This window comes from Hymenobacter cheonanensis (assembly GCF_030581075.1).
In the GTDB taxonomy this organism is placed as follows: domain Bacteria; phylum Bacteroidota; class Bacteroidia; order Cytophagales; family Hymenobacteraceae; genus Hymenobacter.
This window is the reverse complement of sequence record NZ_JAUQSW010000009.1, coordinates 55,347-111,427: the sequence shown is the minus strand read 5'-3', so window position 1 is coordinate 111,427 and position 56,081 is coordinate 55,347. Positions and strand designations below refer to the sequence as shown.

Annotated in this window: 52 protein-coding genes, 1 other RNA gene and 1 riboswitch (2 of these 54 cut by a window edge); of the genes, 21 read left to right on the top strand and 32 right to left on the bottom strand. The window is 61.6% G+C overall.

Features of this window, described 5'->3' with window-relative positions; genetic code table 11:
- The 4 genes from Q5H89_RS16805 to Q5H89_RS16790 form a co-directional block, all read right to left on the bottom strand.
- Positions 1–328: the 5' portion of a hypothetical protein gene (locus Q5H89_RS16805; protein WP_305020499.1), read on the bottom strand. 110 nt of this gene lie to the left of the window's left edge; only the first 328 of its 438 coding nucleotides appear in the window; it begins with the start codon at positions 326–328; its stop codon lies beyond the left edge, outside the window.
- A gap of 75 nt (positions 329–403) precedes the next feature.
- On the bottom strand, positions 404–859 hold the full coding sequence (locus Q5H89_RS16800; RefSeq protein ID WP_305020498.1) for a hypothetical protein: 456 nt from the start codon (positions 857–859) through the stop codon (positions 404–406).
- Positions 860–929: 70 nt separating this feature from the next.
- Positions 930–1,172 carry a hypothetical protein gene (locus Q5H89_RS16795; RefSeq protein ID WP_305020497.1) on the bottom strand — a complete coding sequence of 81 codons (243 nt, stop codon included), beginning with the start codon at positions 1,170–1,172 and terminating at the stop codon, positions 930–932.
- 72 nt (positions 1,173–1,244) lie between these two features.
- The gene (locus Q5H89_RS16790) at positions 1,245–2,177 is read right to left on the bottom strand and encodes a DUF58 domain-containing protein (RefSeq protein WP_305020496.1); all 933 of its coding nucleotides are present in this window, start codon (positions 2,175–2,177) and stop codon (positions 1,245–1,247) included.
- A 267-nt stretch (positions 2,178–2,444) separates the two neighbouring features.
- Between Q5H89_RS16790 and Q5H89_RS16785 the strand changes: the two genes are divergently transcribed.
- The 3 genes from Q5H89_RS16785 (at position 2,445) to Q5H89_RS16775 (ending at position 4,753) form a co-directional block, all read left to right on the top strand.
- A complete protein-coding gene (locus Q5H89_RS16785) occupies positions 2,445–2,846 on the top strand; it encodes a DUF3276 family protein (RefSeq protein ID WP_305020495.1) in 402 nt (133 codons plus the stop codon).
- 182 nt (positions 2,847–3,028) lie between these two features.
- Positions 3,029–4,129: a redox-regulated ATPase YchF gene (ychF, locus tag Q5H89_RS16780; protein WP_305020494.1), complete on the top strand. Its 1,101-nt coding sequence runs from the start codon at positions 3,029–3,031 to the stop codon at positions 4,127–4,129.
- 75 nt (positions 4,130–4,204) lie between these two features.
- Positions 4,205–4,753 carry a hypothetical protein gene (locus tag Q5H89_RS16775; protein WP_305020493.1) on the top strand — a complete coding sequence of 183 codons (549 nt, stop codon included), beginning with the start codon at positions 4,205–4,207 and terminating at the stop codon, positions 4,751–4,753.
- 58 nt (positions 4,754–4,811) lie between these two features.
- Here the strand turns inward: Q5H89_RS16775 and Q5H89_RS16770 are convergent, their stop codons facing one another.
- Positions 4,812–5,927, bottom strand: coding sequence for a mandelate racemase/muconate lactonizing enzyme family protein (locus tag Q5H89_RS16770; RefSeq protein WP_305020492.1), 1,116 nt, complete (start codon positions 5,925–5,927; stop codon positions 4,812–4,814).
- Positions 5,928–6,087: 160 nt separating this feature from the next.
- Between Q5H89_RS16770 and dnaN the strand changes: the two genes are divergently transcribed.
- The 3 genes from dnaN to Q5H89_RS16755 all read left to right on the top strand — a co-directional run bounded on the left by dnaN (position 6,088) and on the right by Q5H89_RS16755 (position 10,380).
- Complete coding sequence (gene dnaN, locus Q5H89_RS16765; RefSeq protein WP_305020491.1) at positions 6,088–7,212, top strand: DNA polymerase III subunit beta; 1,125 nt, start codon at positions 6,088–6,090, stop codon at positions 7,210–7,212.
- A gap of 144 nt (positions 7,213–7,356) precedes the next feature.
- Positions 7,357–7,695, top strand: coding sequence for a gliding motility protein GldC (gene gldC, locus Q5H89_RS16760; protein WP_173118330.1), 339 nt, complete (start codon positions 7,357–7,359; stop codon positions 7,693–7,695).
- A 213-nt stretch (positions 7,696–7,908) separates the two neighbouring features.
- The gene (locus tag Q5H89_RS16755; RefSeq protein ID WP_305020490.1) at positions 7,909–10,380 is read left to right on the top strand and encodes a M1 family metallopeptidase; all 2,472 of its coding nucleotides are present in this window, start codon (positions 7,909–7,911) and stop codon (positions 10,378–10,380) included.
- 131 nt (positions 10,381–10,511) lie between these two features.
- Here Q5H89_RS16755 and Q5H89_RS16750 read toward each other — a convergent pair whose 3' ends face one another.
- The 5 genes from Q5H89_RS16750 to Q5H89_RS16730 all read right to left on the bottom strand — a co-directional run bounded on the left by Q5H89_RS16750 (position 10,512) and on the right by Q5H89_RS16730 (position 16,232).
- Entirely contained in the window at positions 10,512–11,051 is a 540-nt protein-coding gene (locus Q5H89_RS16750) for a hypothetical protein (protein ID WP_305020489.1), read from the bottom strand.
- A 173-nt stretch (positions 11,052–11,224) separates the two neighbouring features.
- A complete protein-coding gene (gene dcd / locus Q5H89_RS16745) occupies positions 11,225–11,764 on the bottom strand; it encodes a dCTP deaminase (RefSeq protein WP_305020488.1) in 540 nt (179 codons plus the stop codon).
- A gap of 82 nt (positions 11,765–11,846) precedes the next feature.
- Positions 11,847–12,758, bottom strand: coding sequence for a hypothetical protein (locus tag Q5H89_RS16740; RefSeq protein ID WP_305020487.1), 912 nt, complete (start codon positions 12,756–12,758; stop codon positions 11,847–11,849).
- 203 nt (positions 12,759–12,961) lie between these two features.
- Complete coding sequence (gene hemL, locus Q5H89_RS16735; protein ID WP_305020486.1) at positions 12,962–14,257, bottom strand: glutamate-1-semialdehyde 2,1-aminomutase; 1,296 nt, start codon at positions 14,255–14,257, stop codon at positions 12,962–12,964.
- 238 nt (positions 14,258–14,495) lie between these two features.
- A complete protein-coding gene (locus tag Q5H89_RS16730) occupies positions 14,496–16,232 on the bottom strand; it encodes an ABC transporter substrate-binding protein (RefSeq protein ID WP_305020485.1) in 1,737 nt (578 codons plus the stop codon).
- Between the two features lie 235 nt (positions 16,233–16,467).
- On the opposite strand from Q5H89_RS16730, the gene Q5H89_RS16725 reads away from it, so the two are divergent.
- Positions 16,468–17,139: a DUF1361 domain-containing protein gene (locus Q5H89_RS16725; protein WP_305020484.1), complete on the top strand. Its 672-nt coding sequence runs from the start codon at positions 16,468–16,470 to the stop codon at positions 17,137–17,139.
- Positions 17,140–17,200: 61 nt separating this feature from the next.
- Here Q5H89_RS16725 and Q5H89_RS16720 read toward each other — a convergent pair whose 3' ends face one another.
- On the bottom strand, positions 17,201–17,539 hold the full coding sequence (locus tag Q5H89_RS16720) for a hypothetical protein (RefSeq protein WP_305020483.1): 339 nt from the start codon (positions 17,537–17,539) through the stop codon (positions 17,201–17,203).
- Between the two features lie 102 nt (positions 17,540–17,641).
- A complete protein-coding gene (locus tag Q5H89_RS16715; protein WP_305020482.1) occupies positions 17,642–19,180 on the bottom strand; it encodes a glycosyltransferase family 39 protein in 1,539 nt (512 codons plus the stop codon).
- A 202-nt stretch (positions 19,181–19,382) separates the two neighbouring features.
- On the opposite strand from Q5H89_RS16715, the gene dgt reads away from it, so the two are divergent.
- Positions 19,383–20,762 carry a dGTP triphosphohydrolase gene (dgt, locus tag Q5H89_RS16710; RefSeq protein WP_305020481.1) on the top strand — a complete coding sequence of 460 codons (1,380 nt, stop codon included), beginning with the start codon at positions 19,383–19,385 and terminating at the stop codon, positions 20,760–20,762.
- Between the two features lie 124 nt (positions 20,763–20,886).
- On the opposite strand, the gene Q5H89_RS16705 is transcribed toward dgt, so the two are convergent.
- Together Q5H89_RS16705 and guaA are read right to left on the bottom strand one after the other, a co-directional pair.
- Positions 20,887–21,609, bottom strand: coding sequence for a type 1 glutamine amidotransferase (locus Q5H89_RS16705; RefSeq protein WP_305020480.1), 723 nt, complete (start codon positions 21,607–21,609; stop codon positions 20,887–20,889).
- A gap of 200 nt (positions 21,610–21,809) precedes the next feature.
- Positions 21,810–23,357: a glutamine-hydrolyzing GMP synthase gene (gene guaA, locus Q5H89_RS16700; RefSeq protein WP_305020479.1), complete on the bottom strand. Its 1,548-nt coding sequence runs from the start codon at positions 23,355–23,357 to the stop codon at positions 21,810–21,812.
- A gap of 267 nt (positions 23,358–23,624) precedes the next feature.
- Between guaA and ffs the strand changes: the two genes are divergently transcribed.
- From ffs to Q5H89_RS16655, 9 genes are all read left to right on the top strand, one after another.
- Positions 23,625–23,721, top strand: an RNA gene (ffs, locus tag Q5H89_RS16695) — signal recognition particle sRNA small type.
- Positions 23,722–23,894: 173 nt separating this feature from the next.
- On the top strand, positions 23,895–24,551 hold the full coding sequence (gene fsa, locus Q5H89_RS16690) for a fructose-6-phosphate aldolase (RefSeq protein WP_305020478.1): 657 nt from the start codon (positions 23,895–23,897) through the stop codon (positions 24,549–24,551).
- A gap of 161 nt (positions 24,552–24,712) precedes the next feature.
- Positions 24,713–24,916, top strand: coding sequence for a fructose-6-phosphate aldolase (locus tag Q5H89_RS16685; RefSeq protein WP_223650176.1), 204 nt, complete (start codon positions 24,713–24,715; stop codon positions 24,914–24,916).
- Positions 24,917–24,921: 5 nt separating this feature from the next.
- The gene (locus Q5H89_RS16680; protein ID WP_305020477.1) at positions 24,922–25,599 is read left to right on the top strand and encodes a cell division ATP-binding protein FtsE; all 678 of its coding nucleotides are present in this window, start codon (positions 24,922–24,924) and stop codon (positions 25,597–25,599) included.
- 7 nt (positions 25,600–25,606) lie between these two features.
- Positions 25,607–26,515, top strand: a complete 909-nt coding sequence (locus Q5H89_RS16675; RefSeq protein ID WP_305020476.1) for a glycosyltransferase — start codon at positions 25,607–25,609, stop codon at positions 26,513–26,515.
- A gap of 76 nt (positions 26,516–26,591) precedes the next feature.
- A complete protein-coding gene (locus Q5H89_RS16670; RefSeq protein WP_305020475.1) occupies positions 26,592–27,707 on the top strand; it encodes a DegT/DnrJ/EryC1/StrS family aminotransferase in 1,116 nt (371 codons plus the stop codon).
- Positions 27,708–27,722: 15 nt separating this feature from the next.
- On the top strand, positions 27,723–28,046 hold the full coding sequence (locus Q5H89_RS16665; protein ID WP_305020474.1) for a hypothetical protein: 324 nt from the start codon (positions 27,723–27,725) through the stop codon (positions 28,044–28,046).
- A 21-nt stretch (positions 28,047–28,067) separates the two neighbouring features.
- A complete protein-coding gene (locus Q5H89_RS16660; protein WP_305020473.1) occupies positions 28,068–29,105 on the top strand; it encodes a Gfo/Idh/MocA family protein in 1,038 nt (345 codons plus the stop codon).
- 14 nt (positions 29,106–29,119) lie between these two features.
- Positions 29,120–29,779: an HD domain-containing protein gene (locus tag Q5H89_RS16655; RefSeq protein WP_305020472.1), complete on the top strand. Its 660-nt coding sequence runs from the start codon at positions 29,120–29,122 to the stop codon at positions 29,777–29,779.
- Here Q5H89_RS16655 and Q5H89_RS16650 read toward each other — a convergent pair.
- On the bottom strand, positions 29,744–30,607 hold the full coding sequence (locus Q5H89_RS16650; protein WP_305020471.1) for a hypothetical protein: 864 nt from the start codon (positions 30,605–30,607) through the stop codon (positions 29,744–29,746). The genes Q5H89_RS16655 and Q5H89_RS16650 overlap by 36 nt on opposite strands.
- A 164-nt stretch (positions 30,608–30,771) precedes the next feature.
- Positions 30,772–30,883: riboswitch (SAM riboswitch) on the top strand.
- A 237-nt stretch (positions 30,884–31,120) separates the two neighbouring features.
- On the opposite strand from Q5H89_RS16650, the gene Q5H89_RS16645 reads away from it, so the two are divergent.
- Positions 31,121–32,569, top strand: a complete 1,449-nt coding sequence (locus tag Q5H89_RS16645; RefSeq protein ID WP_305020470.1) for an amino acid permease — start codon at positions 31,121–31,123, stop codon at positions 32,567–32,569.
- 90 nt (positions 32,570–32,659) lie between these two features.
- On the opposite strand, the gene Q5H89_RS16640 is transcribed toward Q5H89_RS16645, so the two are convergent.
- The 9 genes from Q5H89_RS16640 to Q5H89_RS16600 form a co-directional block, all read right to left on the bottom strand.
- On the bottom strand, positions 32,660–33,076 hold the full coding sequence (locus tag Q5H89_RS16640; protein ID WP_305020469.1) for a response regulator: 417 nt from the start codon (positions 33,074–33,076) through the stop codon (positions 32,660–32,662).
- 21 nt (positions 33,077–33,097) lie between these two features.
- Positions 33,098–36,016, bottom strand: a complete 2,919-nt coding sequence (locus Q5H89_RS16635; RefSeq protein ID WP_305020468.1) for a PAS domain-containing sensor histidine kinase — start codon at positions 36,014–36,016, stop codon at positions 33,098–33,100.
- A 196-nt stretch (positions 36,017–36,212) separates the two neighbouring features.
- Positions 36,213–37,697, bottom strand: a complete 1,485-nt coding sequence (locus tag Q5H89_RS16630) for a lipopolysaccharide biosynthesis protein (RefSeq protein WP_305020467.1) — start codon at positions 37,695–37,697, stop codon at positions 36,213–36,215.
- A gap of 26 nt (positions 37,698–37,723) precedes the next feature.
- Positions 37,724–39,124, bottom strand: a complete 1,401-nt coding sequence (locus Q5H89_RS16625; RefSeq protein WP_305020466.1) for a DUF7033 domain-containing protein — start codon at positions 39,122–39,124, stop codon at positions 37,724–37,726.
- 13 nt (positions 39,125–39,137) lie between these two features.
- A complete protein-coding gene (locus Q5H89_RS16620) occupies positions 39,138–40,445 on the bottom strand; it encodes a hypothetical protein (RefSeq protein WP_305020465.1) in 1,308 nt (435 codons plus the stop codon).
- Between the two features lie 80 nt (positions 40,446–40,525).
- Entirely contained in the window at positions 40,526–41,239 is a 714-nt protein-coding gene (locus Q5H89_RS16615; RefSeq protein ID WP_305020464.1) for a PIG-L deacetylase family protein, read from the bottom strand.
- Positions 41,226–42,164, bottom strand: a complete 939-nt coding sequence (locus tag Q5H89_RS16610; RefSeq protein ID WP_305020463.1) for an acyltransferase — start codon at positions 42,162–42,164, stop codon at positions 41,226–41,228. The genes Q5H89_RS16615 and Q5H89_RS16610 overlap by 14 nt, the downstream gene beginning before the upstream one ends.
- Positions 42,165–42,209: 45 nt before the next feature.
- Positions 42,210–43,259 (bottom strand): pseudaminic acid synthase, encoded by a 1,050-nt coding sequence (gene pseI / locus Q5H89_RS16605; protein ID WP_305020462.1) that lies wholly within the window; start codon positions 43,257–43,259, stop codon positions 42,210–42,212.
- A gap of 9 nt (positions 43,260–43,268) precedes the next feature.
- Positions 43,269–44,594, bottom strand: coding sequence for a bifunctional UDP-2,4-diacetamido-2,4,6-trideoxy-beta-L-altropyranose hydrolase/GNAT family N-acetyltransferase (locus Q5H89_RS16600; RefSeq protein WP_305020461.1), 1,326 nt, complete (start codon positions 44,592–44,594; stop codon positions 43,269–43,271).
- Between the two features lie 508 nt (positions 44,595–45,102).
- Here Q5H89_RS16600 and Q5H89_RS16595 point away from each other — a divergent pair.
- The gene (locus Q5H89_RS16595; protein WP_305020460.1) at positions 45,103–46,383 is read left to right on the top strand and encodes a T9SS type B sorting domain-containing protein; all 1,281 of its coding nucleotides are present in this window, start codon (positions 45,103–45,105) and stop codon (positions 46,381–46,383) included.
- Here Q5H89_RS16595 and Q5H89_RS16590 read toward each other — a convergent pair.
- The 6 genes from Q5H89_RS16590 to Q5H89_RS16565 form a co-directional block, all read right to left on the bottom strand.
- Complete coding sequence (locus tag Q5H89_RS16590; RefSeq protein WP_305020459.1) at positions 46,380–47,114, bottom strand: cytidylyltransferase domain-containing protein; 735 nt, start codon at positions 47,112–47,114, stop codon at positions 46,380–46,382. The two genes, Q5H89_RS16595 and Q5H89_RS16590, sit on opposite strands and share 4 nt — an antisense overlap.
- Positions 47,115–47,194: 80 nt before the next feature.
- Complete coding sequence (locus tag Q5H89_RS16585; RefSeq protein ID WP_305020458.1) at positions 47,195–48,001, bottom strand: SDR family oxidoreductase; 807 nt, start codon at positions 47,999–48,001, stop codon at positions 47,195–47,197.
- Positions 47,983–48,882 (bottom strand): aldo/keto reductase, encoded by a 900-nt coding sequence (locus Q5H89_RS16580; RefSeq protein WP_305020457.1) that lies wholly within the window; start codon positions 48,880–48,882, stop codon positions 47,983–47,985. The genes Q5H89_RS16585 and Q5H89_RS16580 overlap by 19 nt, the downstream gene beginning before the upstream one ends.
- 2 nt (positions 48,883–48,884) lie before the next feature.
- The gene (pseC, locus tag Q5H89_RS16575) at positions 48,885–50,066 is read right to left on the bottom strand and encodes a UDP-4-amino-4,6-dideoxy-N-acetyl-beta-L-altrosamine transaminase (RefSeq protein ID WP_305020456.1); all 1,182 of its coding nucleotides are present in this window, start codon (positions 50,064–50,066) and stop codon (positions 48,885–48,887) included.
- Between the two features lie 49 nt (positions 50,067–50,115).
- On the bottom strand, positions 50,116–51,138 hold the full coding sequence (pseB, locus tag Q5H89_RS16570) for a UDP-N-acetylglucosamine 4,6-dehydratase (inverting) (RefSeq protein WP_305020455.1): 1,023 nt from the start codon (positions 51,136–51,138) through the stop codon (positions 50,116–50,118).
- A gap of 54 nt (positions 51,139–51,192) precedes the next feature.
- Complete coding sequence (locus Q5H89_RS16565; protein WP_305020454.1) at positions 51,193–52,524, bottom strand: glycosyltransferase family 4 protein; 1,332 nt, start codon at positions 52,522–52,524, stop codon at positions 51,193–51,195.
- A gap of 72 nt (positions 52,525–52,596) precedes the next feature.
- On the opposite strand from Q5H89_RS16565, the gene Q5H89_RS16560 reads away from it, so the two are divergent.
- Together Q5H89_RS16560 and ffh are read left to right on the top strand one after the other, a co-directional pair.
- Positions 52,597–53,103, top strand: coding sequence for a hypothetical protein (locus tag Q5H89_RS16560; protein WP_305020453.1), 507 nt, complete (start codon positions 52,597–52,599; stop codon positions 53,101–53,103).
- A 21-nt stretch (positions 53,104–53,124) separates the two neighbouring features.
- Entirely contained in the window at positions 53,125–54,492 is a 1,368-nt protein-coding gene (ffh, locus tag Q5H89_RS16555; protein ID WP_305020452.1) for a signal recognition particle protein, read from the top strand.
- A 65-nt stretch (positions 54,493–54,557) separates the two neighbouring features.
- On the opposite strand, the gene Q5H89_RS16550 is transcribed toward ffh, so the two are convergent.
- The gene (locus Q5H89_RS16550; RefSeq protein WP_305020451.1) at positions 54,558–54,884 is read right to left on the bottom strand and encodes a hypothetical protein; all 327 of its coding nucleotides are present in this window, start codon (positions 54,882–54,884) and stop codon (positions 54,558–54,560) included.
- A gap of 52 nt (positions 54,885–54,936) precedes the next feature.
- On the bottom strand, positions 54,937–56,081 hold the 3' portion of the coding sequence (gene accC, locus Q5H89_RS16545) for an acetyl-CoA carboxylase biotin carboxylase subunit (protein ID WP_305020450.1). Its footprint extends 199 nt past the window's final position; 1,145 of the gene's 1,344 nt are visible here — the last part of the coding sequence; its start codon lies off the right edge, out of view — the gene reads right to left on this strand; its stop codon occupies positions 54,937–54,939.

The window sequence follows — 56,081 nt, the reverse complement described above, 5'->3', positions numbered from 1 at the left end:
CCACAGTCACGGAAGTTTCGTGTGAGAAATAAAGCACAAACTGAAAGTTCTTATCAGTATACAGCCGCTCTAGTCCATCGTAGAAGAAGGTGCAGTCAGCGATGGGCCGTATACCCATTTGCCCATCTTCAACCAGTTCATACACTTCGGTTAAATTATAAATACGGCTTATCGCAGTAGTAATTTCCGGCTCAAAAAAATCGAAATACTCAGCGTAATAAATCTCCGTATCGGCGATGATTTCACCTCCGGTTATAGGAATCCATCCGAAGGGAATTCGCCATTGCCAGCGGGCATTTAATTCAAGAATTATTAGGTCTTCGTCCACAAGTTAACATTATTTAACACTTAGAATGCCCGCCTTTCAGCTTTGAGAGGCGGGCATTCTAAGTGTTTTTAGCAATTAAAACCGAAACAGCGGCCGGCCGGGGTTCCAGATGCCCCACGGAATCATGAGCAGCACCAGCACCAGGGCAATGGCGAAGTAGGTGAAGGCTTTCTTGTGCTTGAGCGTGTCGGTGGGCGCGCGCTTGAGGGCGATGCGGCCCACCTGGGCCAGGATGGTAGCCAGCAGCATGACAGCCAGGTGTTCTACGCCGAAAAAGCGGGCCGTGGGGTCTTTCATGCCGTATTGCTTCAGGCCGTTCAGGCCCCAGGGGCTCAGGCCAAAATACAAGCCTAACCCGATGATAACCTGCAGCCACATAAAGCCCGAAAACGCGGCCGAAATAGCGTTGTCGCCCTTGGTGAAGGGCCGGCGGCCGGTCCAGCCCGCGTAGGCGCGCACCACGGCCAGCAGGCCCGCGCCCAGCACAAACCACCGCAGCCACGAGTGCAGGAGAAGGAGAACTTGATACATACCAAAAAAGAATGCGCCGGGCAGCCCGGCCAGTGAAAAACTGCCGCGAAGCTACGGGCAAGGCTGCGCTTTACTCAAATTCGCCGGGGGCGGGCACCGGGGCCGGCGCGCCGCCCCGGGCCGCCGCCGCCCGCTGCTTGTGGCGCACGGCCACCGCAATAGCCAGAAAAACCGACACAAACGGCAGCGCCAGCCCAATGAGCAGCCAGGGTAAAAACCGCTGCCCGTGCGAGTAGGCAATGTAGGCCGTGATGAGCGCCAGCGGCACATTGAGCGCGTAGAGCAGCAGGTAGGGAAGCAGATGGAATAGCATAAGGAAGGAGCGGGGCTAGCCCTCGCCAGGTCGTTGAAATTTGGGTGAGGTCCGCGCCCGGTAAGCGTGGGCCTAGCGCGCCTTGCCGCGCTTCACCAGGTAGGCGTGCAGCACCTTATCAAACGGCTCGCGCACATCTACGGGCACAAAGTCAATTTTGAGCTGGCCGCAGCGCAGGGCCAGGTCGGCCTCAAACTGCCGCATGGCCACCCGGTACTGCTCGCGCACCTGCGCCGGTTGTAGGCGGATTTCCTGGCCCGTTTCTACGTCTTCGAAGATGTAGGGGCGGTCCTGAAAATCGAAATTGCTTTCCGTGGCCCGGTCCAGCACGTGAAACAGCAGCACCTCGTGGTGCTGGTGGCGTAGGTGCTGCAAGGCGGCCAGGGCGGCCTCCTGCTCCTGGGCGCCACGCCCCAGCATATCGCTGAATACGATGACGAGCGAGCGCTTGGGAATTTGCTGCGCGATGGTGTGCAGCACGCCGGCCACATCGGTGTGGGCCGTGGCGCGGCGGGTAGCCGCCGTGGGTGCGGGGCGCTCCAGCAGCTGCTGCAGGGCTAGCAGCAGGGTGTGGCGGTGGCTGCTGGTCGAGCGCACGGGCGTTTGCAGCTCCACCGTTTCGCCGAAGGTGACGAGGCCCACGGCATCGCGCTGGCGCTGCAAGAGCGTGGTGAGCGCGGCGGCGGCCAGCACCGCAAACTTGAGCTTGTCGTGGCCCGGCGCGGGGTAGTACATGCTCGGGCTCACATCGAGCAGCAGGTGGGCGCGCAGGTTGGTTTCCTCTTCGTAGCGCTTCACAAAGAGCTTGTCGGTGCGGGCAAATACCTTCCAGTCGACGTGCCGGGTGCTGTCGCCGGGGTTGTAGAGGCGGTGCTCGCTGAACTCGACCGAAAAACCGTGGTAGGGCGACTGATGCAGGCCGGTAATAAAACCATCGACCAGCTGCCGGGCCAGCAGCTCGAGGTTTTCAAAAGAGCGAATAGCGGCGAGGTCGAGCGTAGGCATAAGCAAAGGAGGAAAAAATAGTACGCTGCTAGGAATCAGGTTGCTACATTGGTCTAAGGCAGCGTTTATAAAATAGCCGAGGTTAAGCCGAATGCCAAGCGGCCCTGAAATAATCTTACGCCCTGATAGACAAGCAAACCACCCGTTGGGTTTCGTGCGTATAGCGGTCCGTTTCAGGTAAGCTATTCCAGCTTTATCTTTGTCTAAGCCGATACAAGTTTAGCGCGCTATCAAACAAAACCCCACCTATTTTTTCCTCCCCAGCCTGTGGACGACCGTTATTCAAGAGACCAGGAAGAAATTTACTCGCACCGCATGAAGGCGGGCAAGCGTACGTATTTCTTCGACGTAAAAGCCACCCGTGGCCAGGATTATTACCTCACCATCACGGAAAGCAAGCGCCGCCCCGGTGCCGACCCCGACGGCCCGGCCAGCTACGAAAAGCACAAGATTTTTCTCTACAAGGAGGACTTCAATAAATTTATCGACGCCCTGCACGACGCCGTCGATTTTGTGCGCGACGAGCTGCTGACCGAGGAAGAAGTGGCCGAGCTTGACCGCCCGCGCCCGGCCTACGACGGCGAGCAGCCCCGCCCCGGCAGCGATGGGCAGCCGCTGGACGGCCCGGCTAGCCGCCCGCCGTCTGACCTGGGCGATAGCACCTACTAGGCACACGCGCTGAATTTACGAGGGGGAGAAATAGTAGTCGCCGCGCCGCTGTTCTGAGCCAGAGCAGCGGCGCTTTGCGTTGGGGGCTAGCCGGCTACGGCCCGCGCCGCCGCCCGCCGTACCTTTGCGCCAGAATTGTGGGCAACTCATAATTCATAACTCACAACTCAACACTCAACAAAATGGGCCTCCGCTGCGGTATTGTCGGCCTGCCGAACGTCGGCAAATCCACGCTTTTCAACGCGTTATCTAACGCCAAGGCCGAATCGGCCAACTACCCCTTCTGCACCATCGAGCCCAACGTGGGCGTGATTACCGTGCCCGACGAGCGCCTCCAGATTCTGGAAGCCCTCGTGAACCCCAAGCGCGTGCTGCCCACCATCATCGAGTTTGTCGACATCGCCGGCCTCGTGAAAGGGGCTAGCAAGGGCGAGGGCCTGGGCAATAAATTTCTGGCCAACATCCGCGAGGTCGACGCCATCATTCACGTGGTGCGCTGCTTCGACGACCCCAATATAGTGCACGTGGCCGGCGGCGTCGACCCCGTGTTTGACAAAGACGTTATCGACACCGAGCTGCAGCTCAAAGACCTCGAAAGCGTTGACAAAAAGCTGGTGAAGAGCGAGCGCAGCGCCAAAGCTGGCGACGCCGTGGCCAAGAAAGAAGTGGCTAGCCTCCAGAAATTCAAGCAGGCCCTCGAAGGCGGTGAGAACGCCCGCGCCGTGCCGGCTAGCGAAGACGACCTGGCCGCCGTGGCTGATTTGCAGCTGCTCACCATCAAGCCCGTCATCTACGTGGCCAACGTGGACGAGGCCAGCATCGCCACCAACGGCAACAAGCACGTGGAGGCTCTGCGCCAGCACGTAGCCGCCGAAGGCGCGCAGGTAGTGCTGGTGTCGGCCGCCATCGAGGCGCAGATTGCCGACATGGAAGACCCCGAAGAAAAGGAGATGTTCCTGGGCGAGTACGGCCTCACCGAGTCGGGCCTGAACAAGCTTATCCGCGCCAGCTACGAGCTACTCAACCTCATTACCTACTTCACGGCCGGCGTGCAGGAAGTGCGCGCCTGGACCGTGCACCGTGGCGATAAAGCGCCCGCCGCCGCCGGCGTCATCCACTCCGATTTTGAGAAGGGCTTCATCCGCGCCGAGGTTATCAAGCTAGCCGATTACCAGGAATATAAAACCGAGGTAAAAATCAAAGAAGCCGGCAAAATGGCCGTCGAAGGCAAGGACTACGTGGTGCAGGACGGCGACATCATGCACTTCCGGTTTAACGTGTAGCGCCTAGCGACCCTAGCGGTATCTTGGAAGCCCCAGCCGGTAAAGGCTGGGGCTTTTGTATTATTAATTATTTAAATGGAAGCTGAAAAATACCCCACCTGGCTAGCCCATAAAGTGCTTACTGATTTTGATTGGGCAGCAGCTACCAAAACTTCAATGCAGGAATTATTGAAAAATATTACACTGCATGATTCAGGCTGCTATAAAACTTTTCTTGATAGAGTAAATAGCTGGGTATTGGTAATTCAACTCGATGCTATCTGGAATAAAGACTTCTGCTATAATCTGGAGGACTGGCCGTTTTTGATTCTTAAGTTTCAGAAAGTATTTTGTTCATTTCAGGAGTTCACTGAATACGAACTAGGCTCTTCAATAATAGGCGAAGCAGAAGCACTTACAATAGATAGCAAGAGTTTCGCTGACTGGATGGACTATACAAAAATCGCCGGGTTCTTGCCGCTAGACATTTTGCAAAACCTGCAAGCTGAAGGTGGCCTGACGCGCACGGAAATATCCACCATCTATGGCGGCTCTTTATCGTTAGTACACGCCTCGGCAATTGAGGTTTTGCTGTATTCAGAGCAAGGCAGTCAGCTAGCAGTCAACTTATCCGCTCAGCAGTAAACTGCGGCCGTGGCTAGCCTTACGTTCCAACGCGAAGGCTAGCTATGGCTGCGCTGATTTAAAAAACAACCTGCTCGGCACGGCGCAGCCAGGCCGCGTCGATGCTAGCGCCCAGGCCCGGCCCGGTTGGCAGCTCAACCACGCCGCCGGGGCGGTACCGGATGCCGCCCACCACCGGGTCTTCGGCGAATAGCAGTGGCGTATCGACATCGACGTGCCGGATGGCGTCGTTGGTGAGGGCCAGGTGGGCGGCGGCCGTCATGCCCAGGCGCGATTCGAGGAAGCCACCCACTTGCAGGGTGAGGCCGGCGGCCGCCCCTAGCCGCGCAATCTTGCCGGCCCGGTGAAAGCCCGACGACTTGCCGAGCTTGATATTAAGCTGCTGGCAGGCGCCCAGCGCAATGAGGCGGGCCGCGTCGTGCTCGTCGCCGCAGCTTTCGTCGGCCATGATGGGGATGGGCGAGGCCGCCCGCACCCGGCTAAGCTCCATAAAGTGGTGGCGCAGAATGGGCTCCTCGCAGTGCTCAATGTTAAACTCGGCCAGGGCCTGCAACACCGGAATAGCATAATCGGCCGTTTGCCAGCCCTGGTTGGCATCGATGCGTAGCGGGTGCGCCGGGCCGATGCATTCGCGGATGGCCCGAATGCGCGCCACGTCCAGTTCCAGCGTTTCGCCCAGCTTTACCTTAATGGCCGGAAAGCCCTGCTGCTGGTAGCGCACGGCATCGGCCTGCATCTTGGCCACCGGGCCGAGGCTCACGGTCATGTCGGTGTGCAGTACTTTGTCGTTGCGGCCGCCCAGGAAGGCGTACAGCGGCAGGCCCGCGTGCTGGGCCGCCAGGTCGTGCAAGGCAATATCGAAGGCGCTTTTAATGCTGCTGTTGCCGTAGATGATACGGTCCAGCTCGGCCAGGCAGCCGGCTAGGTCCAGCGCATCGCGGCCCTTTAGGGCCGGGGCAAAGTACTGCGCCACGATAAAGCAGGTGTCCACGCTTTCGCCGTTGATGGTGAGAAAGGGGCTGCACTCGCCGTAGCCGGTGGCGCCGCCGGCCGTGCGCAGCACCACTACCACGTTTTGCACGTGGGGTAGGGGGCCTAGCGAAATAACAAAGGGCTCGTGCAGCGGCACCAGCAGCTTATAAATACCGATAAAGTCGATAATGGTGTCGCGCATAAAAAAGTGCGTGGTTGCGGTGGCCGGGCTAGCCCGGCTGCCGCGAAGTACGGGCTTTTTCGCACGCCCGGCAAGCCACCCGGCGCCCGCCAGGCGTGCAAAAACCCCGGCCCTGTGCGCTATCTTTGCGCCCCTCTAAACCCTAGCCCAGCCTCACTGTATGAAGTTCATTGTTTCGTCCTCGGCCCTGCTCAAGCAGCTCCAGAGCATCAACGGCGTGGTCACGAACAACCCCGTGGTGCCCATCCTCGAGAACTTCCTGTTTGAGATTGAGCCCGGCAAGCTCACCATCACCGCCTCCGACCTGGAGACGAGCATGATGACCGAGCTGCCCATCGAAGCCCGCGAGTCGGGGCGCATCGCTGCCCCCGCCCGCATCCTGCTCGACACGCTCAAGAACCTGCCCGACCAGCCCGTGACCTTCACGCTGGACGAGGAAACCTACACCATCGAAATCAGCTCGGCCAACGGCCGCTACAAGCTAGCCGGCGAAAACGCCGCCGACTTCCCCCGCGTGCCGGTGGTGAAGGGCTCGGCGCCGGTCGAAATCCCGTCGTCGTCGCTGGCCCGCGCCATCAATAAGACCATCTTCGCGGTAAGTACCGACGAGCTGCGCCCCGCCATGACGGGTATATTGGTGCAGCTAGGCGAGGCCCAGGTAACCTTCGTGGCCACCGACGGCCACCGCCTGCTGCGCTACCGCCGCCAGGACGTAGGCGCCGGCCAAACTGCCAACCTCATTATTCCGCGCAAGGCCTTCAACCTGCTGAAAAGCTCCTTGCCCAGCGAGGCTACGCCGGTGCGCGTGGAGTTCAACCAGAGCAACGCGTTCTTCTCGTTCAACCAGATGCGCCTGGTGTGCCGCCTCATCGACGAGCGCTACCCCGACTACGAGAACGTGATTCCGGTGAGCAACCCTAATAAGCTCATTATCAATCGCCAGGAATTGCTGAATTCGGTGCGGCGCATCAGCATCTACTCCAACAAAACCACCCACCAGGTGCGCCTGCGTCTCACCGGCGCCGAACTGGTGATTTCGGCCGAGGACCTGGATTTCAGCAACGAAGCCAAGGAAACGCTCGCCTGCCAGTACGACGGCGAGGACATGGAAATCGGCTTCAACGCCCGCTTCCTGCAGGAAATGCTGTCAAATATCGACTCCGAAGAAATCACGCTGGAGCTGAGCACGCCCAACCGCGCCGGCCTGCTCATGCCCACCCAGGCCGACGAAAACGAGAGTATCCTGATGCTGGTAATGCCGGTGATGCTCAACAATTACGTGTAAGTACTAGCCCATTAAAACACGTTTGTCATTGCGAGCAACGCGAAGCAATCGCACCAGGACGAGCCGCTAGGGTTACGTTTTGGTGCGATTGCTTCGCGTTGCTCGCAATGACAAACTATTTTTAGAATCCCGACTAGCAGTATTATGAAAAAGTCAGAAATCCGTTTCAGCATTGCCCTCGACGACCAGAAAGTACCCGAGGCCATTAGCTGGCAAGCCACCGATGCGGGCCCCGACATTCAGTTTGCCAAGGCCATCAACGTGGCCATCTGGGACCGCAATGCCGACGCCACGATGAAAATCGACCTCTGGACCAAGGACATGCCCACCGATGCCATGAAGTACTTCGTGGTCGATAATATCGGCTCGATGGCCGAAACCATCCAGACCGCTACCGGCGATAAGAAAATGGCCGAGATGATGCGCAAGCTCTGCAAGGACCTCAGCGACTACATCGACGAGCAGGGCGCTACCAACCAGTAGCCACAGCTAGGGATACCTGTACCGGAAAGGCTTCCCAGGACGGGAAGCCTTTTTTAATGGCTGCTTGCTTGCTAAAGTATTGACTACGAACGGGTAATAATTGAGCTAGTGGCGCTATCTGCTGCAACTAGCGTGTCGGGCCGCCGGGTTTTGCTGCCCGTTAGGGAGGCGTGAGCCAGCTTTGCACCGGCTACTCTTATTCTTTCTCTGCCCGTGCGATTTTTTCTGCCTCTTTTGCCGGCCGCGCTAGCCCTCGGGCCGGCCCTTACGGCCCAGGCCCAGCAACCGGCGGCTGGCCCGTATCGCGCCACCGCCCGCCGCGTCAACGACCTGGTGCACACCAAGCTGGCCGTGCGCTTCGACTATGCCAAGCGCTACCTCTACGGCCAGGAGTGGCTGACGCTACAGCCCCACGGCACGCCCACCGACTCGGTGCGGCTCGATGCCAAGGGCATGGATATCAAGGCGGTGAGCCTGGTGCAGGGCGCGACGCTGGTGCCGCTCAAGTACGATTACAATCAGCAGCAGCTGCGCATTCAGCTCGGGCGGCTGGTGCCGGCGCAGGAGCGCTACACACTGTATTTTGAGTACACGGCCAAGCCCGATGAGCTGCAGGCCAAGGGCAGCGCGGCCATTTCGGGGGCTAAGGGCTTGTATTTCATCAACCCCGACAGCGCGGTGAAGGGCAAGCCGGTGCAAATCTGGACGCAGGGCGAGAGCGAGTCCAACTCGGCCTGGTTTATCACGCTGGATAAGCCCAATCAGAAATCGACCAGCGAAATCAGCCTCACGGTGCCCAGCAAGTACCTGACCCTGAGCAACGGCCGGCTAGCCCAGCAGGTGCCCGCCGGGCCGGGCCTGCGCACCGATACGTGGCTGATGAGCGAGCCCCACGCGCCGTACCTGTTTATGCTGGCCGTGGGCGACTTTCGCAAAACGACCGACACCTGGCGCGGCAAGGAAGTGAGCTACTACTTTGAGCCTCAGTACGCTGGCCAGGCGCGAGCCATCTTCGGCAAAACGCCACGCATGCTGGAGTTTTTCAGCCAGCGGCTAGGGGTTGATTTTCCGTGGAACAAGTACAGCCAGATTGTGTGCCGCGACTACGTGAGCGGGGCGATGGAAAACACCACGGCCTCGCTCTTTGGCGAGCAGGCCCAGGGCACGGCCCGCGAGCTGCTCGACTGGGAGTACGCGGGCGTGGAGCGCGAAACGGCGCACGAGCTGTTTCACCACTGGTTTGGCGACTACGTGACCTGCGAAAGCTGGAGCAACCTGACGGTGAACGAGTCGTTTGCCAATTTCAGCGAGGTGCTGTGGGCCGAGCACGAGTACGGCCCCGACGCGGGCGCCGCCCACGCCGAGCGCAACCGGCGCACCTACCTCCGCGACCCGGGCAACTACCCCAAGCCGCTGGTGCGCTTCGCGTATGCCGATAAGGAGGATATGTTTGACAACGTGACCTACCAAAAGGGCGGCAGCATCCTGTACATGCTGCGCGCCTACCTGGGCGAGGAGGTGTTTTTGCAGGGCCTGAAGCGCTACCTGACTCAAAACGCCTTTGGCACCGGCGAGGCTCAGCAGCTGCGGCTAGCCCTGGAAGAAGCCTCGGGCCAGGACCTGAACTGGTTTTTCGACCAGTGGTATTACCGGGCCGGCCACCCGATTGTAACTATTGACTACCAATGGGATGCTACCCGGCAGCGGCAGGCCGTGGTGGTGCGCCAAACCCAGGCCGGCGCGCCGTTTACGCTGCCGCTGGCCGTGGATGTTTACCGCAACGGCCGCGCCCAGCGCTACGCCGCCACCCTGCGCCACGCCGTGGATACGCTGTATTTCCCGGCCGCCACCCGCCCCGATTTGGTGAACGTAGACGCTGATAAGGTGCTGCTCTGGCAGAAGCAGGACCATAAATCGTTAGCCCAGCTCGCGTATCAATACGCGCACGCCCCGGGCTACCTCGACCGCCGCGAGGCCCTCACCGTGGCCCCGGCCCAGCTAGCCGACCCGCAGGCCCAGCACCTGCTAGTGGCCGGCCTCACCGATAAGTCGCCTGAGCTACGCCAGCTGGCCTGCGAGCTACTCGACCTCAAAAACCCCGCGCTGCGCCAGGCCGCCGCCCCCGCGCTAGCCCGCCTGGCCGCCGCCGACCCCGTGGTGCCGGTGCAGGCGGCGGCCCTCACCGCCCTAGGCACGCTGGCCGACAAGCGCTACACCGCCGTTTTCACCCAGGCGATGGCTAGCCGGTCGTATAAGGTGCAGGGCGCGGCGCTGGTGGGGCTGCTGCCGTTGCAGCCCGCCCAGGCGCTGGCCCGCGCCACGGCGTTTGAAGGCGATGCCAAAGGCGCACTGGCCGTGGCGCAGGTGACGGTGTATGGCCAGGCCGGCAGTGCCGCTCAGTGGCCGCTGGTGCTGGCTAAGTTTGACGCCGCCGGTGCCCAGGGCCGCTTTGATATGCTGGCTGGCCTGAGCGCCCTGCTAGGGCGCCTCGACGACCCGGCGGCGCTCACGGCCGGCATCACGCGCATTCGCGATATGGGCGTGCAATTCAAGTCTTACGGGGTTGCTAAGCCGCTTATTGGCCTGCTGCGCCAGCTGCAACAGCAACACGCTGCCCGGCCCAGCGCCGCCCAGACCACGACGCTGGTAGACGCGGCCGTGCAGGCCATTGAGGCGGCACCCTAGCTTCTCAGGTGGATTGAAGTAGAAAGGCAAAATTAAATTTTACCTATTCTTCTTAGTTCAACTCACCCAATACGTAAAAACGCCCTGCTAGAGTATAGCAGGGCGTTTTTGTGTGAGTTACGCTAGGCTTTTCACTGGCGCAGGGTGCGCCCAAAAGGCTCGCCAGCGCGGCGGGTATCCTTGGTTTTGGTGGGGGCGATGGTAGCGTTGTTGGCGCGCACCGGGGCCGGGTTTTGCACCGAATTCACGAGGATGGAGGCCGAGGCATTGCGCGAGTAGTCGCGGTCGGCCTGGGCGTAGCGCTTGCGGGCGTCGAAGTAGTCCGTGTACTGGTCGGTAGTGAGCACGCCTTGCAGCTCGGTATCGCGCTCGCGGGCAATGGCTTTCGACTGCTTGTCGAGCTGCTCGGGGCTGTTGGCGTACTGGCGCTCGGCGGCGGCAAGCTTGGTTATTTTATCGGTGTTGATGGCGCGCAGGCGGGCCGACTGGTAGCCGTTGAGGCGCAGGTCGCGCGTCATCTGGTCGCTCAGGTGCTCGGCGCGGTCGGTAAGCGGGTTGAGGCGGGGGCTAGGCTGGGTTTTATCCTGCGGCATGGGCGTTGCCGGCGTCGTTTGCTGGGCGTGGGCCGCCAGCGTGGTTGCCAGCAGTAAAAGGGCAAAAGCAGATTTCATGGGCGAGCGAAGCATGAGTATAAAAACCGGTAGCCAATTACCGCGCCAAGGCCAGCGCGCCAATCAACTACCGGTTTTAACGCAAAACTCAGGGGCGGGTTAGGATTGTAGGGATAAGCTTTAGCTTGCCATCGGTAGCCCGATACGGCAAGCTAAAGCTTACCCTACACTTGCTAAAACTGGTTTTTCCACATCATGCTTTCTACCGGGCGGTCGCTGCGCTCGTTGTACTTGGCCGACTGCTTGCGGTTGTAAAACGTTTGCACATCGCCTTGAATACCAAAGTAGATGAGCTGCCCGATGGGCATACCCGGGTACACCCGCACGGGCATCGACACGCTGATTTCCAGCGTCCAATAGTTGCAAAAACCTACGTCGCCCTTGCCCGCCGTGGCGTGAATATCGATGCCTAGCCGGCCCACGCTGCTCTTGCCCTCCAGGAAAGGAACGTGGGCGTGGGTTTCGGTGTACTCGGCCGTTACGCCCAGGTACAGAATGCCGGGCTGAAGCACGTAACCGTCCTCGGCCGACATTTCGAAAGTGGTAATGGTATTGTGGCGGCGGGCATCGAGCACCGCGTCGTCGTAGGTAGCCAGGTAGGGGCCCAGGTGCACGTCGTAGGAGTTGGTACCCAGGCAGCCAGGGTCAAAGGGCTGCACCACGATGGTACCGCGCTCCATTTCGGCGCGAATTTGCTGGTCAGTCAGAATCACGGATTTTTCGGATTTAAGCGGATTTCACGGATTTTGTGGACGACTCTTTAACAATAGAATCGGCGTGAAATTGGAAGGATTGTTAATTGTGCTCGTCGTCGGTATCGTCGTAGCTATCGGCTGGTAGCTCGCCGGTAGACTGCGGCTTGAAGCGGCTGAAAAAGCCCGGGCCGCGGGCGGCGGGCGGCGCCGGCTGGTCGGGCTCCGCATCGGTCCCGGCCGGGTCATCATAGTAGGTTTGTTCGCTTTCCAGGTCGCGCACGCGGCGGCGCAGGCGGTTCAGCTCGGGCAGCAGGCTAGCCACCGTGTAGAGCAGCAGGCCAAACGAGCCCAGGCTCAGCAGCAGCGTGAAGTAGCCCACCCAGCCGGGGCCGCTGGTAGCGGGTGCGGTTTCGCTGAGAGCAGCGCTGGTGGGGCGCATTTCGGGCTCGGCGGCGGGGCTGGCGGCCGGCTCGGCCTCGCCGGGGGCAGGGCCGTTGGTGGTGAGGGGCGCGGCTACGGCCAGGGGCTCCTCGGGCTGCGGGGCGGGCTTGGAGGCCGCGCCGCTGGCGTTGAACTGGGCCGTAGCTTGCTTAATGAGGCGCTGCTCGGTACGGATGAGCGCCGAGCGCTCGTCGCGCGGCAGGCCCCGAATGAAGAACTCAAAATTGCGGTCGCGCACCACGCCATTGAGCTGCTTCTCAAACTCGGCCTGCGAGAGCGGGCCGTTGCCGAAGCGCGCTTTGTAGCGCTCGGCCACGCCGTTGTAGTTGAGAAAGAGCTTTTGCAGCTCGGCGTTGTTTTCGAAGCCCGCAAACTGCCGGCGGGCGGCCGCCGTGCGCAGCGTAGCCGGGTATTTCTGCCGCGTGAAGTGCTTGTCGTACACCGTTTCGAAGGTGCGGAAGTTCAGCTCGTCGATGGTGCGGTCAAAAAGCTGCTTGTTGGTTTCGGCGGGCGTCTGGGCGTGGCTAGCCAGCGAAAAAAACAGCAGAAACAGGCTGAGCGAACGGCGCATGGGCAGCGTAGAAAAGAGCGCGAGGTTTCGCAAAGTAAAAAGGTTTGACTATGTCGGCCTACGGTTCGCAAGGCTGGCGAAGTGCCGCGTAGGCGCGAGCCAGCTTACACCGGCGCCTGACCGGAAATTAAGAAAGTGCCTGCGCGGAACCTCGCTCAACCTTGCGAACCGTAGGGCGACGTAGTCAGGCCTTGCGCGCAAAATTACGCCGCAAGGCCGTGCGCCTCCATCAGCGACTCGCGGCAGGCCGTGAGATACTTTTCCACTAGCTCCTCGGTGATGGCCGTGGAGATAAATAAGGCCTCAAACTGCGACGGTGCCAGGTAAATACCGCGCTGCAGCATGGCGTGGAAGTAGCGCCCAAAAGCCGGCAAATCAGCCTTCTTCGCATCCTCCAGGTTGTTTACCGGCTCAGCCGTGAAGAACAGGCTGAACATGGAGCCCACCTGGTTTACGGTGTAGTTCAGGCCCAACTCCTGGGCAATCTGGCGGGTGCCGTCGGCCAGGCGGGTGCTGGTGGCTTCGAGCTGCTGGTACACCTCGGGGTGCTCGTGCAGGTAGCGCAGCTGGGCTAGCCCGGCGGCCGTGGCCAGGGGGTTGCCCGAGAGCGTGCCGGCCTGGTACACCTTGCCAGCGGGCGCCACCTGGTTCATGATGTCGGCGCGGCCGCCGTAGGCGCCCACGGGCAGGCCGCCGCCAATGATTTTGCCCAGCGTCGTCAGGTCGGGCGTCACGCCAAAGCGCTCCTGCGCGCCGCCGGGGGCTAGCCGGAAGCCCGTCATCACTTCATCAAACAGCAGCACGATGCCGTGCTGGGTGCACAGGGCCCGCAGGCCGGCCAAAAATCCTTTGGCGGGCTCTACGAGGCCCATATTGCCCACCACCGGCTCGATGATGATGGTGGCAATCTGGCCCGGGTTGGCGGCAATGGCGGCTTCCACGGCGGCCAGGTCGTTGTAGGGCACCGTGAGCGTATCCTGGGCCACGCCCTCGGTCACGCCCGGCGAGTCGGGGGTGCCGAGCGTGAGCGCGCCCGAGCCGGCCGAGATGAGAAATGAGTCGCCGTGGCCGTGGTAGCAGCCCTCAAACTTGAGGATTTTGGGCCGCCCCGTGTAGCCCCGCGCCACCCGAATGGCCGACATCGTGGCCTCGGTGCCGGAGTTTACCAGCCGCACTTTTTCGAGGCTGGGCACCATTTCGATAAGTAATTCGGCCATCTCGACCTCGCGCCGGGTGGGCGCGCCGAACGAAAACGAGTCGGGCAGGGCCTGGGCCAGGGCCTCCTGCACCGGCGCAAAGGCGTGGCCGAGTATCATCGGCCCCCACGAGTTGATAAAGTCAACGTACTTATTGCCATCGACATCGGTGAGCCAGGCGCCCTGGGCCGACTGCATAAACACGGGCGCGCCACCCACCGAGCGGAAGGCCCGCACCGGCGAGTTAACCCCACCCGGAATCAGTTCCTGGGCGCGGGCGAAAAGAGATTCGGAAGTCGTCATTCTGAATAATTGAGCTGGGGGCTATGCGCTGTGCGCCAGTGGTTTTTGAATAGTAAGGCTGTTGAAAACGTTCGTCCTGCTGAGCTTGCCGAAGCATCTTAGCTGGTTGCGTAGAAATGCGTAGGAATACTACTCTCACAAAGACTGGCAAGATGCTTCGGCAAGCTCAGCAGGACGGTTTTTTTTCTGTTCTTGGTGCTATAACAATGCCAGCAGTCGGCAGCTACTAGCTTAAAAATTACCGCAGCAATTGCGGCTCCAGGTTGCTGAGCTTGAGCAGCGGCACGGTCTGGTTGTCGTGGGCACCGCTAGGGTAGGTGAGGCCCTCGAAGATGGCGCCCGGCTGGGGCGGCGCGCTGGCTAGCCCGCTCTGGAAAGCGGGGCCGTACTGCTGCAAAGCATTGCCAAAAAATAGCAGCAGCTCAAAGCCCTGGCTGGCAAACACCGATGGCGGCAGGTTTTGCTTGGCCAGGTAAAGCTGGCGGAAACGCCGATAACCCAGGCCATTAGCATTAAAGTACTTGGGCTGGAAGTAGTACACGCCCGCGCTGCCGAGCTGGCCCACGCCCAGGCTGGGGTTGTCGAGCCAGGTGCCGGGGGCTAGCAGCGCCGGGCGGGTGGCGGCGGGCACGGTGCCCAGCGCCGCGAAGGCGGCCGGCCCCACCTTGCGGTTATCCGAAGCAATAACGACGTGACTAGCCCCGGTAAGCTCGGCCGGCAGGAACGCGGCCGACAGGCTGGCCGGGTCGTCGGGCCGGAAGGCGTGGCTGGCCGCGATGTGGCCGCCCGCCGCCTCGTAGGCCGCCTGGTAGGCCAGGGCAAAATCGTTGTCGTCCTTGCTGTCTTCGTGCAGCAGCACGGCGGGCCGGCCGGTGCCAAACGACACGGCCGCAAACTGCGCCGCCTCGCGTGCCTGGGTGGCCGCGCTGGGCGAGTAGAGGTAATGGTAGGCGTTATCGGTAATTAAATCAGCATCTTGCGAGAGCGGGTTGATGCAGATAATCTGGTGCTCGCGGGCGTAGCGGGCCAGCAGCTTGGCCCCCGACTTATACACCGGCCCGATGAGCAGGTCCATGCCCGCCAGCTCGGGCAGGGCTAGCACGCTCTTGAGCGTGAGGGTGTCGGCGCCGGTGTCGTAGGCAAAAACCTGCACCGGGTGGCCGGCGCGCTGCAACGAGTCCTGGGCCAGGCGCAGGCCGGCGTAGAGGTCGGTGACGAACTGGTTTTTGCGCTGCGTTTGCCAGCTATTGTCTTGCAGCTCGAAGGGCAGCAGCACGCCGATATTGTAGGTGCCCTTGCGCGGCTGGGCCTTGGGTGCGGCCACCGGCGCGCCAGGGGCCAGCGCAGCGGCGTAGCGGCTGCGGTCGAGCTTGAACTGCGCCACCAGGGCGTCGAGCTGCTGGCGGTCGGCGTCGGCGAGCGGGCCCGTACTCAGCAGATAATCAGCGTAGAGGCGGCCGATGAGCTTGCTCTGCGGGTAGCGTTTTTGGAGGCGCTGCCAAGTGGCGCGGTCCTTCAGCTTCGCTAAATAAGTAGTTTGCATGGCCTCGCGGGGGGCGGCGTACTGCTCGGCGGGCAACTGGCCCAGGGTGCGCAGGGCGGTGTCGTAGTCGCCCTGCTCGAACGACACCTGGCCCTGCAAATAGAGCGCTTCGTTGAGGCTGGGGTAGGTGGGGTACTGGTTGCGCAGCAGGTTGAGCATCTGCTCGGCCTCGGCCCACTTGCCCAGCCGGGTGGCGGCCACGGCGTAGAGGTAGGCCGCGTCGGGGGCCTGGGCAAAGTGGTTGATGGGCTGGGCCAGCGGCTCCAACTCTTGCATAGCCACGGCGAAGTGGCCCTGGTCGAGCTGGCTTTTGCCGGTGCGGTAGCGAGTAAGCTGGCCCTGGGCGGCGGCCAGCAGGCTCAGCAGCAGCAGGGGCAGCACAAGCAGCCGCCGCCACGGCAGGTGGGCAACGATGCGATACGAGTAGGTCATGCGTAAAAGGAAGCCAGGGTTGGCGCCGGCAAAGGTACGCCCGGCCGGGGAGGGCCCGAAAAGCAACCCGCCCACCCGCCTTGCCTACCTTAGCGCCGGCCGGCCAGGTGGGTGGCGGGCAAAAGCCAGGGGCGAAGATTTTGACGCCCGGCCCACACCACCACGGCCCGCCGCTACGTTCCACAGCGTCACGTTTCCCACGTAATTTACCCTGCCGATGTACCTCGCTATGCCCATGTCGTTGCCTGCCCTGCGCCGCCGCCTGCCGCTGCTCTTTGTGCTAGGGTTGTCGCTGGCCTTGAGCTTCGTGCTCATTGCCGCCCGCGTGCTCATTACCGGGCGGCCGCTGTTCATGTTCCTGCTCTGGAATCTGTTTCTGGCCGCCATCCCGTTTGCCCTGAGCGCGGCGCTGAGCCTGGCCGCCCGGCCGCCCCAGGCGCGGCTGCTGCTGCCGGTGGGGGCCGTGTGGCTGCTGTTTTTCCCGAATGCGCCCTACCTCGTCACCGACCTGTTTCACCTGGTGCCGCACCAGGGCGTGCCCTACTGGTACGACCTGGCGCTCATCATGTCCTGCGCCTGGAATGGCCTGATGCTGGCCTTCGCCTCGCTGCTCGATATGCACGGGCTGGTGCGTCAGCGCCTGGGCTTCTGGGCCGGCTGGGGCTTCGTCACGGTGGCCCTGGGCCTGAGTGCTTTCGGGGTGTACCTGGGCCGTTACCTGCGCTACAACTCCTGGGATATTCTCAACAACCCCTTCACGCTGGTCTACGACATTGTGCAGCGCCTGCTGCACCCCTTCCACAACTGGCAAACCTGGGGCGTGACGGTGGTATTCTGGGCCTTTCTGCTCATTGCCTACGCCACCGTGCGCCTGCTGGGGCACGGGCGGGAAGCCAGGAAGGAGTAAGGAGCCAGGGCTGTTAATGCTTGGCGGAGCCCACTGGCCGGCACCCGGCCCGTAGCGCAGGCTAGGGCAAGCGGCGGCGCAGCAGGTAGTCGGTTCGGCCAGAGTAAGTAGAGCCGGAGTAGCTGGTGCTGTTGACGTATTCCCAGCCCCGGCCATCCAGGTAGTTAAGCGCGGCAACTTCAGACTTGAGTTTCATAATGGCGTCGTTATCGTCGCGCAGGCCGGCGTTTACCACGGCGGGCCTGGCATCCTGGCCATAGTCCAGGTGCCAGGTATTGCCAGCTTTATAGAGCAGGCAATACTGATAATGAACAGGTTGCGCGGCCAGTGGTGGAGGCGTGCTTTGTGCCCGGGCCCCTGGGGCCAGCAGCAACCCGGCGGCGAGTAGGAGATGCTTCATGCCACCAAATTAGAACGACAAACTTTAGTGGGCGCCCTTGCCGGAGCCAAACAGCCAGCCGCAAGTACCCCCGCGAAACGAACTGGCCCAACCCAAAAAATGCTACTTCCTCAAATTGCCTTCCCAGGCCGCCAGCTCGGCGCGGTGCTCGGCGGCGGCGCGGGCTAGCAGCGCTGGGCTAGGGCTCGTGCCAACGTAAATGGTCAGGCCCCGCTCGCGGGCGTAGGGATTGGTGATTTCACCCACCTTCTCGAAGCGCTGAAAGTAGGGCACCAGCTCGCCAGGGTGGCCTTCGCCAATGAGCAGCAGGTGGCGGTAGGGCCGCGCCGGCCACTGCGGAAACCAATACAAGTAGCTGCCATTGAAGCTGGTAGCGGCGGGCAGGGCCCGGTTGCGGTTGTAGTAGTTGATGGCCCCGGCCTCGCCGTAATTATCGCACTTGATGAGGGTATTAGCGCGCGTCGAGTCGGGCAGGGCCTGGTAGGCCAGCCAGGTTTTATCGGCCAGCTCGCGCCAGCCCAGCATGTCGGCAAAGTCCTGGGGCAGCGGGTGCACCCGGCCATCCTCCCAGCGGTTGAGGCCCAGCTTTTGGTGCAGCGGCCGCTGGCCGAGGCGCGCCATGGCGGCCGGCGGCAGAATCGGAAAAATGTCGCGCACGATGGGCACCCACAGCAGCACCGGCAGCCCTAGCAGCGCCCCGCGCAGGCCCGGGCGCACTACCTGCGCCTGCCACCACACCGCACCCACCGCAAACAGCGCCGGGTAGTAGCCCAGGCCATAGTAGCTTTTGCCGTGCAAAGTGGTGATAATCAGCAAGCCCACCACATACACCAGCCCCACCAGCCTAGCCGCCGGCTGCGGCCGCCCGCGCAAAGCCGCCCACAGCCCCGGCACCCACACCAGCAGGGCCGAAAAGCACAGCAGCAGCTGCTCTTTCCAGAAGCCGGCGGCCGTCACGTGCACCAGCTGCTCGTCGTGCAGCAGGACCATGTGGTGGCGAAACGGCAACCCGTGCGCCACCTGCCACACCAGCGTGGGCGCGGCCACCAGCAGCGCCAGGCCCGCCGCCAGCCACACCGGCCGCCGCCCCAGCGTGCGCGGCGCCGCTACCAGCAGCGCCACCAGCACGGCCGCCCCAAAAAAGAACGTGGTGTATTTATTCAGCACGCCCAGGCCCAGCACCAGCCCTAGCCAGTAGAGGTGGCGGGGCCGGCCATCGGGCTGCGCGTGGCGCACCAGTAGGTAGGTGCCTAGGGTAAAGCTAAAGACCTCAAAGGCATTGGGTTGGAAGAGCAGGTTGAGCCGCCCGTAGGCCGTGGTGAGGTAGCACACGCCCGCCAGCGCCTGCGCCCACGGCCCGCCGCCCAGCCGCTGGGCCAGCCGCACTACCACGTAAATAGTGAGGCTGCCCCAGAGCAGGGGCCACGCCTTCACCCAGAAAAAACCGCCGCCCAGCGCTAGGGTCACCCAGCTTTGCAGGGCCGTGAGGGGCGGCACCTCAATGTAGCCCCAGGCCAGGTGGTGGCCGTAGTCGAGGTAGAGGTATTCGTCGCGGTGCAGCTCGTAGGTGCCGTAGCCGGCCAGCGCCAGGCCCGAAACGAATTTGAGCAGCGCGAAGAGCAGAGGTAGGCGGTGTTTCATTTTTTCAGTGGGTAGAGAACAGGGTACAATCAACGGTAAACCCGTTCGTCATTGCGAGCTTGCAAAGCAATCTTTCCTTGTCGGCAACTTTTGTTGAGATTACTCCCCCTGGCGGAAAGGAAAGATTGCTTCGCAAGCTCGCAATGACAGGCGATTTTTTTGGCTGCCTGTCAATTGCTTAGTATAATTATTGACTTATAAAATGTCCTGGCCTCGCCTGCTCTCCACCCGCCGCTACCCCGACCGCCCCGCCGAGGTGCCCACGCCCGGCCGCTCGCCGTATCTGGCTGATTATGACCGCGTGGTATTCTCGTCGGCCTTCCGGCGCTTGCAGCGCAAAACCCAGGTCATGCCGCTGCCCGAAACCGACTTCGTGCACACCCGCCTCACGCACTCGCTCGAAACGGCCTGCGTGGGCCGCTCGCTGGGCCGCCTCTCGGCCCGCCGTGTGCTCGAAAACGACCCTAGCCTGGCCCACGAGCTGCCCGATTTTGCCCAGGACTGCGGCGATATCGTGGCCGCCGCCTGCCTGGCCCACGACATCGGCAACCCGCCCTTTGGCCACTCGGGCGAGGATGCCATCTCGGCCTACTTCGCGTCGGAAGCGGCCGAGCGTTTCCTCCAAAGGCTGAGTGCCGCCGAAATAGCCGATTTGCAGCACTTCGAGGGCAATGCCGCCGGGTTTCGCATTCTCACCCACACCTACCCGGCGCTCAGCAGCGGCTCGGCCGGGCTAGGGCTCACCTACGCCACGCTGGGCGCCTTTACCAAGTACCCGCGCCCGTCGGTTATCGACGCTGCTAAAAAACAGGGTGGGGCCAGCGAGAAGAAGTACGGCCACTTCCAGGCCGAAAACCCGCGTTTCAAGCTCGTAGCCGAAGAGCTGGGCCTGCGGGCCAAAGACAGTGCCGCCGGCTTCTACCACCGCCACCCGCTCGCCTTCCTGGTAGAGGCGGCCGACGACATTTGCTACCGTATCATCGACTTTGAGGATGGCCTTAAGCTCGGCCTCATCGACCACGAGCGCGGCTTGCAGCTCATGCGCAACTTGCGGGCCGCCGCCCCCAACGCCCGCCCCAAAGGGGCGGGCAGCAGCGGCCTGCACTGGCGCGACTGGCAGGAGGAGCTGGGCTACCTGCGCGCCACGCTCATCGGCCAGCTTGTCGATGAAACCGCCACCCGCTTTGCCCACCATGCGTCCGCCATCCTGGCCGGTACCTACGATGCTTCCTTGGTGAAGGAACTGACGGGCTACGAATTTTTGCAGGAGATTCAGCAACTAAGCGTGGATAAGCTCTACCGCTCGCGCCCGGTGCTGGAAATAGAAGCTGCTGGCTTTGAGGTGCTCGGCGGCCTGCTCGACGCCTTTCTGTGCGCCATTTTTGACAAGAAGGAAAACCACCGCTCCAAAAAGCTGCTCGATTTATTACCTAATCAATTTCGGGCCGTCGGCCACCAGGCCGGCGCCGCGGCCTACGAGCAAATAGTATTACTCACCGACTACGTGGCCGGCATGACCGACCAGCACGCGCTGAGTTTGTATAAAACAATAAAGGGCATCGAGCTGCCAAAAGGGTTTTAAGAAATTAGTTGTCAACAAAAGTACGTCATGCTGACGAAGGAAGCATCTCGCTCGCATCATTGGGCTAGCAACTTTGGTGACACGTGCGAGATGCTTCCTTCGTCAGCATGACGTACTTATTCAGCTAAGTAAAAGCCGTTTCGCTTTCGTGCAGCAATACCATATTTTCCAGCAGTTGCTCAATTAATTTTCGGCCTTTCCACACTGATTTTAATTTGCTGCGAATCTGCGGCGCCGTTTGCACAAATTCTTGTTCTTCGGCCGTTTCGTGGTTTTCGAAATTAATTAATTTCCCAACCATTTTCTCCGTCATTTCGGGGTGAAACTGGAGGCCGATAATGCCATCGCCCCACACGTAGCCCTGCGCCGCGCAGCCCGCCGACATGCCCACGCGCACTGCGCCCGGCGGCACCGTAAACGTATCGACGTGCCAGTGCAGCACCGTGGCCTTGTCGGGCCAGCCGCGCAGCAGCGGGTGCGCCAGGGCTTTGGCCGAAAAGCGCACCGTCCAGAAGCCAATTTCGGGCTCGGGGTTCGGCCGCACCTCGCCGCCCAGCACCTGCGCCACCAGCTGCGCGCCCAGGCAGATGGCCAGCGTGATTTTGCCCGCTCGCAGCACCTCCCGCAAAAACGCTTTTTCGGGGGCTAGCCAGGGAAATTCTGCTTCGTCATGCACGCTCATCGCCCCACCCAAAATCAGTAGGCCGTCGAACTCAGCTAGGGTCGGAAAAACCGGATTTAGCTCAAATAGCCGCGTGTAGCTGAGCGTGTGGCCGTGCGCGGCCAGCCAGGTAGCGGCGTGGCCGGGGCCCTCATCAGGCAAGTGTTGCAGGCAGTGCCAGCGCATAGTTTAGAATAAGAACATTATAAAAATCGTCTGTCATGCTGAGCTTGTGAAGCATCTTATCAGGCTCGAACGACTTGGCGCAGCCGTGATAAGATGCTTCGCAAGCTCAGCATGACAGACGATTAAAGTGCCTGAAGCAGGCTAGAGCGGGGGGCGTAACATTTATAAAGCCTGCTTTAATTCTTAATTAATCAGTGACCCTACTCCCACTCAATGGTAGCCGGCGGCTTGCTCGAAATATCGTACACCACGCGGTTAATGCCCCGCACCTGGTTAATGATGCGGTTGCTCACGTCGGCCAGGAAGTCGTAGGGCAGGTGCGCCCAGTCGGCGGTCATGCCGTCCACACTCGTTACGGCCCGCAGGGCCACCACGCGCTCGTAGGTGCGCTCGTCGCCCATTACGCCCACGCTTTGCACGGGCAGCAGCATGGCGCCGGCCTGCCACACCTGCTCGTAGAGGCCGCGCTCTTTCAGCAGGTTGATGAATACGCCGTCGGCGCGCTGGAGCAGGTCCACTTTCTCGGGCGTGATGTCGCCCAGGATGCGGATGCCCAGGCCGGGGCCGGGGAAGGGGTGGCGGTTGAGAATCTCGCCGGGCAGGCCTAGCGTGGCGCCCACCTCGCGCACCTCATCCTTGAAGAGCATCCGTAGCGGCTCTACTATTTTGAGGTTCATTTTCTCGGGCAGGCCGCCCACGTTGTGGTGGCTTTTGATGGTGACGGCCGGCCCGCCGTGCACCGATACCGACTCAATCACATCGGGGTAAATAGTGCCCTGGGCCAGCCAGCGGGCGCCTTCTACTTTCTGCGCCTCGCGGTCAAACACCTCAATAAAGGTGCGGCCGATGGCTTTGCGCTTCTGCTCGGGGTCGGAGAGGCCTTCGAGCGCGGCGTAAAACTCGGGCGCGGCGCGCACGCCGGTCACGTTCAGGCCCAGGCCCTCGTAGGCCTTCAGCACCGAGGCAAACTCATCCTGCCGCAGCAGGCCGTTGTCGACAAAGATGCCGTGCAGGCGCGGGCCAATGGCCCGGTGCAGCAACAGCGCGGCCACGCTGCTGTCCACGCCGCCCGAGAGGCCTAGTATCACCTGGTCGGCGGGGCCCACGGTGGTTTGCAGCGCCTCCACCATCGAGTCCACGAAGTGCTCGGGCGTCCAGCTCTGGTCGCAGCCGCAGATGCCCACCACGAAGTTTTCGAGCAGCTGGCGGCCCTCCGTCGAGTGCGTTACCTCGGGGTGAAACTGAATGCCGTAGGTGTCCTGGTCCGGCAGCTGGTAGGCCGCCACTGCCACTTCGGGCGTACTGGCGATGATAGTGTAGTCGGCCGGCAGCGTCTTAATGGTATCGCCGTGCGACATCCACACCTGCGTATCGAGGTGCAGGCCAGCGAGTAGGGGGGAGGCAGCGTCGAGCTTGCTTAGCCGGGCCCGGCCATATTCGCGGATGGTAGCCGGCAGCACTTCGCCGCCGCCCTGCTGGGCCAGCAGCTGCGCACCGTAGCAAATGCCCAGCACCGGCACCCGGCCCAGTATCCCGCTCAGGTCGGGGTTGGGCGAGTCGGCATCGCGCACCGAGCAGGGCGAGCCCGAAAGAATAACGCCCCGCAGGTCGCCGGCGCTGATGCGCTCGGCCAGCTGGGGGGCGTGGGTGTAGGGGTGAATTTCGCAGAAAACGTGCAGCTCGCGAATGCGTCGGGCAATGAGCTGGGTGTACTGCGAGCCAAAATCAAGAATGAGTATTTGCTCCATAAATCACGGATTACGCGGATTTTAGCGGATTTCACGGATTTTGTAGTCGGCGCTGCTGGCCGGCTTCGTTGCCGCTAGGGCCGCTGGCGCGCGGGTGCCAGAGGGGTGAAGAGTTGGCCCCGCAAAAGTACTTCCGCTGACCCGTCCCAACAGAAACAATCGAGTTTTTAGCGCTGATAATCTGCGTGTAAATTTTCAATTGCTACGAATCGCCTACAAAATCCGTGAAATCCGCTAAAATCCGCGTAATCCGTGATTACCTTTGCACCGGCGAGTCAGAACGACCAGCTCCTACTGAACTCCCCCAGGGCCGGAAGGCAGCAAGGGTAGGTGGTTGAGCGGTGCGATTTTGGCTCGCTTTTTTTTGTCTTTTTCAGCCGGCCCCGAGCCGCGTTCGTCTGCCAAGTTTAGGTAGCCAGCGCGTAGCTTTGGGCCGGTTCTTTTTTGACTGCTGGCCCCCAGCGTTGCGCTAGTGGCTACGGTCGGGTTTTTATTTTTTGGGCTAGCGGCGACCCGCTGCCAGCCAACAGCTTAAGAATGAAATTTTTCATTGATACGGCCAACCTGGCCGAAATTCAGGAAGCCGTAGACCTCGGCGTGCTCGATGGCGTAACCACCAACCCCTCGCTGATGGCCAAAGAAGGCATTCGGGGTACCGATGCCGTGCTGGCCCACTACCGCGCCATCTGCGAAATTGTGGACGGCGACGTGTCGGCCGAAGTAATCGCTACCGATTTTGAGGGCATTATCCGCGAGGGCGAGGCCCTGGCCGACCTGCACCCCAACATCGTGGTGAAAGTACCCATGATTAAGGAGGGCGTAAAAGCCATTAAGTATTTCAGCGACAAGGGTATTCGTACCAACTGCACGCTCATCTTCTCGGCCGGGCAGGCCCTGCTGGCTGCCAAGGCCGGTGCCACCTATGTGTCGCCCTTCGTAGGCCGCTTGGACGATATCGGGGCCGACGGCCTGGGGCTGATTGCCCAGATTATCGAGATTTTTGCCAACTACGGCTACGCCACCGAGGTGCTGGCGGCCAGCGTGCGCCACGTGCCGCACCTCATTCAGTGCGCCGAGCTAGGGGCCGACGTAGTAACCTGCCCGCTCAACGTGATTACCGGCCTGCTCAACCACCCGCTCACGGACAAGGGCCTGGCCACGTTCCTGGCCGACCACCGTAAGGTAAACGCGTAGCAAACACCAGGTTATTGGTTAAAAAACGTCTGTCATTGCGAGGAGGAACGACGAAGCAATCTTTCCTGCTGGCTAGGGCAATGCCACAGACGCTACGGAAAGATTGCTTCGTCGTTCCGCCTCGCAATGACAGACGTTTTAACTCGTAACTAACTCGTAAGGTGTACATTATCAAAGTAAAAGGCAAGGCCAAGATTCCGGATTACATCCAACTGCGCGACGAGAATTTCGTGCTGATTGCCTATTTCCGGGCCGACCGGCCGCTCAAAGACCTGCACCGCTACGGCCTGGAAGGCCAGGAAGTGCCACTGGCCGCCGTTATTTCGGAGCTGGAATTTGGGAAGCTGCGCAAGCTTGAACTCTGATTGCCATGACCGAGCCAATTGTTGAGCTGCACGGTGCCACCATAACCCAGGAAGAGCGGGCGGTGCTGGAAAACGTATCTTTTGAGCTGGAAAAGAGCGAGTTTGCCTACCTGGTGGGGCGCACCGGCGCCGGCAAGTCGTCGCTGCTCAAAACCCTGTATGCCGACCTGCCGCTGCTGGTGGGGCGCGGCGCGGTGGCGGGCTACGACCTGCCTAGCCTGCCGGCCCGCAAGGTGCCGTACCTACGCCGGCGGCTGGGCATCGTGTTTCAGGATTTTCAGCTGCTAAGCGACCGCTCGGTGGCCGAAAACCTGCTTTTTGTGCTCAACGCCACCGGCTGGCGCGGCAAGGCCCGCAAGCAGCAGCGCGTGCAGGAAGTACTAACCCAGGTGGGCCTGAGCGGCGTGGGAGGGCGCATGCCGTACCGCCTCTCGGGCGGCGAGCAGCAGCGCGTAGTTATTGCCCGCGCCCTGCTCAACGAGCCCGCCTTGCTGCTGGCCGACGAGCCCACCGGCAACCTCGACCCCGAGGTGGCCGAGGGTATCATGGAGCTGTTTGCCGAAATTAACCACGCGGGCACGGCCATTCTCATGGCTACGCACAATTTTCAGCTGCTCGAAAAACACCCGCACCGGGTGCTGACCTGCCAGGGCGGGCAGCTGCTGGACTCGGGCCGCCGCTAGCCCCGGCATGGTGCATATGCCAGCCGGCCTCTCCATTCTGATTCCCGTTTTCAACCGCGCGGCAGCGGCGCTGGTGCAGGCATTGCTGGCGCAAGTGGCCGACTGGCCGGGCCCGGTCGAAATCAGGCTCTTGGATGATAAGTCGGCGGAAGAATACCGAGCCCAAAATCGGTTGTTGGCCGGCCTGCCGGGCGTACAGTACGAAGAGCTGCCGGCCAATGTGGGCCGCGCCGCCATTCGCAACCAGCTAGCCGCCCGCGCCCGCTACGAGTGGCTGCTGCTGCTTGACAACGACAGCCTGCTGCCTGACGACCAGTTTCTGACGCGCTATGCACAGGCCGTGCGCGCGCAGCCGGCCGCCCTTTTTAGCGGTGGCACTACCTACGAAGCCACGCCGCCCGCTAGCCCCGCGCTGTACCTGCGCTGGCACTACGGCCGCGCCCGCGAAATGCGCCCGGCTGCTCTGCGCCAGCTGGCGCCTACTAGCCAACTCACCATCAATAATGCGTTGCTGCGGAAGGAGTTGCTGGGTCGCTTTCCGCTTGATGAGCGCCTGAGCGGCTACGGCCACGAAGACACCCGTTTTGGGCTGGAGCTGGCGCGGGCCGGCGTGGCGGTATGCCACCTCGACAACCCCGTGCTGCACGATGGCTTGGAGCCCGCCCCTGATTTTCTGGAAAAAAGCCGCCAGGCGGTGCGCAATCTGGCCCAGGTGCTGCGCGCCGATGGGCTAGGGGCCGACACGCGGCTGGCCCGCACGGCCGCCCGGCTGCGCGCCGCCGGCCTAGCCGGCCCGGCCCGCGCCACCCTGGCCGCCCTGGAGCCGGCGTTGCGGCGCCACCTGCTGGGCGCCCGCCCCAGCCTGCGCGCCCTCGATGCGCTGAAGCTGCTGTGGCTGCTGCAGGAAGTGGCATAGCTGCGCCGAAGCGGCCAGTATCTTTGGTGTTCGCCGTTTTTTGCCCGTTGCCTTGCCCGATTTATCACCCATTTCTATGCTCGACCTCGCGGCCGAGCACGCCGCCTACCAGGCCGAGCTGGATGCCGCCTGGCGTGACACTATGCGGGAGGCGGCCTTCATCCAGGGGCCAGCCGTGGGCGCGTTTGCCGCCGAACTGGGCGCGCACCTGGGTGGCGCGCACGTGGTGCCCTGCGCCAATGGCACCGACGCCCTTACGCTGGCCCTGCTGAGCCTGGGGCTGCCGCCCGGCGCCGAGGTGATTGTGCCGGCCTTCACCTACGTGGCCACCCTGGAGGCCGCCGCGCTGCTAGGCCTTAGGCCGGTGTTGGTCGACGTGTTGCCCGATACCTTCAACGTAGACCCGGCGGCCGTGCGCGCCGCCCTCACGCCGCGCACCGGGGCCGTAGTGGCCGTGCATTTATTTGGGCAATGTGCTGATTTAGAAGAGCTGACGGCTATTTGCCGGACGGCCGGGGTGGCCTTGATTGAGGATAATGCGCAGGCGCTAGGGGCCACTTTTGCCTTCGCCAGCGGCGCCGCGGCCTACGCTGGCACGGTGGGCGAGGTAGGTACTACGTCGTTCTTCCCAAGCAAAAACCTGGGCTGCCTGGGCGATGGCGGCGCGCTATTCACCCGCGACGCGGCTAGCGCCGACCTGCTGCGCCAGCTGGCCAACCACGGCCAGAGCCAGAAATACCTGCACCAGCGCATCGGCCTCAACTCGCGCCTCGATACCCTGCAAGCCGCCCTGCTGCGCGTGAAGCTGCGCCACCTGCCCGCCGCCCAGCGCCGCCGCCAGGCCGTGGCCGCCCGCTACGATGCCGCGCTGGCTAGCCTGCCGGGCCTGCAAATTCCGGTGCGCGATGCGCGCAGCAGCCACGTGTTTCATCAGTACACCATCAAAGTAGAAGGCAAGGGCCGGCGCGATGCCCTGCAGGCGCACCTGAAAACCCAGGGTATTCCGAGCGCCGTGTACTACCCGCTGCCGGTGCACCAGCAGCCGGCATATGCGTACCTGGGCTACCAGCCAGGGCAGTTTCCGGTGGCCGAGCGGCTGTGCGGGCAGGTGCTGTCGCTGCCCGTGCACCCGGGGCTAGCGGCGGAGCAGCAGGCGCACATTGTGACGCAGCTGGGTTACTTCATGGGGTGAGGTGAATAAAGCGGCATGCAAACCGCTCGCCCACCCTACATCCGGCATCACGCCATCATTGCCGGAGTGTCGTTGCTGGTTACCGTTGGCTACTGGTGGCAGCTAAGAAGCTTTACGGCCGATGTGCACAAGAATTCACCGCACGGCTACGAGGGTGAGGGGGCTTTCCTTATCGTAATCCCGCTGTTGTTCCTATTGCTGCACGCCGGGTTTTTTAGCCTGGTGGCGCTGGAGCGCGTGCTGCGCCGAAACCACGCGCCTATGCCGAAGTCGGACCTACTTTTGGGGCTGCTGCCGTTGTGGCTGTGGCTACTATTTCTCCTGTTCAGGGCACTTTAAGTTTATTATAGGTAGCTGACTTTGACTATCTCTGCTGAGGTTTCTGCCGCACCTGTTCGCTTCGCTATTTGCGGCGTGGGCCACATTGGCCGGCGCCACGCGGCGCTGGTGGCGCGCCACGCCGGCGCCAGCCTGGTGGCGCTCATCGACGTGCGCGAAGAATTGCGGGCCGGCCTCGCGGCTGAATTTTCGGGCGTGCCGTTTTTCCGCTCTTTAGAAGAATACTTGCTAAGCGGCCCCGCTGCCGACGTGCTCACCGTAGCCACGCCCAATGGCCTGCACGCGCCGCAGGCCGTGGCGGGCCTGCGCGCCGGCCTGCACGTGGTCATCGAAAAGCCCATTGCCCTGCACACCGCCGCCGCCGAGCTTATTGTGCACACGGCCCGGCAAACCGGCCGGCTGGCCTTCGGCGTGATGCAAAACCGCTACTCGCCGCCCGCCGCCTGGCTCAAGCAGGTGGTTGGCGAAGGCCGGCTAGGGGAGGTGTTTCTGGTGCAGCTCAACTGCTTCTGGAACCGCGATGCGCGCTATTACCAGCCCGGCGGCTGGCGCGGCACCCAAGCCCTGGATGGCGGCACGCTCTTCACGCAGTTCAGCCACTTCGTGGATTTGCTGTACTGGGTATTTGGCGATATCACCAACATCACGGCGCGCTTTCGCGATTTTAACCACCAGGGCATCACCGAGTTTGAGGATAGTGGCCTCGTTTCCTTCGACCTTGTGCGCGGGGGCAGCGGCACGCTCAGCTACAGCACCGCCGTGTGGGACCGCAACCTCGAAAGCTCCCTTACGGTGGTGGCCGCCCGCGGCGCGCTCAAGCTAGGGGGGCAGTACCTCGACAAGGTCGAGTACTGCCACCTGCAAGACTATGAGCTGCCCCGGCTGCCGCCCACCAACCCCGCCAACGACTACGGCCCCTACCAGGGCTCGGCCGCCAACCATGTGCAGGTGATTGACAACGTGGTGAATACCGTGCAAAACCGCAGCACCGCTACCACCAACGCCCTCGAAGGCCTGAAGGTGGTCGAGATTATCGAACGCATTTACGCCCTTCGCTAGCTCCCTTCCTCGTCATGAGTACGTTCAATTCGTTCGACCTTGGCCGTCACTGGCATCAGCTCACGGAGCCATTTCAGCCCGACTACACCCGCCGTGAGGCCGAGCGCGTGCGCGTGATGGATGCTTATTCGGCGCCGCAACGGCATTACCACACCTTGCAGCACCTTCATAATCTGCTGGATAAGGTGGCCGATTTTCCCTTGCAGGATGCGGCCGTGGTGGAGCTGGCCATCTGGTACCACGACGTTGTGTATAATGCCCTGGGTTCGGACAACGAGGCCAAAAGCGCCGAGTGGGCGCTGGCTTTTCTGCAGCAAACCACCCTGGAGCCCGCCCGCCAGGCCCGCGTGGCCGACTTTATCCGGCGCAGCCAGGACCATACCCAGCCCCAGCCGCCCGGCGATGCCGACCTGCTGCTGTTTCTGGATGCCGACCTCAGCATCCTGGGCGCGCCCGAGGCCGCGTACTGGGACTATGCCCGCCAGGTGCGCCGCGAGTATCAGCTGGTGCCCGACCTGCTCTACCGCCCCGGCCGGCGCAAGGTGCTGGCCAGGCTGCTCGACGCGCCGGTGCTCTACCATACGCCCGCTTTGCGCGCCGAGCTCGATGCGCCCGCCCGCCGCAACCTGCAAGCCGAGCTAGCGGCCTGGGAGCGCGGCGGGCTGCCCCACTGATTTGGCCATGCGCTCGTAGGCCTTGCGGGTGAGGATGGCTAGCTGCTGCTTTTCGAGGTCGAAAATGGATACGTAGTCCTGTCCAACGACCAAGTGCTGCGTGCAGCCCGCCGGGCGGTACAGCAGCACGTTGCAAATGTCGGTAGCGGTGATGTAGGGGTGGGCCGCCAGGTGCGAGTGCATCATGCCCCGGATGGCGCCCGGCGCCTGGCCGGCATCCCAGCTCAGAGGCAAGTAGCTGTTGTGCAGGCGCTCAACTGCCGTGAGCTTGCCGGCGGGGTCAAACGTGAGCAGGTGGTCGTTGCCGATGGGCACCAGGCTGCCCTGCTGCGGGCCAGTGAGCACGTACACCCGTGTGCCGCTAGGGTCATCGAGCAGGTCCAGGTTCAGGGAGGTATTGGCCGGTACCGGAAACTCCTGGCGGTGCGCGTTGATGCTGGCCAGCGCCGCCTGCCGAATGCCATAGAGCCGCGCCTCGGCGGGGCTGAAAACCCCCAGCGGCTGAAAGCGGCTGGTGCCCACGCGCACATCCTGGCGCGGAAAAAGGTAGCTGGCTACCAGGGGCGTGCCGGCCTGCCCCGCCGATTCTTTATTCCAAAAGATGGTGCATACCGAGTCGCCCCGAAAATAAGTGAGGTAGCCCCCAAGCTGGCTGCGGTCGAGGGTAGTGGCCAGCATCAGGTCGGTAGCTACCCAGGCTGCGCGCTCCGACTGGTACAGCGTCAGGCCTTCCTGCAAAATGGCCTCGGTGGGCGGCTCGGCCGCCGGCGCCGCCAGGGCCAGGCGCAAAAGGGAGGTGACAAGCGGGAAGTAAGCGGGAGCGGCCATAGCAAGAAAGAGTAGCGAAAAGGGAAGATTCTTAATCCAGATGCCAGCCGGTCGAGTATTCCACGGCGTGACGGCAAATATATCGGCCTGCTGGTAGTGGCACTCACCAAACCCACATCCGGCCGTACCTTTGCCCTAGTCGAGCCGGCCGCTAGCCTAGCTTGTTTTTATAAAGAGGCGCTGAGAGATAGGCTCTGCGACGCGCCGGCAACCCCCAGCCACCCGCTGGAACGGTGCCAACCGACCGGCCGCCAAACTATGGCGGCCATATAAAAGCCCGTGGCGCTTTCTGCTTTTGCTTCCTGTTTCTACCCCTCATTTCCCGGCGCTGCGGCGCGGGCTGGCTCCGGCGGGGCTAGCTGTTGTGGATAGGGAAGGTTCGCCGCTTAGCGGTGTGACAACAAGTTGTATCTCAAATTTTTAGAGGGTTGACTACAACTGGCCGGGCGCGGGTGCGCAGCGGCTGGGGCAGTCGTTTTGGCGCAGGCCGCGAGGCTGCGCCGCATCGTATTTATGCTGAAAAAATCACTGGAACTCCTGCGGCAGGAAGCTGCCGAATCGGGCACGGGCACGCTCAAGCGCAGCCTCAACGGCGTGAGCCTCATCGCCCTGGGCATTGGGGTTATTATCGGGGCCGGGCTGTTCACGCTCACGGGCATTGCGGCGGCCAACCACGCCGGGCCGGCCATCACCATTTCCTTCGTAGTAGCGGCAGTGGGCTGCGCCTTTTCGGCGCTGTGCTACGCCGAGTTTGCGGCCATGGTACCGGTGGCCGGCTCGGCTTACACGTACTCCTACGCCACCATGGGCGAGCTGTTTGCCTGGATAATCGGCTGGGACCTCGTGCTCGAATACTCGGTGGGCGCGGCCACGGTGGCCATCAGCTGGGCGGGCTACCTGCGCAGCTTCCTCGAAAAATATGGCCTGCACCTGCCCGCCCGCTTCGTGCTGTCGCCCTTCGAAACGGCCACGCTGCACAATGGCGCGGTGGTGCATGGCTACGGCAATGTGCCGGCCATGCTCATCGTGCTCGCCATCACGGCCGTGGTCATCCGGGGCACGTCGGGCTCGGCCTGGTTTAACGCGCTGGTAGTAGCCCTGAAGGTAGCCGTGGTGCTGGTGTTCATTGCCCTGGGCTGGCAGTACATCGACCCGGCCAATTACCACCCCTTTATCCCGGAAAATACCGGCACTTTCGGCGAGTTTGGCTGGAGCGGTATCCTGCGCGGGGCCGGCGTTATTTTCTTCGTCTTCATCGGCTTCGACATCGTGGCCACCATGGCGCAGGAAACCAAAAACCCGCAGCGCAACATGCCCATCGGTATTCTGGGCTCCCTCATTGTCTGCACCATCTTATTCGTGCTATTCGGCTACGTGCTCACGGGCGTGGCCAACTACACCGAGTTTAGGGGCAGCGCCGCGCCGGTAGCCGTTGCCATCGAAAAAACGCCCTACGCCTGGCTGAGCGGGGCCGTTAGCCTGGCCATCCTGGTGGGCTTCACCTCCGTGATTCTGGTCGATTTGCTGGGGCAGTCGCGGGTATTTTTCTCCATGTCGAAAGATGGCCTGCTGCCGCCGGCCTTCTCCAAAATCCACCCCAAGTTTCGCACGCCCGCGCAGTCTAACCTGTTGCTAGGGGTGTTCATTGCCTTGTTTGCGGGCTTCGTGCCCCTCGATGTGGTGGGCGAGATGGTGAGCATCGGCACGCTGCTGGCCTTCGTGATGGTGTGCCTGGGCGTCATCATCATGCGCCGCACCAACCCCGACGCGCCGCGCAGCTTCCGCACGCCGTGGGTGCCGCTGGTGCCCATCCTGGGCATTCTTACCTGCCTCATCATGATGCTGAGCCTGCCCTGGCAAACCTGGCTGCGCCTGGGCGTGTGGCTGGCGATAGGGCTAGCCATCTACTTCGGCTACGGCAAGCAGCACAGCAAGCTGCGCCAGGCAGCGGCGGCGGAGTAGCGAAGGGAAAAGTAAAAAAGGGGATTAAAAAGCTGGCGTAGCAGTCAGCTTTTTAATCCCCCTTTTTTTATTTGATGCTGGCCCTAGCTGCTAGCCGTGCTGGGGCAGGCTGCGCTGGAAGTGCAGCTGCAAAATGCCGTCTATCTTTTCCTGGGTCAGGGGCTTGCTCACAAGGCCGGCGATGTTAAGCTCATCGAGGCGGCCCAGGTCGCGGGCGTCCATGGTGGTAGTAAGCATGATGACGACCGTGGCATTGCGCTGGGTTTGGGGCAGCTGGCGGTAGGCCTCCAGAAACTGAATGCCGTTGAGGCCGGGCATGTTCACGTCGAGCAGTATCAGGGCCGGCTCGTCGGGGCCGGCTGTGTGCTCGATAATATCGAGCGCCTGGGCGCCGCTTTCGGCCACCAGAATGCGCTCGGTCACGTTCAGGCTTTTGAGCAGCAGCTCGTTCAAAAAATTATTGGTAGAGTCATCGTCCACCAGCATTACACTGGAAAGCTTTTCCATAAACAAAAGAATAATAAGCAATTAGGAGGGCGTCGGGCCCGGGGCAGGCAGCACGACGGTGAAGGTGGAGCCCACGCCCGGCTGGCTCTGCACCGTAAGGGTACCGCCGGCGTTCTCTACCATTTTTTTAACCATGTACAGGCCTACGCCCGAGCCCGGCACGTGGTGGTGCAAACGGCGAAATAAGCGAAATAATTCGCCCTGCTGCTGCTCGCTCAGGCCCAGGCCGTTGTCTTGCACCTCCAGCACTACCTGGCCGGGGGCGGCCGGGCGGCAGCGCAGCTCCACTACGGCCGGGCGGTCGGGGGCGCGGTACTTCACGGCGTTGCTGAGCAGGTTGTAGAGAATGCTGCGCAGGTTTTTGGCCGCAAAATAAACCGTGGGGCACGCCGCCAAATCCAGGGTCAGGGTGGCGTCGGCGGCCGTAAGCTCGGGCTGCATATCGAGGCGCACGTCTTCGGCCAGGGCTAGCAGGTCCACGGCCTCGGTGGGCTGGTCGAGCATGGCCTGCTGCAGGCGTGTCACGTCGGTAAGGTGCCCCAGCGTTTGCTGAAAGCGGCGCACGGCCCCGTCCATCAGCTCCAGCAGGCGCGGCACCAGCTCGGGCTGCTGGGCGGCCGGGGGCAGCTGCTGGCGCAGGGCCAGCAGCAGGCCTTCAATGTTGGTAATGGGCGACTTCAGGTCGTGCGAGGCCGAGTACACGAAGGTATCGAGGTCGGCGTTGGTGCGCGTGAGGCGCAGGTTGGCCTGGTGCAGCTCCTCGTTGGTGGCCCGCATGGCCGCGTTGATGGCGGCCAGCTCCTCGTTGAGGGCGTGCACCTGCTGGCGGGCCGTAACCTGGGCCGTGACCTCGGTGGCCACGCACACCACGGCCAGCTCGCTCGTGGCGCGGTGCAGGGGCTGATACACAAAATCGAAGTAGCCAACTTCGCCGGGGCGGTGCCGGGCCAGCCGGTAGGGCTGCGACTGGGCCACGTAGGGCACCCCGGTGCGGCGCACCTCATCGAGCACCGCGCGCAGGCCCTGGCCGTCCAGCTCGGGCACCGCCTCAAAAAACGGCCGGCCCGTAATCTGGCCAGGGGCGTGCTCCAGCATGTCGCCCATCAGCGGGTTCACGAGTTCCAGCACGTAGTCGGGGCCCCGAAATACGCAAATAGCCACGGGCGCCTGCGCCAGCAGTTCTTCCAACTGCTGCTGCTGGGCTTCGCGGGCGTGCCGGGCCAGCACCTGCTCGGTTACGTCGTACACGAAGGCCGCCACTCCCACAATCACCTCGGCCTCGCGGTAAGCCTGGTACGCAAACGTGACGTAGCGCGGGCTGCCGGGCTGCAGCTCGGCCAGGGGCATCTCTAGCACCACCTGGCTTTCGCCGGTGTCGTACACACGGTCGAGCAGCGCGACCAGGCCCGCCAGCTTCACGCGCGGGTACACCTCGCCCAGGGTGTGGCCCTGGATGGGCCCTAGCCACTCTTCGGGCGGAAACAGCTCCTCGAAGGCCGGGTTGTAGTAGTCGATGCGGTGGTTGGGCTCGCGCAGCAGCACAATAGCGGCGGGCGTTTGCTCAAAAATCTGGTACAGGTCCTGGCGCTCCTGGGCGCGGCGCTGGGCCACGGCCAGCATGGCCGCCTGCATGGTGGTGGTTTGGCGGCGGGTGCGCACCTGCTCCGTCACCTCAAAAGCAAACACCACTAGCCCATCGATGCTACCGGCCGTGTCGTAGCGGGCCTGGTAAATAAAATTAAAGTACCGGTCTTCGAGCTGCCCATCATTGGGGCGGGCGAATTGCATAAGCACCTCGTCGCCGTGGAAGGTCACGCCCGTTTCGTACACGCCGCGCAGCATATCCTCCACGGGGCCGCCCGCTAGTTCGGGCAGGGCCGCCAGCACAGCCTGGCCTGCTAGCTGGCGGCCCGGAAACAGCGCCTGGTAGCCAGGGTTCACCAACTCAAATACCAGGTCGGGGCCCGCTAGGGTGCAAATAGCAGCGGGCGCCTCCATCAGCAGGCGCTCGAGGTAGTGGCTTTGCTGGGTAGCCTCTTGGGTGCGGGCCAGCACCTGCACTTCCAGGGTGTGGGCGAGCTGCTCGGCCTGCTGGCGGGCCAGCACCTGCTCGGTTACCTCGGTGGCCGAGGCAATAATGCCCGTAATAATACCCCGTGCGTTGCGCAGGGGCTGGTAGACAATGTGGAAATAGCCGGGTGCCAGCTGCCCCGAGCCTGCGCGGGCAATATCGACATACTGCTCGCGCAGGTAATACGGCTGCCCGGTTTGGTAGACCTCGGCAAAAATGGCTTCGAAACCCTGGCCGCCCAGGTCGGGCAGGGCCTCAAAATGGGGCCGCCCGATAATCTGGGCCAGGGGCCGGCCCCACAGCAGCGCCATTTCCTCGTTGGCAAACGTGACGACGTGCGTGGGGCCATCCAGAATGGCGATGGCGATGGGCGCCTGCTCCAGAGTAAGCTGCAGCGTGGCCCGCTCGCGCTCGGCCTCCTGGCGGGCGGCCAGCTCGCGGGCCTGGCTGGCGCGCAGCGCCTCCTCGGCGGCCGTGCGCGAGTGGTCGTTGTTGTCGGTAAAGCTCACGGCCAGCAACTCCTCGCAGCGCTGGGCCACCAGGGCGTAGTAGCCATCGAGGCCGTCGTGCTGATACAGATTTTGGCGCTGCGCGAGCTGGCCCGACAGAAAGGCGTCGCGGTAAAACGCAAATACACCCGCCTCCGCCGCCGTTGGGTAAAGCGTCAGAAATGACTCGGCCGGGTATTCGGGCAGCCGCAGCATGCGCTGGGCCGCCGGGTTGAGGCGGATGCTGTCGAAATCGCACAGCTCGCCGGTGCCCGCCGCGTAGCGCGGGCGCATCAGCATTATGCCCGTGAGCGACACCACCAGAAGTACTTCGGCCAGGCCGGTTGAGGGTGGCACGGTCGAAACGGAAATTTCAGACATGAAAGAAGAGACAGCCCGGGCAAACCGGGAAAGTGCTAGGGGGTAAGCTGCCGCCACAGGCCCTGGGCGGTGCCCCGCAAATAGCGGGGGCCCGCGTTTCGTTCCGCGGGTAGCTTACTTAAGACGAAATACGCACGCAAAGCCCGCCGGTAGGGCCTGGCCAGGGCATTTATTTTATGCAGCAGTAAGCAAAAAGCTAGGAAAATGTTCGGCGCCCGCCCGTTAGTTTTTGTGCCAGGGCCGATACCTCGGGTACCCACCCCGTGGCCAGCAGCCCCGCCCCGTAGAGGATGGTGAGCACGCCGCCGCGCAGCAGCAGCGCCAGCCACACATTGACTGGGGCGGGCAGCGCCCAGGCCACCAGCGCCGCCCCGCCGGCTAGCCCCAGAATGTACAGAATGCGCCGGTCGAAGGGTTGCCAGCCGAAGCTACGCCACACAAACCAGGTGCGCAGCAGGTTGATGCCGGCCAGCGCCAGCGCATTGGATAAGGCCGCCCCGGTGAGCCCCAGCCACGGAATCAGCAGCAGATTGAGCCCGATAATGCCCACGGCCAGCCCCACGTTGAAGAGCAAGTCGTAGCGGTAGCGCGGCGAGGTCACCACAATAATGCCGTTCACGCCCGTGATGCCGTCGGTGAGGCGGCCGGCCAGCAGCAGCAGCACCGCCGTGGTGCCCGCCGCGTACTCGGGCCGGTGAATAAGCGAGTAGATGAACGGTAAATTCAGGCCGATGCCCAGCGCCAGGTAGCTGCCCAGCGCGGTGGTAAGGCGCGTGGAGCGGCGGTAAAAATCGAGCAGCTTATCGGTCGCGCCTTCCTTCCAATACTCGGCAATGAGCGGGTAGGCCGTCTTGTACAAGGCCCGAAACGGCACCGCCAGCGCCGTGCTGATATTGAGGGCAATGGTGTAAATACCGGCATCGGCAAAGCTGTGCGAGCCCAGCATCAGCGAGTCGATGGTGAGCAGCAGCGTGCCCGAAATATTGCCCAGCAGCGCGAAGCTGCCGAAGCGCACCAGCTCGCCCACCGGCCGCACCCGCAGCACCGCCCGCGTGGGCCGCAAATGCAGCTCGCCAATGGCCGCCAGGTACCCTAGCAGCAGCGCCGCAATGGCCGCGTAGCTCCCTAGATACGCCAGCACAAACCCCTCGAACGAGAGGTAGCCCGCCCCAAACAGCACCGCCGCCCCCACAATGAGTAGGCGCTGCAAAATATCAGTCAGAAACGATGAGAACGAGGTGTGAAACAGCGACTTGGTATACGCCTCCAGCAGGTTGTAGAGCAAAATGCACAGCGCCAGGCCCAGCATCACGGCGTAGTGCGGGCCTAGTAGGGCGGCGTCGTGGGCGTACCAGCGCAGCACTAGTGGCCGGCCCAGCCACAGCGCCCCCGCCACCAGCACAAACAAGGCTAGCGGCAGCCCCAGCAACAATACCAGAAAACCCGAGTGCCCGGTTTCGCGGTTGCGGAAATACGGAAAATACCGCAGCGTCGTATTGGTAAATCCCAGCGCCGACACTAGCGCGCCCATCGTGGCCAGCGACACCAGAATGGACGTGAGCCCCAACTGCGCCGGCGCCAGCAGCCGCGGCAGCACCAGCGTAGTATTGACAAAGCCAATACCCAGCCCGATGTAAGAAATAACCGTGTTGCGCAGCCCCTGCCGCTGAACGATACCCAAATTAATTATGAGTTATTAAGTATGAATTATGAGTTGGGCTCGGCCGTAAATTCTTCCCAGATTTCGTGGCCGGTGCGAAATATTGCGCCCTGCTGCTGTAAGTGGCGCATTATCTCGTGAAATTGCTGCGGGCCGTTTTGCGTATTATTTGGGTCAAAATTCTCGTTGTGCCACAGTACAGTAGCCACGCCGCCAAATCGTTTTATTTCGGCAAAAACGGGGGCTAGCGCGGGAATAATTTCGGCGGGGGGCAGCTGTAAATAATTAGGGTGGTGTAGCGTGGCGTCCATCACATTGAGAGGGATTTCGAAAAAGTCAAATTCTAAGCGAAATTCAAAATCGAAGAGATAAAATGGTAGACAATAGCTATGGCGAAAACCATAGTGTTCGGCATAGCCCAGCGTACTGTCGTATCTGTATTTCTCTTGCGATTTTGCTGGAGTCACGTCTAGTATAAGTGGCGTAATACGCGGCTCCCAACTCAAGTAGTGGAAGCGACAACCGATAACCTCAGCACCAAGCTTATTGTCTAGTCCAAAAATTGTAGCTCCTGCCCCGGTGCTGCTTCCCAAACTGCCGTGTAGCCCAATTTCGTAACCTTGCGTTGTTAATTGAGCTAGCCGCTGCTGTAGTTGCCTTGTGAGGCGATAGTCAGCATTAGGGATACCGTCCTGACTCTTTTGATGAGTAGGAAGAATGAAAAACGTGGAGCGTCCGCCGTATTGCGCCACCGCTGCTGCCACGGTTTCTAGGTTATCCCAGGCATCGGGCTGGGTGAGGTGCTGCCATACTAATTTACCAAATCGGCCAAACTTGCGCTGCTGCAACGCGGCCTTGGCCGGCGCTTTCCAGGCACTGTATAAATTGTCAACGTCGTGCGAAATAAAGGCCGCGAAATCAGCTTGCTTATTGCCCCAGTGGCGGCAACGTAGCGGCGTATTACTGACGTATTCAACGGCCGTTTTCAATACGTCAAAATAATAGTTAACGACCGGTAATGTCACGAAATTATAGCGCTTTTGCACGCTTGCCGCGTAGGGAAAACGGCCGTGCTGGTCGCGCTCATTCGAGAAATATTCCTGCCAGCCGCTCAGTAAATAAAACGCCGCCGAAATAATATCGGCCGAAATAAAAATCTTATTATCAGCGTAGGAAATTAACGGGTGGCCCGGCGCATTATCGAAGAAAAACGGGACTTGCCGGCCTAGCCACTCGCGCCAGTTGGGCGCGGGCGGGTACGGATTATTCTCCGCGAAGAAATTACCGCTGGCCTCCGCTATCTCTACCTGCGGCTGCTCGCCCGCGTAGCCAATACTCACGGGCGGGCTGCCCGGGTAGGCCAGCCGGAAATGCCGCAGCACATACGCCAGCCGCGTTGCGGCCGAAAGGGCAACCGGGGCGGCGGGCGGAAGGGAGTTGGCTGGCATAACAGCCCCAAAACTACGCTCCGCTGGCCGGGCCGTCGAGCCACTCACCCAGCCGCTGCACGGCCAGGGCGCGGCTATGGCCCTCATTGGGGGTACCGAGGGTGGCGTTGTAGTAAGCCGCGCGGCGGTAGAGGTCGGCGGGCTTATGCTGGGCTAGCCGGCGCAGGGCCGCCGCCAACTCGGCCGGCGAGTGCGCCCACTCGCTGAGGCCGTGGGCGGCGTAGCCATAGTAATCGGCCAGGCTGGCCGTGGGCGTGAAGCGGTAGTAGAGGCTGGCCACGTTGAGCAGCGTGGCTTCGAGGTGGGTGCTGGTGTCGGCGGCCACCAGAGCATCGTGCGTTTGTAAAAACTCGAATACGTTCTCCTGCTGCGGGTTGCTCCACTGCAAGGCGGGCAATGCCTGGCGCAGAGCGGCAAAATCGCGCCGGTCGCTAGGGTGGGGGCGCAGCGTGAAGATGAGTTCGGGTAGCTCGCGCAACAGGTAGGCCAAGGTATCGGCCACGGCGGGCAACTCGTCGAGCAGGTTGCAGGCCACGGCCACGCGGCGCACTCGCGGGGTCAGGTTGCGCTGGCTTAGAAAAGCGTCGGCCTTAGGCATCCCTACCAGTTCGACGTGCCCGCGCACGGGGCCGCACTGGCGGTATTTATCCAGCGCGTCCTGGCCTTCGAGCAGGCTTAAATCGAAGCCTAGCGGCGGGAAATTGGTGCTCACGCTGGCGTGCTGCACGTAGGCGGTGGGTACGCCCTCGGCGCGGCAGGCCAGCAGTAGGGCGCGGGCATCGTCGTTGTGGTCGTTGGCAAATACCACGGCCCGCGGCCGGTAGTGGCGCAGGGCGCGCCGGTACACCTCGTAGTAGCCAATGGCGTAAAAAATGAGGTCGAAAAACCGCGTGGCGCGCGGGCCCACCAGCCGGCGCAGGCCCAATAGCGCCGCCGGGTATTGCCAGTAATACAGGATTTTGCGCCGCAGCGAAAGCCGGTTTACCTCTTTGCCATAGCGCCCGATATTTTTGCCCTGGCCCGCCACCAGTACCGCATCGCTCCGCGCCTCCCGGATAAAGCGCAGCGCCTCGTAGTTATTGGCGCTCACCACATATAGCCACACCGCGCCCGCCAGCCCATCGGGGTTTTTCAGGGGCTGAAACAGGTGGCCCACCAGCCGCAGCCCGGCGTAGGCCGCTACCCGCGCCAGCCGCCGCCAAGGGCTGGCGGGCGAAATGCTGGCTAGTATTGAAACAGGAAAATTAATAAAGTGGTCAGTAAAGCGTACAGATAATATATCCCGCAACCTAAGACTGAGCAAATAATAAAAGCGAGACATAGTATAAATAGCCACTAACAATTTCTGCACGAAAGGCTATTCTGAATAAAGTAAATTTGCTGATAAGGTACTTAGCAGGCCTAGCCAATATGCCGAACTAACATAAATGCTTCAGCCAATGACTGGCCCGTAACAACACCCCACCGTTGGGCAAGCAAGCGCAGGGCTTCGGGCGAGCGGGGGTGGGGGTAAATGCGCTTTTCAAATTCGTAGGCTTCCATACCCATGATTTTAGCGGCTACATCTTCTTCCGTAACTGTTAAAAAGAAATTAGGTAAAAAAGGCTGTGGATAGCAGGCTGCCTGCCACTCGGTTGAGGAAGGAGTTTCGCAGGCCAGAATGGTGCGGGTAGGCTCGCCCGGCAGCGGCCGGCAGGCCGTAATAACTGCTTCGAAAGTGCGGCGGTGGTCGATATTAGTATCCCCGCCGTGATGGGTGAAAATAAGTGTGGGTTGGAAAGCTTCCTTCTCCTGCTCCACTATTTTAATAATATCCAATAAATCGACTGAATCGAATCGATTGTCCGCAAAATCATAAATACCCGTAGAAGCATAGCCAATAGCCGCTGCTGCCCGGGCAATATTACTGCGATGAGTGGTTAGGTCAGCGGCCCAGTGTGCGGTATCACGGGTAGCCGTGCGTGACGTGAGGCCTTCGCCTAAGATTACCGCCCGCGCTTCACACCCATGGCGCTTCACAAGCCGATGAATACTAGCTCCCAGGCCTAGTAACTCATCATCGGGGTGCGCCACTACTACCAGTATGCGTTGGTTATCAATGCTAAAGCAGCTCATTGGGCGGATATAAAAGGTGCCGGTATTCCTCAGGCAAAATAGAGGAGAAAGGTTTGCCAGTGTAAAACTTAATGCCTCGGCGCCGCAAATAATCCCGAAAGTCCTCTTCCGTATTCGTGAAAGCGCCGTGGGCTTGCATGGCAGCCAAATCAAATACCACTTTATTGCAGCTTATTAGTTGCTGCTCTTCATTATAGTGCAAATTAACTTTCAACTCTTTATAGGCTGCTAGCTCGGTATAATCATGTAATACTTGCTTAATTAGCTGCGTATTACGTGCCGGATTCTCGTTAGGATAAACATTCTCACGCAGTATTTTCACTGGTATTCCGCCAGCTAGGCAACCGTCAGGCAAATCCTTGTTAATGAGTGAGTTGGTGCCAATTACGATATTGTTGCCAATGCGCCGGTTGGGTAGTACTGTAGTGCGGGCGGGTAACCAGACATGATGCCCAATACTAACGGGGCCGAAATCGGCCGGAAAACCATCTAGAATGGGCAGAAAAGAGCCGTGCGTCCACACTGCTACGTCTTCGCCAATGCCTACATACTCTCCGATGTCGATGCGGTGATTTGTATTTAACGTAATACGGGCACAAATCATTGAGTAAGACCCAACTGTGAGATGCGCATCAGGGCTGAATTTCCCCCCGTGCCCTACGGTAACATGCGAATCCCAAAACACATATTCACCAAGCCTTATCGTGCGAGCCGTCAGGCTATTATGACTGCCCATCGTGGTAAGCGCGCCGATTTCAAGACGCTGGCCCACGAGAAATGTATTATGCGCCCCGATTGTCACATCGTCGCCAATAATACATTCGGTGGCCCGAATGGTGGTATGCGGGCCTACCTGCACATTATGGCCTAGCTGTAGTCGCTCAGCTATAATATAGCTGCCATTTTCAAAGCGGTGAATTTGCATTGGATACAATTGTTTGACTAGTTAAGCGCACGGCTATCCAGCACATTAAAGCATATTCCAGGTGAGGGCTGTACCCCGGCGCAATGCCTGACGCGCCGGCCGGCCGAGTACCTGGGGCAGTAAATACGGTGCCAGACCATGACCCGGCCGGATAACCCGCACATTATCAATGCTAAGCAGTTCGCCCTCGGCAATATCCTGCACCACGTAGATGGAGCGCCGGAAGGCCAGCGATTTCTGTTCGGCCTGGGTAGGGCCGTAGTACACCTGCCCCAGGGCCTGTTGAGCCTGCCGGCATTCCTGCACAAGGCAAGCCATTTCGGCTGGCTCCAGCGAGAAAGAGGCATCAGGCCCACCGTCGGCGCGGCGCAGGGTTAAATGCTTTTCGATAACGGTAGCCCCCAGCACGGTAGCGGCTACTCCCACGCCTGTACCCAGCGTGTGGTCAGAAAGGCCTACCTGGCAATCAAACAATTCGCGCAGGTGCGGGATGGTGTGCAGATTGGTGTTGTGGGGCTCTGCCGGGTAAGTGCTGGTGCATTTAAGTAAAATTAATTGCTCATTGCCGGTTTCCCGCACAATATTGACCATGCGCTCCAGGTCGGCCAGGCTAGCCATGCCCGTGGAAATAATAATTGGCTTACCCGTTTGGGCGGCCCGGCGAATGAGTTCCGGCCAGTTATTTTCGAAAGAAGCAATTTTATAGGCGGGGCAGCCTACGCTTTCCAAAAACTCGATAGCTTCTATGCCAAACGGAGAGCTAAAACCCACCATGCCACGTGCTTGCGCACGCTCAAAAATGGCGCTGTGCCACTCAAACGGGGTAAAATTGGTCGTATAAAGCTCGTAAAGCGATTGCCCCTCCCAATCCTGGTTGGCCCCCTTCACCACAAAATCAGGCTCACGGCTATCGAGCGTGAGCATATCGGGCGTGCTGGTTTGAATTTTCAGCCCTTGGCACCCGGCATCAGCAGCAGCATCTACAATGGCCAGGGCGCGCTCGAGCGACTGCCCGTGGTTACCCGACATTTCGGCAATAATGAACGGTGGCTGGCCAGCCCCAATGCGGTGGCCTCCCAACAAAATATCCTGCATAGCAATAAATTAAGAAGCAAGTGGGAAGTCGAGCCGAAAGACGGCATACACTTCCTCCTGCAAAGTAACGGCCGCCTGGCGCACAAACCGTAGCTGCTCGAAAACGCGCAGGGAAGCCTGGTTAGTAGCTTTCACCTGGCCCTGCACGGCGCCGCCGGCCAGCAGCGGGCGGTCAAGCCGCAGCTGCTGCAGCGCCCGCCGCAACAATACTTGCCCCAGGCCCTGGCCCCGGTAAGCCGGGGCTAGCGAGTAGTCGATGGTGCCGGGGCGCTCGGGGCTGTCAAACTCAATACGCACCTGGCCAATGGGGTTGCCTGCCGGGGTATGCAGCAGATACAGGTAAGAATCAGCGTCGTGCAGCCGCCGGCTAAACCAGGCGTGGTGTACTTCCCACGCAATAGGCTCGGGATGGATGGCATTCTGCCGCACGGCTGGGTCATTCGCCCAAGTAAAATAAAGGGCGGCGTCGGAGAGGGTAGCCCGGCGAATAGCATACTGCTGCTCCACCGCCAGGCAAGCGAAGATAGCCTGTAGCCGCTGGCCGGCCTGGCCATCAAAGAGTTGCCGTTGGCGCAATCGCTGCTGCGCAGCTAACCCTGCTAAGCTGTCTTCGGGCAAGACAATCCCTGTGGCCAGGGGGAGAGCCAGTTCATTTTGCACTAAAAAATTGAATAGTGCGCGCTGGTTTTCGGCAGTAAGGTGCACCAGAACTGCTCCGCCGGTGGCGCAGCATTCATACGCAACGCCGCTGGGAGGGCACACAAAAACCTGGCAGTTCCGCAATTGCGCGGCCAGCTCGGCCGCCGATAAATTATGGTGCAGACTAATAGAGCCGCCCAACCCATGCGCCAGCTCCTGCAACGCGAGCTGATAGGGATAGGCCGCCCCGGTTACTACAACGAGACGATAGCTCGGGAACTGCTGCCGCAGCCGGGGCAGTAAGAGGGCCGTCTGGTTGGTAGGGTCGGCCCCACCCATATTCAGGAACAAGCGGGGCGGGGCGGCAGTGGGGGCGGTAGCAGTATGCTGCCAAAATTCGGGGCGCAGCAGGGCATAGGCCGGGCCCAGGCAAAGCCGGGCTAGCGGCACCTGGGCATAGGCCGGCGGCCCAACGCCGCCGGCTTGGTTAAGTACTACCGTAGCCCAGGCCGGCGGCGTAGTGAGGTCATCGAGGCAAACCAGGGCCGCTCCGGTGGCGGCCAGTAGTTGCTGGTAGCCCGGGGTAAAATGGTAGCCGTCCAGAATGACAATGTCAGTAGAGGCAAGCTGGCCGGCAAGCCAAGTTGCCTCGGGTAAGCCAGCTGCTGTTGCTGCGGGTACGGTCTGTACAAGCATGCCCGCCTCAACTAATTGCTGCTGAATGGTTTCGACTGCCTCGCGCAGAATAAAAATCGATTGAAAAGCCGGTTGTAGTGCCTGAGCCAAAGCCTGACACCGGATGAGATGCCCCAGGCCAGTAGTGGTAGAAGCATCGACCCTGAAAAGCAAGGCCCGAGCGGAAGTAGAGAAAGGAAGTGCTGACACGTTCAGCAAAAGTATTGAAAGCGTCGCAAAGCGTTACGCGGCACGAGTATAAGCCGTGGGGTTTGCAAGAACTCAAAATACTTAGGCGGCCCGGCGTTTTTGAGCAAGGAAATCGGGCTATTTTTGCTAGCTAAAGCGGGCAATTGCCAACAAAGCAAATTATATGAAGAAACTTTACTCTACAGGGTTGCTGGCATGGGTTCTTTTATTCCTGGTTGCTCCCGTTGCGAGCTGGGCACAGGTACAGAATTGGTACTTTGGCGACCACGCCGGCGTGCGTTTCACGAGTAGTGGCCCGGTTGCCCTGACTACCAGCGCCATGCTTACTTACGAGGGCTGCACTTCGCTCTCAGATGCCAGTGGCCAGCTGCTTGCTTACAGCAATGGCGAAAGCATCTGGGATAGTCAGCATCAAATGATGCCTAATGGCACCGCGGGGCTGGGAGGGAATAATTCTACTTCGCAGGCAGCGTTGCTGCTGCCTAAGCCCGGCGACCCAACCAAAGCGTATTTGTTCTGCCTGGATGCCATTGAGAATAATCTGGTAGGCGGCTTGCGCTATTCCGTAGTGGATTTTTCGCTCCGGGGGGGGCTAGGCGATATTACCGCTACCAAAGGCGTAATACTGCCAACCCCCACAATAGGAGGCAAGGTAACCGAGAAGCTAGCCGCCGTTCGCCACGCCAATGGCCACGATTACTGGATTGTGGTACACGGCTGGCAATCCAATGCTTTCTACAGCTTTTTATTTTCCTCAGCCGGCGTTAGCTCTGCGCCAGTAACCAGCAATGTGGGGGCAATTCACCAGGGGGGCGGCAGCTTCTTTGGCGCCGGCAACGCCGTGGGCTGCATGAAAGCCTCGCCCGACGGCCGGCATCTGGCCCTGGCTCAGCGCGATAGCCAGTGCGAATTGTACGACTTCGACAATGCAACGGGAAGTGTTTCGAACTACGTGCGCCTGGCATCGCACGACTACACGTATGGCGTAGAGTTTTCACCCGATAACAGTAAAGTATACACCACTTATTCGCTTGATGGACAGATTACGCAGTATAATCTGCTGGCGGGCTCGGCGGCGGCCATTGTCAGCTCGGCCACGCTCATTACCAGCGCCGAGCGTTTAGGAAATTTAGTACTGGGGCCGGATAATAAAATTTATGTGGTTTCCTATGGCAACTCTTACTTGCACGTCATTGATAACCCCAATGCTACGGGCACGGCCTGTAACTATAAAACCCGGGCCGTAACGCTGGCGGGCAAGCAGGGCTTGAACGGACTGCCTAATTTTGCAAACACCTACGCCGCGGCCGTCGCGCCTACCCCCGTGCCCCCCACGCAGCCCCTGGCCGTTACCATTCCCAACATCATCACGCCCAACGGCGACCTGCAGAATGAGTTCTTTGCGCTCAAGGGCCTCACGCCCAGCGACTGGCACCTGAGCGTATTCGACCGCTGGGGGCGGCAGGTGTACGACCAGGCGCGCTACGACAATAGCTGGAACGCGGCCGGGCAGGCCGGTGGCCTGTACTACTACCAGCTCAGCAACGAGGCCACCGGCGAGCGCTACCGGGGCTGGGTAGAGGTGATGCGCGGCAGCTAGCGCTGCACATTACCCGCGTTGATGGCCGCCAGCCACGGGTAGCGGGCCAGCAGGACGGGCAGCCCGGTGGGGTCGGTCAGCGAAAAACCGGGACCCAGCTCCGTAAAAAGCAGGCTCAGCAGGGCGTAGTCGCTCGGGTAGTCTACGGTGAGGCGCAGGGCAGCCACGGCGGGCGGCACGGCCAGCGCCAGCGTTTCGAGCCGAAACAGCTCGGGGTGGCGGCGCAGGTAGGGCGTCACGTGCTCGCGCTCGTCGGGCTGGCTGGCTGCGGCGTGGGCCCGGCGCAGCGCCGCAGCACTGAGTATCTCCAGATTGGTACCCAGCGGCAGGCCGGTGGTGTGGGTATAGTCGGCCCCGGTAGCCAGGTGGTGGGCCACGGCCGCATCCAGCAGCGCGGGGTCGATGGCCGGGTTGTCGGCCGTGAGGCGCACCACGGTAGCGGCGGGGCTAGCGGCGGCCAGGGCGCCCGCAAAACGCCCCAGCACATCCGGCTCCGACCCGCGAAAAACGCCCACCCCCAGCCGGGTGGCCAGGGCCGCCAGCTCATCATCGAGGGGCGCGGTGGTGGTGGCCACCACCACTTCGGTAACGGCCGCCGCCCGCTGCGCCCGCCGCACCACGTGGCCCAGAACTGTGAGCGCGTCGCCGGTGGCGGCCAGCGGCAGCGGCAGCCGCGACTTGCCCGGCAGCCGCGACGACCCTAGCCGGGCCTGAATAAGTGCTAACGCCATAAGGAGTTATGAGTTAAAAGCCAGGAGTTAAAAGTTAAGAATTGATGAGCCGATTCATGCCTTTCAACCCCTGATTCCACCTAGCGAATAGTCCAGCCGCCGTCCACGACCAAGTTGTGGCCGGTTACGAAGTTGGCGGCCGCCGAGCTTAGGAACACGAAGGCACCGGCCAGGTCCTGCGGCTCGCCCACCCGGCCCAGCGGAATGCGCCGCCGCAGCTCGCCCTCAAAGCCGGTGTTTTGCCGCACGCTGTCCGAGGGAAAAGCGCCCGGCGACACGCAGTTTACCTGAATATTTTCAGGCCCCAGGTAAGAAGCGAAGTACTTGGTTAGCTGAATCATGGCCGCTTTGCCTGCGCCGTAGTGCGGTGGGTTCAGAAACTGCGGCGCGTCGGCGTAAGCCCCAAAGTCGGGCGCCACCACCCCGTACATCGAGGCCACGTTGATGATTTTGCCGCCGCCCGCCACCCGTAGGTAGGGCAGCACCTCGCGCAGGCAGCGGTAGGCCGTGCCCACCGAGCCATCGAGGCCGAGGGCAAAATCGGCGTCGGGCAGGCCGTCGGGCTGCTGGCCCCGGCTGTAAAAGGCATTGTTGATGAGTACGCTAGGCGCCCCGTACTGGTCGAAGCTCTGGCGAAAAGCAGCCTGCACCGACGCCACCTCGGCCACATCGCAAAAGACAAAATGCAGGCGCTCGTGCCCCTCGCCAAAGGCCGCCGTAAAGGCTTGCTGACGGCGGCCCAGCACCACCACCCGTGCGCCCTGGGCCAGCAGGCCCGCCGCAATGGCCTGGCCCAGGTGCCCGTAGCCCCCGGTGAGCAGCACCGTCTGGCCGGTGAGGTCGAACATAGTGCGATAAAAATCGGCAGTCAGGGGCGCGGCGGCCATGCGTAGGGAAGGATAAAGGTGTCGGTAAGTTCGGCCAGGGCGGCCAGGGCCGGGCGCAGGCGCTCGGCCGCGGCTAGGTGGGCCGCGGCGGCCAGGTTCTCGTGCAGGTTGGTCACCGAGTCGACGCCGATAACTGCCCTCGCCACGCCTGGCGCATAGGCCGCAAACAGCAGCAGCGCGGCCGGCAGCGGCACGCCCGCCTCGGCCACCAGGGCGCGCAAGCGCTTGATTTTGGGAGCTAGCGGCTGAAAAAAAGCGGGCAGCGTGTTGGGCTCGCGCAGCAGCAGGCCCTGCAAAAAGGCCGACCGCACGTGCACTTCCACGCCGCGCGCGGCCAGCCGGGGCAGCATTGCCGCAAAGCGCTGGTCGAGCACATTATAGGGCACCTGCACGAGGTCCACCTCCCAGCCCCGGGTTAGCAGCCACTCGGCCTCGTGCGGGTGGTAGAGCGACACGCCGATGCGCGCCACCTGCCCGGCCGCCCGCGCCGCTTGCAGCGCCTGCCACGCCGTTGGCTGGGCTTGCAGCGGCCCGAAGGCGTGAAATAGCACGCCGTAGAGTTGCGTGCGCCGCAGCCGGGCTAGCGACTCGGCCAGGTGCTGCGCCACCTGGTCCGGCGGCCCGGCGGGCAGCTTGGTTATCAGCTCAAAAGCCGGGTTATCGCCCGCCAGCTCGCCTAGCCGCGCCTCGCTGTTGCCGTAGGCAGCGGCGGTGTCGAGCACCGTGAGGCCGGCCGCTTGGGCGGCGGCTAGCACGTCAGCCACGGCCGAGGCAGTAGGCTGGCCGGTCTGGTTATTCAGGCCATAGGCCAGCCCAAACTGCGCGGTGCCCAGGGCCAGGCGCTGCGTGAGGGCTAGGGGAGGAGCGGCGTCCGTAGCCACGCTTAGGCGGGGTGTTGGGCCAGAAATTCGCGCACGCTCTCCATAACGTAGGCCTGCTCGGCATCGGTGAGGGTGGGGTAGAGCGGCAGGCTGAGGCAGCGGGCGTAGTAGGCCTCAGCGGCCGGGAAGTCGCCGGCCCGCCAGCCCAGGTTCTCGTAGTAGGGCATGCGGTGCACGGGCACGTAGTGCACCTGCGCGAGAATATTTTTGGTGCGCAAAAACTCGTACAATCCCCGCCGGTTCTCGACCTGCACCACGTATAAATGGTAGGCGTGGCCCGGCTGCCCGGGGGCTAGCACCGTCACCTCCGGCGCGGCGGCAAAGGCCGCGTCGTACTGGGCGGCCAGCTGGCGGCGGCGGGCCAGGCCCGCATCGGCCCGGGCCAACTGGCTGATGCCCAGCGCGCACAGGATGTCGGAAATGCGGTAGTTGTAGCCCAGTTCCTGCATTTCCATGTACCAGCCGCCCTCGTCCTGGCGCAGCAGGCCGGGGCCTTCGCGCTCGATGCCGTGGCTGCGCAGCCGGCGCAGGCGGTGGTAGAGCGCCTCGTCGTTGGTGGTGACCATGCCGCCCTCGCCGGTAGCAATGTGCTTGACGGGGTGGAAGCTGAAAATGGCCAGCTCGGCCAGCTGCCCACTACCGCAGTAGCGCTTCTCGCCCTGGCTATCCACAAAAAAGCCGCCCGGCGCGTGGCAGGCATCCTCGATTAGCCAGAGGCCAAACTCGTCGGCCAGCGTCCGGGCCGCCTCCATATTCACGGCTAGCCCGGCAAAATCGACCGGAATGAGCCCTGCGAAATACCCCCGCGGATGCGCTTCGAGCAGCTGGCGAACTTTCTGTAAATCAAGTAGTCCCGTGGCTGGGTCGATATCGGCGAAGTGCACCTCGCCGCCGCAGTAGCGCACGCAGTTGGCCGAGGCCGCGAAGGTGATGGGCGTGGTGATGACGCGCTGGCCCGGCTGCACCCCTAGCGCCAGCGCGCACAGGTGCAGCGCGGCCGTGCCGTTGCTTACGGCCACGGCGTAGCGGGCGCCCACGTAGGCCGCAAACTGCGTTTCAAACTCGGCCACGCGCGGCCCCTGCGTCAGAAAATCGGAGCGCAGCGTGGCTACCACCGCCGCCACGTCGTCGTCGGTGATGTGCTGGCGGCCGTAGGGCAGCGGGTGGGAGGGGCACGTTTCCAAGCTAGCTGATAAACTAAGTGAGTAGAGCTAAAAATCTGATAGCTAAGGGCTAGGCTTCAAACCCGGCATCGACGTGCAGACGGATTTCCTCGCGAATCTGCTCGGCGCTGAGCCACTCGCTGTTGTTGGCCGAGTCGTAGTGAAAATCCGGCGCTACCCGCTTGCCGTGGAAGTGCTTGATGAAATCTTCCTCTTTCCAACCGGCTGAGGTAGTGGGCAGAATAACGTAGTAGCGGTCAAGCTCTACGGTACTCAGCGCGTCGGTCTGGGTTATCATTTCCTCGTGCAGCTTCTCGCCCGGCCGGATGCCCACAATTTTCTGCTGGCAGTCGGGGCCAATGGCGCGGGCCACTTCCGTGATTTTGTACGACGGAATTTTGGGTACGAAAATCTCGCCGCCCCAGGAGTGCTCCAGCGCGTAGAGCACCAAGTCCACGCCCTCTTCGAGCGAGATGTTGAAGCGCGTCATGTCGGGGTGGGTGATGGGCAGCACGCCCGTGTGCCGCTGCTGCAAGAAGAACGGCACCACCGACCCGCGCGAGCCGATTACGTTGCCGTAGCGCACCACCGAGAGGCGCAAGTCTCTGGCGCCCTTCATGTTATTAGCGGCTACAAACAGCTTGTCCGAGCACAGCTTGGTGGCGCCGTAGAGGTTGATGGGCGCCGCTGCCTTGTCGGTGCTCAGGGCTACCACATCCTTCACACCGCAGTCGAGGGCGGCATTTATCACGTTTTCAGCCCCGAAAATGTTGGTTTTGATGCACTCCATCGGGTTGTACTCGGCGGCGGGCACCTGCTTGAGCGCGGCCGCGTGGATGATGATGTCCACGCCTTCGCAGGCCCGGTGCAGGCGCTGGGCATCGCGCACATCGCCAATAAAAAACCGAATGGCCGGGTACTGGCTGTGCGGAAACTCCTGGCTCATCTCGTACTGCTTCAGCTCATCGCGCGAGAAAACGATGAGCCGCCGCACCCCAGGGTACAGCTTAAACACAGTGCGCACAAACTGCTTGCCAAACGAGCCGGTGCCACCGGTGATGAGCAAAGACTTGCCGTTGAGGTCGAGGGCCATGAAACTACTATCGAATTGAAACCACGAAAATACGCCATGAGGCGTTGGCGCGGGCTAGGGCTTCTTTAGCTGGCGGGCGGCCCGCACCAGCTCGGCCAGCCGGGCGGCCTGCCCGCGCCGCGAGTAGCGGGCCACGGCCGGGCTGGCGGGCAGGTCGAGGCTGGGGCTGCGCTGCCAGCGCCGCGCCAGTTCTTCCAGCGTGCTGAGCATCAGCTCATAGTTATCGTAGGGCAGGGCTAGCCCGGCGCCGGTTTCGCGCAGCACCACATCGGCGTCGGAGCCGGCCGGGCCCACGCACAGCACTGGCTTGCGGGCGGCCAGGTACTCGAAAACCTTGCCGGGCAAAATCCCTTTATTCAGCGCCACGTCGGGGATGGCCATTAGCAAGACGCTGCTGCTGAGCAAGTAGGCTACGGATTCCTGGTGCGGCACAAACGGAATAAATTCCGTGGCCTCGGCTAGCCCGGCGGCGGCCACCTGGGCGCGCACCCCGGCATCGACCTGCCCCACAAAGCGCAGCCGCAGCGGCACGGCCGGGTGGCGCCGGGCGCAGTCGGCTACCGCCCGCAGAAAATTATCGATGTGGTAGCGCGCCGAGATAGTGCCGGTGTGAGTGAGGCGCAGACAGTCGGCCGGCGGCGCCGATATGCCTTGAAAATCAGGCTCATCGTAGCCATTAGGCAGCACCACTATTTTGCCCTTGGCCAGGTCGGGCAGCTTGCGCCGAAACAGCCGCTCGGTTTCGGGCGAGGTCACGAGCACGGCGTCGGCCTGGCGCAGCACCTGGCTTTCGTAGCGCGCATCGAGCCAGCTAGCGGCGGCCGTGCGGTGCAGGTCTTTTGTATAATAAATGTCGGTCCAGGGGTCGCGTAGGTCGGCCAGCCAGTGCAGGCCGTGCTTTTTTTGCAGTTCCAAGCCAATAAGCTGGGTCGAGTGCGGCGGCGACGACGTGAGGACCGCGTCGAATTTCTCGCCCTGGGCCAGCAGCTTTTCTACGGCGGCCAGCGCGTAGGCATTCCAGCCCCGGCGCGGGTCGGGAATGAACAGGTTGCCCCGCACGAAGCGCATGGCTTTTTGCGCGAGGCTAGGGGTGCCTTCGTTGGCAAAGCCGCCGTGGGGCACAGCCCGCCCGGTTAGCTTCTGGTAAGAGCCAAACGGCTCCAGGGTAGCCGTGCGAATGACGCGCACCCCCGGCGGTACCTCGCGCAGCAGGCTTTCGTCGCGCACCGGGTAGGTAGCCTGGTCGGCATCCACGGTAATAACGGTGGGCTCGACCCCTAGCGCCGGCAAATATTTCACCCATTTGAGGCATCGCTGCACGCCCGCCCCGCCCGAGGGCGGCCAGTAGTAGGTGATAACGAGCAGGCGAAGCGGTTGGGAAATCAAAGCCTGCAAAACTACGTTTCAATGCTTATTCGATGCCCCGTACCTTTGAGAGGAAATTAACCGCTAAAACTCATGCGCGACGACCAGTTTCTCGATTTTATGGCGCAAATGGGCGATTACATGCGCTCCAACGACCAGCGCTCCGAGCAAATGAATCAGCGCTTCGAGCAAATGGACCAGCGCTTCGAGCAAATGGACCAGCGCTTCGAGCAGATGGACCAGCGCTTCGAGCAGATGGACCGGCGCCTGGAGCAAACTAACAATCTGCTGAGCAACGTCGTGGCTGTTATGCACGAGGGGTTTGAGCGGGTTACCAATCAACTTAGCCGGCTTACTACTCGGGTTGACCACCTGGGTACGCGGGTCGATTTTTTAACAAGCCGGGTCGAATACCTTACGGGGGAAACCTCGGCTATTCGCCAGCGTCTGGATGCTACGTTCGACCAGGCAGGGCAGCTTACTGAAGAAAACACCGCCGCGAGCCAGCGCTTGCGCAAGCTCGAAGCCGAAGAGCCCACCAATGCTGAGCTGCACCGCCGGGTGCTGGCGCTGGAAGAGCAAATGCGCCGCGCTTCCTAAAATTTTTGCCAGATAATTACTATGTTCGACAACCTTTCCTCCAAGCTCGATAAAGCCATCAAAACCCTGAAGGGTCAGGGCTCTATCTCCGAAATCAACGTTGCCAGCACCGTGAAGGAAATTCGCCGGGCGCTGGTCGATGCCGACGTTAACTACAAGGTTGCCAAGGAGGTAACCGATAAGATTAAGGATGAGGCGATGGGCCGCGACGTGCTCACGTCCATCTCGCCGGGCCAGCTCATGGTCAAAATCGTCTACGATGAGCTGACGCAGCTCATGGGCGGCGAAAAGCAGGACATCGTCATCAAGGGCGACCCGGCCGTGGTGCTGCTCTCGGGCCTGCAAGGCTCGGGCAAAACCACTTTTGCCGGCAAGCTGGCTAGCTTTATTAAGAAGCAAAACCGCACAGTGTTGCTGGTGGCCTGCGACGTGTACCGCCCCGCTGCTATCGACCAGCTGAAGGTGCTAGGGGAGCAGATTGGCGTGGAAGTGTACTCGGAGCCGGAAAACAAAAACCCGGTCGAGATTTCGCAGAATGCCATTGCCTACGCCAAGAAAAACAACAAGAAAGTAGTCATCATCGACACCGCCGGCCGCCTGGCCGTGGATGAGCAGATGATGCGCGAAATCGAGGCCGTGAAGCGCGCCATCAACCCTAGCGAAACGCTGTTTGTGGTGGACTCGATGACCGGCCAGGACGCCGTGAACACCGCCAAAACCTTCAACGACCGCCTCAATTTTGATGGCGTGGTGCTCACCAAGCTCGACGGCGACAGCCGCGGCGGCGCGGCGCTCTCGATTCGCGCTGTAGTCGAGAAGCCCATCAAGTTCATCTCGACGGGCGAGAAAATGGAGGCCCTCGACCTCTTCTACCCCGACCGCATGGCCCAGCGCATCTTGGGCATGGGCGACGTAATCTCGCTCGTGGAGCGCGCCCAGCAGCAGTTCGACGAGGATGAGGCCAAGCGCATCAATGCCAAGATTCGCAAAAACCAGTTCGACTTCAACGACTTCCTCGGCCAGCTCGAGCAAATCAAGAAGATGGGCAACCTCAAGGACCTCGTGGGCATGATTCCGGGCGCCTCGAAGATGATGAAAGATGTCGAAATCGACGACGACGCCTTCAAGCCCGTGGAAAGCATCATCAAGAGCATGACCAAGCAGGAGCGCGCCCAGCCCGACCTCATCAACGGCTCGCGCCGCCGCCGCCTCGCGGCTGGCTCGGGTACTGATATTCAGCAAGTAAACGCCCTCATGAAGCAATTTGAGGACATGCGCAAAATGATGCGCCAGATGAATAAAATGAGCCAGACCAAGGGCGGCATGGCCCAAATGGCCAAAATGATGGGGGGCATGAAGGGCGGCATCCCTGGCATGGGCCGCCGCTAGGCGCTGTCCCTAACTCGACCCCAAAAACAAACCCCTAGCTGCACCAGCAGCTAGGGGTTTGTTTTTTATTTGACAATCGAGATGCGCGGAATGTCTTTTTCCCGCAGGTCAATATCGGCTGGCGCGGGCTGTTTGGCGAACTCATCAAAGCAAACTGTGCGCCGCCCTTTGAACTTCATTTCCGGGTCGTTGATGATAATGACGTGCGGAAACGTGCCGTATTCCTTATCGTCGCGCATCAGCGTTTGCTGGCTGCCGAGGCCTGGGCTGTTCACAACGTCGGCATAAACCAGTTGGCCCTGCGGTGCCTGCTTGAAATAAAGCACCGATGCTTCGATGTGGCCGTTGCAAGGGGCCGAGCAGCTGCCCAGGGCAACGGCTGAGCCTAGCAAGCACAAAAGGATTTTTGGATGCACGACCAAAGAAACTGCTAAAAGGCGCTGCTTACACCACCGAGAAATCGAACGACTCCAGGAACTTGGTCGTGAAATTACCGGCCTGGAAATCCTCGCTATCCATCAAAGCAAGGTGGAAGGGAATGGTCGTTTTCACGCCTTCTACCACGAATTCGCTCAGGGCACGCTTCATTTTTACGATGCACTCCTCGCGGGTTTGGGCCACGGTGATGAGCTTGGCAATCATGGAGTCGTAGTTGGGCGGAATCTGGTAGCCGGCATACACGTGGGTATCGACGCGCACGCCATGGCCCCCCGGGATGTGCAGCGTGGTAATGCGCCCCGGTGCCGGCCGGAAACCGTTGCGCGGGTCTTCGGCGTTGATGCGGCACTCCATGGCGTGCATCTTGGGGTAGTAGTTCTTGCCCGAAATCGGGATGCCCGCTGCTACCTTAATTTGCTCCTTAATGAGGTCATAGTTAATGATTTCCTCCGTTACCGGGTGCTCTACCTGGATGCGGGTATTCATTTCCATGAAGTAGAAATCGCGGTTAGCATCGACCAAAAATTCGATGGTGCCCACGCCCTCATAGCCGATGGCCGAGGCGCCGGCGATGGCTGCCGCACCCATGCGCTCGCGCAGGTCGTCGGTCATAAAGGGGCTAGGAGCCTCTTCCACGAGCTTCTGGTGGCGGCGCTGGATGGAGCAGTCGCGCTCCGAAAGATGGCACACGTGGCCAAACTGGTCGCCTACTACCTGGATTTCGATGTGGCGGGGCTCCACCACAAATTTCTCCAGGTACATGCCGTCGTTGCCGAAAGCCGCCTTCGACTCGGTGCGGGCATCGTCCCAGGCTTTCTGAAATTCGTCGTCCGAGTTGATAATGCGCATACCGCGCCCGCCGCCGCCGGCCGTGGCCTTCAGAATAACGGGGTATTTAATCTCGTTGGCAATTTTCTTGCCCTGCTCCACCGATTCGAGCAGCCCTACCGAGCCGGGCACCACGGGCACGCCGGCCTTAATCATGGTCGCCTTGGCCGTGGCCTTGTCGCCCATTTGGTTTATCATTTCGGGCGTAGCCCCGATAAACTTGATGCCGTTTTCCTGGCAAATGCGCGAGAATTCCGCGTTTTCGCTCAGGAAGCCGTAGCCCGGGTGAATGGCGTCGGCGTTGGTAATCTCGGCCGCCGCAA

What these genes read in the sequence shown, in the direction of transcription:
- Q5H89_RS16615 (WP_305020464.1), bottom strand. Translation starts at nt 41,239, where the DNA reads ATGAGCTGCTTTAGCATTGATAACCAACGCATACTGGTAGTAGTGGCG.
- Q5H89_RS16670 (WP_305020475.1), top strand. Translation starts at nt 26,592, where the DNA reads ATGCTCGACCTCGCGGCCGAGCACGCCGCCTACCAGGCCGAGCTGGAT.
- Q5H89_RS16740 (WP_305020487.1), bottom strand. Translation starts at nt 12,758, where the DNA reads ATGCGCCGTTCGCTCAGCCTGTTTCTGCTGTTTTTTTCGCTGGCTAGC.
- pseB (WP_305020455.1), bottom strand. Translation starts at nt 51,138, where the DNA reads ATGGCCCTCGACCTCAACGGCAAGTCTTTGCTCATCACCGGTGGCACC.
- Q5H89_RS16770 (WP_305020492.1), bottom strand. Translation starts at nt 5,927, where the DNA reads ATGCGCGACACCATTATCGACTTTATCGGTATTTATAAGCTGCTGGTG.
- Q5H89_RS16775 (WP_305020493.1), top strand. Translation starts at nt 4,205, where the DNA reads ATGGAAGCTGAAAAATACCCCACCTGGCTAGCCCATAAAGTGCTTACT.
- Q5H89_RS16655 (WP_305020472.1), top strand. Translation starts at nt 29,120, where the DNA reads ATGAGTACGTTCAATTCGTTCGACCTTGGCCGTCACTGGCATCAGCTC.
- Q5H89_RS16640 (WP_305020469.1), bottom strand. Translation starts at nt 33,076, where the DNA reads ATGGAAAAGCTTTCCAGTGTAATGCTGGTGGACGATGACTCTACCAAT.
- Q5H89_RS16590 (WP_305020459.1), bottom strand. Translation starts at nt 47,114, where the DNA reads ATGGCGTTAGCACTTATTCAGGCCCGGCTAGGGTCGTCGCGGCTGCCG.
- Q5H89_RS16625 (WP_305020466.1), bottom strand. Translation starts at nt 39,124, where the DNA reads ATGCCAGCCAACTCCCTTCCGCCCGCCGCCCCGGTTGCCCTTTCGGCC.
- Q5H89_RS16665 (WP_305020474.1), top strand. Translation starts at nt 27,723, where the DNA reads ATGCAAACCGCTCGCCCACCCTACATCCGGCATCACGCCATCATTGCC.
- Q5H89_RS16560 (WP_305020453.1), top strand. Translation starts at nt 52,597, where the DNA reads ATGCGCGACGACCAGTTTCTCGATTTTATGGCGCAAATGGGCGATTAC.
- dgt (WP_305020481.1), top strand. Translation starts at nt 19,383, where the DNA reads ATGTCCTGGCCTCGCCTGCTCTCCACCCGCCGCTACCCCGACCGCCCC.
- Q5H89_RS16600 (WP_305020461.1), bottom strand. Translation starts at nt 44,594, where the DNA reads ATGCTTGTACAGACCGTACCCGCAGCAACAGCAGCTGGCTTACCCGAG.
- Q5H89_RS16610 (WP_305020463.1), bottom strand. Translation starts at nt 42,164, where the DNA reads ATGCAAATTCACCGCTTTGAAAATGGCAGCTATATTATAGCTGAGCGA.
- fsa (WP_305020478.1), top strand. Translation starts at nt 23,895, where the DNA reads ATGAAATTTTTCATTGATACGGCCAACCTGGCCGAAATTCAGGAAGCC.
- pseI (WP_305020462.1), bottom strand. Translation starts at nt 43,259, where the DNA reads ATGCAGGATATTTTGTTGGGAGGCCACCGCATTGGGGCTGGCCAGCCA.
- Q5H89_RS16585 (WP_305020458.1), bottom strand. Translation starts at nt 48,001, where the DNA reads ATGGCCGCCGCGCCCCTGACTGCCGATTTTTATCGCACTATGTTCGAC.
- Q5H89_RS16725 (WP_305020484.1), top strand. Translation starts at nt 16,468, where the DNA reads ATGTCGTTGCCTGCCCTGCGCCGCCGCCTGCCGCTGCTCTTTGTGCTA.
- Q5H89_RS16650 (WP_305020471.1), bottom strand. Translation starts at nt 30,607, where the DNA reads ATGGCCGCTCCCGCTTACTTCCCGCTTGTCACCTCCCTTTTGCGCCTG.
- Q5H89_RS16750 (WP_305020489.1), bottom strand. Translation starts at nt 11,051, where the DNA reads ATGAAATCTGCTTTTGCCCTTTTACTGCTGGCAACCACGCTGGCGGCC.
- Q5H89_RS16620 (WP_305020465.1), bottom strand. Translation starts at nt 40,445, where the DNA reads ATGTCTCGCTTTTATTATTTGCTCAGTCTTAGGTTGCGGGATATATTA.
- Q5H89_RS16595 (WP_305020460.1), top strand. Translation starts at nt 45,103, where the DNA reads ATGCTTACTTACGAGGGCTGCACTTCGCTCTCAGATGCCAGTGGCCAG.
- Q5H89_RS16675 (WP_305020476.1), top strand. Translation starts at nt 25,607, where the DNA reads ATGGTGCATATGCCAGCCGGCCTCTCCATTCTGATTCCCGTTTTCAAC.
- Q5H89_RS16635 (WP_305020468.1), bottom strand. Translation starts at nt 36,016, where the DNA reads ATGTCTGAAATTTCCGTTTCGACCGTGCCACCCTCAACCGGCCTGGCC.
- Q5H89_RS16715 (WP_305020482.1), bottom strand. Translation starts at nt 19,180, where the DNA reads ATGAAACACCGCCTACCTCTGCTCTTCGCGCTGCTCAAATTCGTTTCG.
- ychF (WP_305020494.1), top strand. Translation starts at nt 3,029, where the DNA reads ATGGGCCTCCGCTGCGGTATTGTCGGCCTGCCGAACGTCGGCAAATCC.
- Q5H89_RS16680 (WP_305020477.1), top strand. Translation starts at nt 24,922, where the DNA reads ATGACCGAGCCAATTGTTGAGCTGCACGGTGCCACCATAACCCAGGAA.
- dnaN (WP_305020491.1), top strand. Translation starts at nt 6,088, where the DNA reads ATGAAGTTCATTGTTTCGTCCTCGGCCCTGCTCAAGCAGCTCCAGAGC.
- ffh (WP_305020452.1), top strand. Translation starts at nt 53,125, where the DNA reads ATGTTCGACAACCTTTCCTCCAAGCTCGATAAAGCCATCAAAACCCTG.
- Q5H89_RS16795 (WP_305020497.1), bottom strand. Translation starts at nt 1,172, where the DNA reads ATGCTATTCCATCTGCTTCCCTACCTGCTGCTCTACGCGCTCAATGTG.
- hemL (WP_305020486.1), bottom strand. Translation starts at nt 14,257, where the DNA reads ATGACGACTTCCGAATCTCTTTTCGCCCGCGCCCAGGAACTGATTCCG.
- Q5H89_RS16705 (WP_305020480.1), bottom strand. Translation starts at nt 21,609, where the DNA reads ATGCGCTGGCACTGCCTGCAACACTTGCCTGATGAGGGCCCCGGCCAC.
- Q5H89_RS16790 (WP_305020496.1), bottom strand. Translation starts at nt 2,177, where the DNA reads ATGCCTACGCTCGACCTCGCCGCTATTCGCTCTTTTGAAAACCTCGAG.
- Q5H89_RS16800 (WP_305020498.1), bottom strand. Translation starts at nt 859, where the DNA reads ATGTATCAAGTTCTCCTTCTCCTGCACTCGTGGCTGCGGTGGTTTGTG.
- Q5H89_RS16730 (WP_305020485.1), bottom strand. Translation starts at nt 16,232, where the DNA reads ATGACCTACTCGTATCGCATCGTTGCCCACCTGCCGTGGCGGCGGCTG.
- Q5H89_RS16720 (WP_305020483.1), bottom strand. Translation starts at nt 17,539, where the DNA reads ATGAAGCATCTCCTACTCGCCGCCGGGTTGCTGCTGGCCCCAGGGGCC.
- Q5H89_RS16645 (WP_305020470.1), top strand. Translation starts at nt 31,121, where the DNA reads ATGCTGAAAAAATCACTGGAACTCCTGCGGCAGGAAGCTGCCGAATCG.
- guaA (WP_305020479.1), bottom strand. Translation starts at nt 23,357, where the DNA reads ATGGAGCAAATACTCATTCTTGATTTTGGCTCGCAGTACACCCAGCTC.
- gldC (WP_173118330.1), top strand. Translation starts at nt 7,357, where the DNA reads ATGAAAAAGTCAGAAATCCGTTTCAGCATTGCCCTCGACGACCAGAAA.